Annotated in this window: 52 protein-coding genes and 5 tRNA genes (1 of these 57 running past the window's edge); 15 read left to right on the top strand and 42 right to left on the bottom strand. The window is 56.1% G+C overall.

Features of this window, described 5'->3' with window-relative positions:
• Positions 1 to 175: 175 nt before the first annotated feature.
• On the bottom strand, positions 176 to 2,191 hold the full coding sequence (gene uvrB, locus CKK19_RS21350) for an excinuclease ABC subunit UvrB (RefSeq protein WP_003858519.1): 2,016 nt from the start codon (positions 2,189 to 2,191) through the stop codon (positions 176 to 178).
• A gap of 748 nt (positions 2,192 to 2,939) precedes the next feature.
• Between uvrB and CKK19_RS21355 the strand changes: the two genes are divergently transcribed.
• Positions 2,940 to 3,662, top strand: coding sequence for an ABC transporter ATP-binding protein (locus tag CKK19_RS21355; protein ID WP_063853891.1), 723 nt, complete (start codon positions 2,940 to 2,942; stop codon positions 3,660 to 3,662).
• Here CKK19_RS21355 and bioD read toward each other — a convergent pair.
• The 4 genes from bioD to bioB are packed head-to-tail and all read right to left on the bottom strand — an operon-like array spanning position 3,625 to position 7,252.
• On the bottom strand, positions 3,625 to 4,326 hold the full coding sequence (gene bioD / locus CKK19_RS21360; protein ID WP_074174418.1) for a dethiobiotin synthase: 702 nt from the start codon (positions 4,324 to 4,326) through the stop codon (positions 3,625 to 3,627). The two genes, CKK19_RS21355 and bioD, sit on opposite strands and share 38 nt — an antisense overlap.
• Positions 4,319 to 5,074 (bottom strand): malonyl-ACP O-methyltransferase BioC, encoded by a 756-nt coding sequence (gene bioC, locus CKK19_RS21365; RefSeq protein WP_023299633.1) that lies wholly within the window; start codon positions 5,072 to 5,074, stop codon positions 4,319 to 4,321. Before bioC ends, bioD begins: the two co-directional genes overlap by 8 nt.
• Complete coding sequence (gene bioF, locus CKK19_RS21370) at positions 5,058 to 6,215, bottom strand: 8-amino-7-oxononanoate synthase (RefSeq protein ID WP_023299632.1); 1,158 nt, start codon at positions 6,213 to 6,215, stop codon at positions 5,058 to 5,060. The genes bioC and bioF overlap by 17 nt, the downstream gene beginning before the upstream one ends.
• Positions 6,212 to 7,252: a biotin synthase BioB gene (gene bioB / locus CKK19_RS21375; protein WP_017384942.1), complete on the bottom strand. Its 1,041-nt coding sequence runs from the start codon at positions 7,250 to 7,252 to the stop codon at positions 6,212 to 6,214. The genes bioF and bioB overlap by 4 nt, the downstream gene beginning before the upstream one ends.
• Positions 7,253 to 7,338: 86 nt before the next feature.
• Between bioB and bioA the strand changes: the two genes are divergently transcribed.
• Both bioA and CKK19_RS21385 read left to right on the top strand, forming a co-directional pair.
• Positions 7,339 to 8,628: an adenosylmethionine--8-amino-7-oxononanoate transaminase gene (gene bioA / locus CKK19_RS21380; RefSeq protein ID WP_046618837.1), complete on the top strand. Its 1,290-nt coding sequence runs from the start codon at positions 7,339 to 7,341 to the stop codon at positions 8,626 to 8,628.
• A gap of 47 nt (positions 8,629 to 8,675) precedes the next feature.
• Positions 8,676 to 9,152 (top strand): kinase inhibitor, encoded by a 477-nt coding sequence (locus CKK19_RS21385; protein ID WP_003858531.1) that lies wholly within the window; start codon positions 8,676 to 8,678, stop codon positions 9,150 to 9,152.
• A gap of 85 nt (positions 9,153 to 9,237) precedes the next feature.
• On the opposite strand, the gene hutH is transcribed toward CKK19_RS21385, so the two are convergent.
• From hutH to hutI, 5 genes are all read right to left on the bottom strand, one after another.
• Complete coding sequence (hutH, locus tag CKK19_RS21390) at positions 9,238 to 10,758, bottom strand: histidine ammonia-lyase (protein WP_032624627.1); 1,521 nt, start codon at positions 10,756 to 10,758, stop codon at positions 9,238 to 9,240.
• Complete coding sequence (gene hutU / locus CKK19_RS21395; protein ID WP_063853889.1) at positions 10,755 to 12,443, bottom strand: urocanate hydratase; 1,689 nt, start codon at positions 12,441 to 12,443, stop codon at positions 10,755 to 10,757. The genes hutH and hutU overlap by 4 nt, the downstream gene beginning before the upstream one ends.
• Before the next feature lie 127 nt (positions 12,444 to 12,570).
• Complete coding sequence (locus CKK19_RS21400) at positions 12,571 to 13,305, bottom strand: histidine utilization repressor (RefSeq protein ID WP_063853888.1); 735 nt, start codon at positions 13,303 to 13,305, stop codon at positions 12,571 to 12,573.
• A gap of 19 nt (positions 13,306 to 13,324) precedes the next feature.
• Positions 13,325 to 14,263 (bottom strand): formimidoylglutamase, encoded by a 939-nt coding sequence (gene hutG / locus CKK19_RS21405; protein ID WP_063853887.1) that lies wholly within the window; start codon positions 14,261 to 14,263, stop codon positions 13,325 to 13,327.
• Positions 14,260 to 15,483, bottom strand: a complete 1,224-nt coding sequence (gene hutI / locus CKK19_RS21410; protein ID WP_063853886.1) for an imidazolonepropionase — start codon at positions 15,481 to 15,483, stop codon at positions 14,260 to 14,262. The genes hutG and hutI overlap by 4 nt, the downstream gene beginning before the upstream one ends.
• Positions 15,484 to 15,706: 223 nt before the next feature.
• Here hutI and CKK19_RS21415 point away from each other — a divergent pair, with 223 nt between their 5' ends.
• On the top strand, positions 15,707 to 16,990 hold the full coding sequence (locus CKK19_RS21415; RefSeq protein WP_017384948.1) for a putative acyl-CoA thioester hydrolase: 1,284 nt from the start codon (positions 15,707 to 15,709) through the stop codon (positions 16,988 to 16,990).
• Positions 16,991 to 17,093: 103 nt separating this feature from the next.
• On the opposite strand, the gene pgl is transcribed toward CKK19_RS21415, so the two are convergent.
• Positions 17,094 to 18,089, bottom strand: coding sequence for a 6-phosphogluconolactonase (pgl, locus tag CKK19_RS21420; RefSeq protein ID WP_023305719.1), 996 nt, complete (start codon positions 18,087 to 18,089; stop codon positions 17,094 to 17,096).
• Between the two features lie 119 nt (positions 18,090 to 18,208).
• Here pgl and CKK19_RS21425 point away from each other — a divergent pair, with 119 nt between their 5' ends.
• Positions 18,209 to 19,027: a pyridoxal phosphatase gene (locus tag CKK19_RS21425; RefSeq protein WP_063853885.1), complete on the top strand. Its 819-nt coding sequence runs from the start codon at positions 18,209 to 18,211 to the stop codon at positions 19,025 to 19,027.
• Here CKK19_RS21425 and modC read toward each other — a convergent pair whose 3' ends face one another.
• From modC to CKK19_RS21445, 4 genes are all read right to left on the bottom strand, one after another.
• Positions 19,028 to 20,086 carry a molybdenum ABC transporter ATP-binding protein ModC gene (gene modC / locus CKK19_RS21430; protein WP_017384950.1) on the bottom strand — a complete coding sequence of 353 codons (1,059 nt, stop codon included), beginning with the start codon at positions 20,084 to 20,086 and terminating at the stop codon, positions 19,028 to 19,030.
• Positions 20,086 to 20,778: a molybdate ABC transporter permease subunit gene (modB, locus tag CKK19_RS21435; RefSeq protein WP_045309132.1), complete on the bottom strand. Its 693-nt coding sequence runs from the start codon at positions 20,776 to 20,778 to the stop codon at positions 20,086 to 20,088. Before modB ends, modC begins: the two co-directional genes overlap by 1 nt.
• Entirely contained in the window at positions 20,775 to 21,551 is a 777-nt protein-coding gene (gene modA, locus CKK19_RS21440) for a molybdate ABC transporter substrate-binding protein (protein ID WP_063853884.1), read from the bottom strand. The genes modB and modA overlap by 4 nt, the downstream gene beginning before the upstream one ends.
• 178 nt (positions 21,552 to 21,729) lie before the next feature.
• The gene (locus CKK19_RS21445; RefSeq protein WP_003858549.1) at positions 21,730 to 21,882 is read right to left on the bottom strand and encodes an AcrZ family multidrug efflux pump-associated protein; all 153 of its coding nucleotides are present in this window, start codon (positions 21,880 to 21,882) and stop codon (positions 21,730 to 21,732) included.
• A 127-nt stretch (positions 21,883 to 22,009) separates the two neighbouring features.
• Here CKK19_RS21445 and modE point away from each other — a divergent pair, with 127 nt between their 5' ends.
• From modE to gpmA, 7 genes are all read left to right on the top strand, one after another.
• Complete coding sequence (gene modE / locus CKK19_RS21450; RefSeq protein ID WP_063853883.1) at positions 22,010 to 22,798, top strand: molybdenum-dependent transcriptional regulator; 789 nt, start codon at positions 22,010 to 22,012, stop codon at positions 22,796 to 22,798.
• 67 nt (positions 22,799 to 22,865) lie between these two features.
• Positions 22,866 to 24,338, top strand: a complete 1,473-nt coding sequence (gene modF / locus CKK19_RS21455; protein ID WP_022647483.1) for a molybdate ABC transporter ATP-binding protein ModF — start codon at positions 22,866 to 22,868, stop codon at positions 24,336 to 24,338.
• 201 nt (positions 24,339 to 24,539) lie between these two features.
• Positions 24,540 to 25,556, top strand: coding sequence for a UDP-glucose 4-epimerase GalE (gene galE, locus CKK19_RS21460; protein ID WP_063853882.1), 1,017 nt, complete (start codon positions 24,540 to 24,542; stop codon positions 25,554 to 25,556).
• A gap of 9 nt (positions 25,557 to 25,565) precedes the next feature.
• Entirely contained in the window at positions 25,566 to 26,612 is a 1,047-nt protein-coding gene (galT, locus tag CKK19_RS21465) for a galactose-1-phosphate uridylyltransferase (RefSeq protein WP_063147998.1), read from the top strand.
• 2 nt (positions 26,613 to 26,614) lie between these two features.
• The gene (galK, locus tag CKK19_RS21470; RefSeq protein WP_023305717.1) at positions 26,615 to 27,763 is read left to right on the top strand and encodes a galactokinase; all 1,149 of its coding nucleotides are present in this window, start codon (positions 26,615 to 26,617) and stop codon (positions 27,761 to 27,763) included.
• On the top strand, positions 27,757 to 28,800 hold the full coding sequence (galM, locus tag CKK19_RS21475) for a galactose-1-epimerase (RefSeq protein ID WP_225455219.1): 1,044 nt from the start codon (positions 27,757 to 27,759) through the stop codon (positions 28,798 to 28,800). The genes galK and galM overlap by 7 nt, the downstream gene beginning before the upstream one ends.
• Before the next feature lie 273 nt (positions 28,801 to 29,073).
• On the top strand, positions 29,074 to 29,826 hold the full coding sequence (gene gpmA, locus CKK19_RS21480; protein WP_003858562.1) for a 2,3-diphosphoglycerate-dependent phosphoglycerate mutase: 753 nt from the start codon (positions 29,074 to 29,076) through the stop codon (positions 29,824 to 29,826).
• Positions 29,827 to 29,887: 61 nt separating this feature from the next.
• On the opposite strand, the gene aroG is transcribed toward gpmA, so the two are convergent.
• Complete coding sequence (gene aroG, locus CKK19_RS21485; protein WP_022647478.1) at positions 29,888 to 30,940, bottom strand: 3-deoxy-7-phosphoheptulonate synthase AroG; 1,053 nt, start codon at positions 30,938 to 30,940, stop codon at positions 29,888 to 29,890.
• 304 nt (positions 30,941 to 31,244) lie between these two features.
• Here aroG and CKK19_RS21490 point away from each other — a divergent pair, with 304 nt between their 5' ends.
• Entirely contained in the window at positions 31,245 to 31,604 is a 360-nt protein-coding gene (locus CKK19_RS21490; RefSeq protein WP_022647477.1) for a protein YbgS, read from the top strand.
• 99 nt (positions 31,605 to 31,703) lie between these two features.
• Positions 31,704 to 32,642: a CDF family zinc transporter ZitB gene (gene zitB, locus CKK19_RS21495; RefSeq protein WP_022647476.1), complete on the top strand. Its 939-nt coding sequence runs from the start codon at positions 31,704 to 31,706 to the stop codon at positions 32,640 to 32,642.
• Here the strand turns inward: zitB and pnuC are convergent.
• The 20 genes from pnuC to mngA form a co-directional block, all read right to left on the bottom strand.
• The gene (gene pnuC, locus CKK19_RS21500; protein ID WP_022647475.1) at positions 32,639 to 33,358 is read right to left on the bottom strand and encodes a nicotinamide riboside transporter PnuC; all 720 of its coding nucleotides are present in this window, start codon (positions 33,356 to 33,358) and stop codon (positions 32,639 to 32,641) included. The genes zitB and pnuC overlap by 4 nt on opposite strands.
• A gap of 22 nt (positions 33,359 to 33,380) precedes the next feature.
• A complete protein-coding gene (nadA, locus tag CKK19_RS21505; protein ID WP_023299618.1) occupies positions 33,381 to 34,424 on the bottom strand; it encodes a quinolinate synthase NadA in 1,044 nt (347 codons plus the stop codon).
• Between the two features lie 230 nt (positions 34,425 to 34,654).
• Positions 34,655 to 34,730, bottom strand: a tRNA-Lys gene (locus CKK19_RS21510).
• Between the two features lie 31 nt (positions 34,731 to 34,761).
• Positions 34,762 to 34,837, bottom strand: a tRNA-Lys gene (locus CKK19_RS21515).
• 41 nt (positions 34,838 to 34,878) lie between these two features.
• A tRNA-Lys gene (locus CKK19_RS21520) sits at positions 34,879 to 34,954 on the bottom strand.
• 3 nt (positions 34,955 to 34,957) lie between these two features.
• Positions 34,958 to 35,033 (bottom strand) — tRNA-Val (locus CKK19_RS21525).
• A 27-nt stretch (positions 35,034 to 35,060) separates the two neighbouring features.
• Positions 35,061 to 35,136: transfer RNA gene (locus CKK19_RS21530), tRNA-Lys, on the bottom strand.
• Between the two features lie 161 nt (positions 35,137 to 35,297).
• Positions 35,298 to 36,086, bottom strand: coding sequence for a cell division protein CpoB (cpoB, locus tag CKK19_RS21535; RefSeq protein WP_045308831.1), 789 nt, complete (start codon positions 36,084 to 36,086; stop codon positions 35,298 to 35,300).
• A gap of 9 nt (positions 36,087 to 36,095) precedes the next feature.
• Positions 36,096 to 36,617, bottom strand: a complete 522-nt coding sequence (pal, locus tag CKK19_RS21540) for a peptidoglycan-associated lipoprotein Pal (RefSeq protein WP_003858578.1) — start codon at positions 36,615 to 36,617, stop codon at positions 36,096 to 36,098.
• 34 nt (positions 36,618 to 36,651) lie between these two features.
• Positions 36,652 to 37,944, bottom strand: a complete 1,293-nt coding sequence (gene tolB / locus CKK19_RS21545) for a Tol-Pal system beta propeller repeat protein TolB (protein WP_022647472.1) — start codon at positions 37,942 to 37,944, stop codon at positions 36,652 to 36,654.
• 129 nt (positions 37,945 to 38,073) lie between these two features.
• Positions 38,074 to 39,345: a cell envelope integrity protein TolA gene (gene tolA / locus CKK19_RS21550; RefSeq protein WP_063148000.1), complete on the bottom strand. Its 1,272-nt coding sequence runs from the start codon at positions 39,343 to 39,345 to the stop codon at positions 38,074 to 38,076.
• Between the two features lie 28 nt (positions 39,346 to 39,373).
• Positions 39,374 to 39,802, bottom strand: a complete 429-nt coding sequence (gene tolR, locus CKK19_RS21555; RefSeq protein WP_003858589.1) for a colicin uptake protein TolR — start codon at positions 39,800 to 39,802, stop codon at positions 39,374 to 39,376.
• Positions 39,803 to 39,805: 3 nt separating this feature from the next.
• A complete protein-coding gene (gene tolQ / locus CKK19_RS21560) occupies positions 39,806 to 40,498 on the bottom strand; it encodes a Tol-Pal system protein TolQ (protein ID WP_022647470.1) in 693 nt (230 codons plus the stop codon).
• A complete protein-coding gene (ybgC, locus tag CKK19_RS21565) occupies positions 40,495 to 40,899 on the bottom strand; it encodes a tol-pal system-associated acyl-CoA thioesterase (protein ID WP_003858593.1) in 405 nt (134 codons plus the stop codon). Before ybgC ends, tolQ begins: the two co-directional genes overlap by 4 nt.
• Before the next feature lie 148 nt (positions 40,900 to 41,047).
• On the bottom strand, positions 41,048 to 41,338 hold the full coding sequence (ybgE, locus tag CKK19_RS21570) for a cyd operon protein YbgE (protein WP_023305710.1): 291 nt from the start codon (positions 41,336 to 41,338) through the stop codon (positions 41,048 to 41,050).
• Entirely contained in the window at positions 41,338 to 41,451 is a 114-nt protein-coding gene (cydX, locus tag CKK19_RS21575) for a cytochrome bd-I oxidase subunit CydX (protein ID WP_014169181.1), read from the bottom strand. The genes ybgE and cydX overlap by 1 nt, the downstream gene beginning before the upstream one ends.
• A 14-nt stretch (positions 41,452 to 41,465) precedes the next feature.
• On the bottom strand, positions 41,466 to 42,605 hold the full coding sequence (gene cydB / locus CKK19_RS21580; RefSeq protein WP_225455220.1) for a cytochrome d ubiquinol oxidase subunit II: 1,140 nt from the start codon (positions 42,603 to 42,605) through the stop codon (positions 41,466 to 41,468).
• Positions 42,606 to 42,620: 15 nt separating this feature from the next.
• A complete protein-coding gene (cydA, locus tag CKK19_RS21585; RefSeq protein ID WP_023299615.1) occupies positions 42,621 to 44,189 on the bottom strand; it encodes a cytochrome ubiquinol oxidase subunit I in 1,569 nt (522 codons plus the stop codon).
• A gap of 681 nt (positions 44,190 to 44,870) precedes the next feature.
• Entirely contained in the window at positions 44,871 to 47,507 is a 2,637-nt protein-coding gene (gene mngB, locus CKK19_RS21590) for a mannosylglycerate hydrolase (RefSeq protein ID WP_063853877.1), read from the bottom strand.
• Between the two features lie 23 nt (positions 47,508 to 47,530).
• Positions 47,531 to 49,447: a PTS 2-O-a-mannosyl-D-glycerate transporter subunit IIABC gene (mngA, locus tag CKK19_RS21595; RefSeq protein WP_023299613.1), complete on the bottom strand. Its 1,917-nt coding sequence runs from the start codon at positions 49,445 to 49,447 to the stop codon at positions 47,531 to 47,533.
• A 171-nt stretch (positions 49,448 to 49,618) separates the two neighbouring features.
• On the opposite strand from mngA, the gene CKK19_RS21600 reads away from it, so the two are divergent.
• Positions 49,619 to 50,335, top strand: coding sequence for a GntR family transcriptional regulator (locus CKK19_RS21600; protein WP_022647465.1), 717 nt, complete (start codon positions 49,619 to 49,621; stop codon positions 50,333 to 50,335).
• Between the two features lie 86 nt (positions 50,336 to 50,421).
• Here the strand turns inward: CKK19_RS21600 and sucD are convergent, their stop codons facing one another.
• The 6 genes from sucD to sdhA form a co-directional block, all read right to left on the bottom strand.
• Positions 50,422 to 51,291 (bottom strand): succinate--CoA ligase subunit alpha, encoded by an 870-nt coding sequence (sucD, locus tag CKK19_RS21605; protein ID WP_225455221.1) that lies wholly within the window; start codon positions 51,289 to 51,291, stop codon positions 50,422 to 50,424.
• On the bottom strand, positions 51,291 to 52,457 hold the full coding sequence (gene sucC, locus CKK19_RS21610; RefSeq protein ID WP_022647464.1) for an ADP-forming succinate--CoA ligase subunit beta: 1,167 nt from the start codon (positions 52,455 to 52,457) through the stop codon (positions 51,291 to 51,293). Before sucC ends, sucD begins: the two co-directional genes overlap by 1 nt.
• Positions 52,458 to 52,553: 96 nt before the next feature.
• Positions 52,554 to 53,780: a 2-oxoglutarate dehydrogenase complex dihydrolipoyllysine-residue succinyltransferase gene (odhB, locus tag CKK19_RS21615; RefSeq protein ID WP_023299612.1), complete on the bottom strand. Its 1,227-nt coding sequence runs from the start codon at positions 53,778 to 53,780 to the stop codon at positions 52,554 to 52,556.
• Positions 53,781 to 53,794: 14 nt separating this feature from the next.
• On the bottom strand, positions 53,795 to 56,602 hold the full coding sequence (gene sucA / locus CKK19_RS21620) for a 2-oxoglutarate dehydrogenase E1 component (RefSeq protein WP_022647462.1): 2,808 nt from the start codon (positions 56,600 to 56,602) through the stop codon (positions 53,795 to 53,797).
• Positions 56,603 to 56,840: 238 nt separating this feature from the next.
• A complete protein-coding gene (locus CKK19_RS21625) occupies positions 56,841 to 57,557 on the bottom strand; it encodes a succinate dehydrogenase iron-sulfur subunit (protein ID WP_022647461.1) in 717 nt (238 codons plus the stop codon).
• A 15-nt stretch (positions 57,558 to 57,572) separates the two neighbouring features.
• Positions 57,573 to 57,671, bottom strand: the 3' portion of a protein-coding gene (gene sdhA / locus CKK19_RS21630) for a succinate dehydrogenase flavoprotein subunit (protein WP_023299611.1). Its footprint extends 1,668 nt past the window's final position; only the last 99 of its 1,767 coding nucleotides appear in the window; the start codon falls outside the window, past its right edge; its stop codon occupies positions 57,573 to 57,575.

Raw genomic sequence — 57,671 nt, forward strand, 5'->3', positions numbered from 1 at the left:
ATCCCTGCGCCTCGCCCCGGCCGGAAGGCAAACGCCTCAGCGATTTACAGCCGGACCAGGGCATCGCTGACAGCCCTCAGTCATTTAGAAAGCAACTTTATTGCTTCTGCATAAAAAAATTACTGGGGATCCCTCAGCCCACAGGGAGAGGGAGAAAACCCCACCGGGCAAAAAACTACGATGCCGCAATAAACAGATCCCGCAGCTGATGAAGCTGATCGCGGATTTGCGCAGCCTCTTCGAACTCCAGATTCTGCGCGTGCTGCATCATCTGCCCTTCCAGCTCGTGGATCTTTTGCTGCAACGCTTTCGGGGTCAGCGCGACGGTATCCTCTTCCACCACTGAACGGGCCTTGCCGCGCCCTTTCGCTTTGGTCTTCGCAATGTTCTGACCCAGCGCCAGGATATCCACCACTTTCTTGTTCAGCCCCTGCGGCGTGATGCCGTGCTCTTCGTTATAGCGCTGCTGCTTCTCGCGACGACGTTCCGTTTCGCCAATCGCTTTGGCCATCGACGGGGTGATTTTATCCCCGTACAGAATCGCCTTCCCGTTGACGTTACGCGCGGCACGGCCAATGGTCTGGATCAGCGAGCGCTCGGAACGCAGGAAGCCCTCTTTGTCCGCGTCCAGAATCGCCACCAGCGACACTTCCGGCATATCCAGACCTTCTCGCAGAAGGTTGATACCCACCAGCACGTCGAACTCGCCCAGGCGCAGGTCGCGGATGATCTCCATACGCTCCACGGTATCAATATCCGAGTGCAGATACCGCACCTTCTCGCCGTGTTCTTCCAGATACTCCGTCAAATCCTCCGCCATACGTTTGGTGAGCGTGGTCACAAGCACGCGCTCGTTGATGGCAGAGCGGGCACGTATTTCCGAGAGCAGATCGTCCACCTGCGTCGCCACCGGACGCACCTCGATAATCGGATCCAGCAGCCCGGTCGGACGCACAACCTGGTCCACCACGTCATCACCGGATTTCTCCAGCTCGTAGTTGCCCGGCGTCGCCGATACGTAGATGGTCTGCGGAGCAAGCGCCTCAAATTCTTCAAACTTCATCGGACGGTTGTCCAGCGCTGACGGCAGTCGGAATCCGTACTCCACCAGCGTCTCTTTACGCGCGCGGTCACCGCGGTACATCCCGCCGATCTGGGGGATCGTAACGTGGGATTCGTCGATCACCAGCAGGCCGTCCGCCGGAAGGTAGTCAAACAGTGTCGGCGGCGCTTCGCCCGGCCCGCGTCCGGAGAGGTAGCGCGAGTAGTTTTCGATGCCGGAGCAGTAGCCCAGCTCGTTCATCATCTCCAGATCGAACTGGGTACGCTGGCTCAGGCGCTGCTCTTCCAGCAGCTTGTTGTTCGCCAGCAGCACCTTGCGGCGGTCTGCCAGCTCAATTTTAATCTCTTCCATCGCCTGTACGATACGCTCGCGTGGCGTCACGTAGTGCGTTTTCGGGTAGATGGTGAAGCGCTGGATCACCGACTCCACATGACCGGTCAGCGGGTCGAACAGCGACAGGCGTTCAACCTCTTCATCGAACAGCTCCACGCGCAGCGCCATGTCGTCCGATTCCGCTGGGAAGATATCAATCACCTCACCACGTACGCGGAAGGTCCCGCGCTGGAACGCCTGATCGTTACGGGTGTACTGCAGCTCCGCCAGACGGCGCAAAATTGCACGCTGATCGATGATCATCCCCTGCGTCAGGTGCAGCATCATCTTGAGATAGAGATCCGGATCGCCCAGGCCGTAGATCGCCGACACCGAGGCCACCACCACCACATCACGACGCTCCAGCAGCGCCTTGGTCGCCGACAAACGCATCTGCTCGATATGTTCGTTCACCGAGGCATCTTTCTCGATAAACGTGTCGGAGCTGGGAACGTAGGCTTCCGGCTGGTAGTAGTCGTAGTAGGAGACGAAATACTCCACCGCGTTTTCCGGGAAGAACTCTTTCATCTCACCATACAGCTGCGCCGCCAGCGTTTTGTTCGGCGCGAGAACCATCGTAGGACGCTGAAGATCGGCAATGACGTTGGCAATGGTGAAGGTTTTACCCGAACCGGTTACCCCCAGCAGGGTCTGGTGCGCCAGCCCGTCTTCCAGCCCCTCTTCCAGGCGACGAATGGCCTCGGGCTGATCCCCGGAAGGACGGAAAGCAGAATTCAATTTGAACGGTTTACTCATGGGCGACGACCTGATGACAGAATAAGCGGCAGGTGAGTAATTTTACTCGTTGTGGCCAGGATTGCCAGTAAAAAACACTGGATGGAAAACCAGTAGCGTGTCAGGATATTTAGCGTAGCGCAGAGAGGATTAGTGCGTTCGCGAGCTAAATTTCAACTGTGACAATATAAAACACCAGCCTCAGGGGGTTATCCCCAGAACTATTACTTTTTTAACATTTGTCAAGGGCGGTTATGAAAGTTTTATGGCAACAGGTGTCGCTGGCGCTGAGGGAATTGCTTTTATCTAATTCGTTAAAAAATATAGACTATTTCCTAAAGCCGCGTTTCGCATCAATTTGGGCGTAACCCGCGTATTCTCTCGCTTATCGCGTGTTTTCTAACTCTAATGCACAAGGTTATCCACAGGAATAGTGGATAACTGCCTCCAGCCCGTACAGCATGCACTCCAGCAAATTCCCGGTTTTTCCCACGAAGCGGCAGTAAAAAATTTTTATCACTCTTTTTTGCCTGGAAAACGTTCATTTTTTCATAAGTAACCGGCGAGATCTTAATCACAATTCCGCCATTTTCCCTGCACCACGATTCGACACGCCCGGCACCGGGAGCGTGCAATTCGAACAAACGTTAAGCTTTTAGCAGTGGGTTATTCCTAAAAATGGCTCTTTTTTAATCATTATTTTGTTTCTGGCAGGCGTTTTGCAGATATCAGCCTGAGCATTACCCCACACATTTTTAAGGAGAGAAAGATGTTGAGTCTGCGTGCTGTAAATCAGTTTTACGGAAGCCAACATACGCTATGGAACGTGAATATCGATTTCCCGCAAGGCATCTGTACGGGCATTGTTGGCCTGCCTGACATGGGTAAATCCACGCTCATGAACTGCATTACCGGAAAGGTGCCCGTTGAGAGCGGCACCATCATATGGCATGAGGCTGGCGCGCCGCCGCGTAATTTGCTCAGCCCTGCGTCAGCATTCACGGCGCCGCCAACGATAGGCTACGTCCCGCAGGATCGGCGGATATTTTCCCAGCTGACCGTCGATGAAAATCTGCATATCGCTATGCGGGCGACGGGGAAATCCGACCCGACATCAAAAAATGACGTGTACGCCCTGTTTCCGGAGCTCTATCCGCTGCGACAGAGCCGTGCCTCTGCGCTGTCCCCCGACGACCAGTATCAGCTGGCCCTCGCCAGTGCGCTGGTTAATCGCCCGCGCGTGTTGATTCTGGATGAGCCCATGTATGGCGCAGGGCAAGGCTTCGCCCGCAGGCTGGGTCAACTGCTGGTACGGTTGAATCGGGAGCTGGGAATGACGGTGCTGTTAGCGGAGCAACAGCTGTCGTTTATCCGCCGGGTAGCGGATCGTTTCTGCATGCTCTATCGCGGGCGTAACGTGGCACAGGGCCACGTTAACGAGCTGGATGACGACCTTATTGCGCACTGGATGGCGCGGGACAAAAGGCGCTGAGGTCAAGATAGCGTCCGGTTTCCGCCTGCTCTGCGCCGTCGGCAAGCCACGGGATCTCGCCGAGAAACGGCGCAGGCAGCACCCGCTTCAGCGTCGCCAGATACTCAGCATGACGTTTACCCGGCGCAACCACGTCATTGGCAATCCACCCTGCCAGACGCAACCCGGCCTGCTGCACGGCCTGAGCGGTCAGCATGGCGTGATTGATACAGCCAAGCTTCACGCCCACCACCAGAATGACCGGAAGCTGTTCGGCCTGCACCCAGTCAGCAAATGTTTGCTCGTCGGACAGCGGGGTAAACCAGCCGCCAGCCCCCTCCACCAGCACCCAGTCGGCCTGCGTTTCCAGGTTGCGTAATCCGGAAGAGAGCACCGAAATATCAATCGGACGATCTTCATCGGCGCTGACGATGTGCGGCGAGGTGGGTTCAGCAAAGGTATAGGGGTTCACCGCAGAATAGGCCAGCGCAAGGCTGCTGTTACGCTGTAGCGCCAGCGCATCAGTATTGCGTAAGCCTTCCGGCGTCATCTCGCTGCCGGAGGCTACGGGCTTATACCCGGCCGTTGTTTTCCCCAGCAGACGCGCCGCCTGCAACAGCGCGGCGCTGGCAACCGTTTTACCGACTTCGGTGTCCGTACCGGTAACAAAATAACGTTCAGTCACGTTCAATAATCCCATGAAAAAGATGATAAGAGAGCGGGAACCGGCCCCGATCCTGCGGCCAGGCCAGCCCGAGACGCTGGAGTTGTCCGCGGGTAAGGGGTTTCTTCTCCCGACCGGCGTGCAGGTGCGTCGCGCCTATGCCCTTAAGAGAGCGCATGGCGCTTAACGCATCGCTAAATTCGAGGGTGACGGTCTGGACCTCACTGCGATAGCGCCAGCCTGCCAGCGCCTGAGTGACCTGTTCGTGCGAGAGAAACCGGTTGGCGTGCGGCTGCGCATCCACCGCCCTCCACGCCTGATTCAGCTCCGGCAACGAACTTTCCAGCAGGGTGGTAAAGGCCACCGCTCCGCCGGGCCGTGCCACGCGGTAAAGCTCGCGTAGCGCCTGCGACAGGCTGGTGCACCACTGCACCGCCAGATGGCTCCAGACGAGGTCAAACAGCGCATCCTCCAGCGGGATGGCCTCGATATCGGCCACCAGATAGCGCTCTGCTGACTGCTGCTGGCGGGCTTCATCCAGCATCTGCGCGGATAAATCCAGCGCCGTGACGTGGCTGCCCGTTGCGCGCCAGTAGCGGCTATTGCCGCCTGGCCCGCAGCCCGCGTCCAGCACCTGCATAAAATGCCCCTCACCGAGCGCGGCCAGCAGCCCGCGCGCGCTCAGGCGTTGCAGCTCATCGTGCTGTGAATAGCTTTGCGCTGCCCGGCCAAACGCGGCGGCAACGGCCTGTTTATTGACGGGAGACATACAGTGCCTCCAGAAGCGTATCGATATCCTGCGGCTCGTGCGCTGCCGTAAGCGTCAGACGCAAGCGCGCGGTGTCTGGCGGCACGGTGGGTGGGCGGATCGCCGTGACCCACTGCCCGCGTTCTCGTAGCGCCTGTGCCAGCATCAGCGCCCGATGGTTTTCACCCACAATCACGGGCTGAATGGCGCTGTGCGAGTCGGTAAGCCGGTAAGGCAGTTCGCTTACCCCCCGGCGGAAACGCTGAATATGGTCGGCCAGGCGAGCCCGGCGTTCAGCGCCGTCTTCGCCGCGGATCACCGCAAGCGACGCAGAGAGTGCCACGGCCTGCGCCGGGGGCATGCTGGTGCTGTAGATCAGGTGCCGGGCGAACTGCACCAGGTAGTCGGCCACCGGCTCGCAGCACAACACCGCGGCACCGCTGACGCCGAAGCCTTTGCCGAAGGTGACCACCAGCAGTTCCGGCCTGACGCCCTGCTGATAAGCGCTTCCGCGCCCCTCCTCGCCGGTGACGCCAATGCCGTGGGCATCGTCGACCAGCAGCCAGGCGTTTTGCTGTTTTGCGGCGTCGTGCAACGCGGCCAGGGGCGCGCTGTCGCCGTCCATGCTGAATACCCCTTCCGTGACCGCCAGCTGAAGCCCTGAACAGGGTTTACCCAGCAGGACGTTCAGCTGAGAGGCATCGTTATGGGCAAAACGCCGCAGCTGTGCCGGGCTGAGACTGGCGGCTTCAAGCAGGGAGGCGTGGCTCAGGCGGTCCGCGATGATGCGGTCGTCTTTGCCCATCAGGGCGGCAATCACCGCCTGATTCGCGGCAAAACCGGAGATAAACAGCAGCGCCCGCGGGTAGCCCAGCCAGTCGGCCAACGCTTCCTCCAGCGCCTGATGGGCCGTGGTGTAGCCGCTGACGTGCCCGGAGCCACCGCTGCCCACGCCGTAACGATCCGCGCCCTGCTGCCAGGCACGAACGATCTGCGGGTGCTGGCTCAGGCCCAGATAATCGTTGCTGGAGAAATTACAGAACCGCTCTCCTTCCCGGGTGAGAAAACGGCCTGCACCGTTTTCCACTACCCTGCGTACCCGAAATGCATCCGCCGCCCGCCGCTCGTCGAGCGCGGTCCTGATACGTGCCTGCCAGGTCATACGGCTGCCGCGTTGTAGAACTGGTCAGTGTCGGCGTTGAAAATCTGCTGCTCCAGCTGCTGCTGTTGCTCGTTATCCCCCGCCTGTACCCCGGTCTGGTGTGGGTTCAGCCCCAGCTTGCGGAACAGCTGAACGTCTTTGTCCTCTTCCGGGTTTGGTGTGGTCAGCAGTTTGCAGCCGTAGAAGATGGAGTTGGCCCCGGCCATGAAGCACATCGCCTGGGTCTGCTCGCTCATCTGCTCGCGACCGGCAGAGAGGCGAACGTAAGAGGTCGGCATCATGATGCGCGCCACCGCGATGGTGCGGATGAAATCGAAGGCATCCACGTCCTCATTATCCGCCAGCGGCGTACCTTTTACCTTCACCAGCATGTTGATGGGCACACTTTCCGGCGGGGTCGGCAGGTTCGCCAGCTGTAACAGCAGGCCGGCACGATCTTTTACCGTTTCGCCCAGTCCCACGATCCCGCCGGAACAGACCTTGATCCCCGCATCACGCACTTTATCCAGCGTGTCCAGACGCTCCTGATAGGTGCGCGTGGTGATGATGTTGCCGTAGAATTCCGGCGAGGTATCGAGGTTGTGATTGTAGTAATCCAGCCCTGCCGCCGAGAGGCGCTGCGCCTGCTCCTCGTTCAGCGTACCCAGGGTCATGCAGGCTTCAAGCCCCATCTCCTTCACCCCCTTCACCATCTGCTCCAGATAGGGCATGTCGCGGTCATGGGGGTTTTTCCACGCCGCGCCCATGCAGAAGCGGGTTGAGCCAGCGTTTTTGGCCTTGCGCGCTGAGTCGAGCACCTGCTCGACTTCCATCAGGCGCTCGGATTCAAGACCGGTTTTATAGCGCGCGCTTTGCGGGCAATATTTGCAGTCTTCCGGGCAAGCCCCGGTTTTAATCGACAGCAGCGTGCTGACCTGAACATGACGCGGATCGAAGTGCTGGCGGTGCACCTGTTGCGCCTCAAACATCAGCTCCAGGAAAGGTTTGTTGAATAATTCAGTGACTTGCGACATCGTCCAGCGTGCGTGGTGAGCCATCGGGCTTCTCCAAAGGGTTTTGTTAATTGTCGGTTCGGTTTATACTTGTAAACCTAAAACTTTTCAAAATGGTTTACAAGTCGATTATGACCCAGGACGATCTCACCTTCGACAAGCAGCATATCTGGCACCCTTACACCTCCACGACCCGCCCCCTTCCCGTCTATCCGGTAGCCTCGGCCCACGGCTGCGAGCTGCATCTCGCCAGCGGCGAGCGGCTTGTTGACGGGATGTCCTCCTGGTGGGCGGCGATCCATGGCTACAACCACCCGCGTCTGAACGCGGCGATGAAAGCGCAGATTGACCAGATGTCACACGTGATGTTTGGCGGGATCACGCATCAGCCCGCGGTGGATTTATGCCGTCGCCTGGTAGCGATGACGCCTGAATCGCTGGAGTGTGTTTTCCTGGCTGATTCCGGCTCGGTGGCCGTGGAAGTGGCGATGAAAATGGCGTTGCAGTACTGGCATGCGAAGGGCGAAACGCGCCAGCGGTTCCTCACCTTCCGCAACGGCTATCACGGCGACACCTTCGGGGCGATGTCGGTGTGCGATCCGGACAACTCCATGCACAGCCTGTGGAAAGGCTACCTGCCGGAAAACCTGTTTGCGCCAGCCCCGCAGAGCCGCTTCGACGGCGAATGGGACGAGATGGACATGGTGGGCTTCGCGCGGTTGATGGCGGCCCATCGCCACGAGATTGCCGCCGTTATTCTCGAACCGATTGTGCAGGGCGCGGGCGGAATGCGGATGTATCACCCCGAGTGGCTGAAGCGCATTCGGAAGATGTGCGACCGCGAAGGGATTTTGCTGATTGCCGATGAGATCGCCACCGGCTTTGGTCGTACCGGGAAGCTGTTTGCCTGCGAGCATGCGGGGATCGCGCCGGATATTCTGTGCCTGGGGAAAGCGCTCACCGGCGGCACCATGACGCTCTCCGCCACGCTCACCACCCGCCAGGTTGCCGACACCATCAGCGACGGCGACGCGGGCTGCTTTATGCACGGCCCGACGTTTATGGGCAACCCGCTGGCCTGCGCCGTGGCAAGTGAAAGCCTCGCCATTCTGGAGAGCGGCGAGTGGCAGACGCAGGTGGCGGCGATTGAGGCGCAGCTGAAGCAGCAGCTAAGCGTGGCGGCGGATGCGGAATACGTCGCGGACGTCCGCGTGCTGGGCGCCATCGGGGTGATCGAGACAACGCATCCGGTGAACATGGCCGCGTTGCAGCGCTTCTTCGTTGACCAGGGCGTTTGGGTGCGACCTTTCGGTAAGCTGATTTACCTCATGCCGCCTTACAGCATTTCTCCGGATCAGCTCCACAAGCTGACCGGGGCAGTGGTTAAAGCCGTTAACATATCAGCGCATTTCACGATTTAACCCCATGCGTTACACTTTCTGAATGAGTGAGTAACGAGGGAAATAGGATGAAAATCATCAGTAAAGATTTGCGCGACGGCGAAAAGCTGCCGGAACGTCACGTGTTTAACGGGATGGGTTATCAGGGAGATAATATCTCTCCCCATCTGGCGTGGGACGATGTACCAGCGGGAACCAAAAGTTTTGTCGTGACCTGCTACGATCCAGATGCGCCAACCGGCTCGGGCTGGTGGCACTGGATCGTGGCAAACCTGCCCGCCGACACCCGCGTGCTGCCGCAGGGTTCCGGTTCCGATCTGGTTGCCCTGCCCGACGGTGCGATTCAGACCCGCACGGACTTTGGCAAAGCGGGCTACGGCGGCGCGGCGCCGCCAAAAGGGGAAACGCACCGCTATATCTTCACGGTGCACGCGCTGGATGTGGACAAGATTGAGGTTGACGAAGGGGCGAGCGGGGCAATGGTAGGCTTTAACGTGCATTTCCATTCGCTGGGCAGCGCGTCGATTACGGCGATGTATTCATAAAAAAAGCCGGGTGGCGGCTACGCCTTACCCGGCCTACATTCCGCATTCGTAGGCCCGGTAAGCGCAGCGCCACCGGGCAAAAAAATCACAGCACGGAAGGTAGCAATCCTGCAAGGGTTTCTTCTTCCAGAAGCTGTATCGCCTTATCAATATCCGGCGCAAAGAAGCGGTCCTCATCGTAGTGCGTAACGTGCTCGCGCAGCGTATGACGCGCCTGCTCCAGCAGCGGGCTGGATTTTAGCCCTTCGCGCAAATCAATACCCTGACACGCCGCCAGCCATTCCACCGCCAGCACGCCGCGGGTGTTGGAGGCCATCTCCCACAGTCGACGCCCGGCAGCCGGGGCCATCGAAACGTGATCTTCCTGATTTGCTGACGTTGGCAGGCTGTCCACGCTGTGCGGATGCGACAGGGCTTTGTTTTCGCTTGCCAGTGCCGCGGCGGTGACCTGGGCGATCATAAAGCCCGAGTTCACGCCGCCGTTGCGCACCAGGAACGGCGGTAACTGGGACATGTGTTTATCCATCATTAGTGCGATTCGACGCTCGGACAAGGCTCCGATTTCGGCAATCGCCAGCGCGATATTATCTGCGGCCATCGCCACCGGCTCGGCGTGGAAGTTGCCGCCGGAGACCACCTCGTTTTCCTGAGCAAATACCAGTGGGTTGTCGGACACCGCATTGGCCTCCACCAGCAGCACTTCTGCCGCCTGGCGAAGCTGTGTCAGGCATGCGCCCATCACCTGCGGCTGGCAGCGCAGAGAATACGGATCCTGCACCTTCTCGCAGTTGTGATGCGAATCGGCAATGTCGCTGGTATCGGTAAGTACGTGGCGGTACATGGCTGCGGCATCAATCTGACCACGCTGGCCGCGCACCTCGTGGATGCGGGCATCGAACGGACGACGCGAGCCGAGCACCGCTTCAGTGGTCAGCGCACCACACACCACCGCGGAGGCGAACAGATCTTCCGCTTCAAACAGGCCGCGCAGCGCAAAGGCCGTCGACGCCTGCGTGCCGTTGAGCAGCGCCAGCCCTTCTTTTGCCGCGAGGGTGATCGGCGCTAAGCCGGCTTTTTTCAGCGCCTCTTTCGCAGGCAGCCACTCCCCTTGCCAGCGCGCCTTGCCTTCACCCAGCAGGAGCAGCGACATATGCGCCAGCGGTGCCAGATCGCCGGAAGCTCCGACGGAACCCTTCGCCGGGATCCACGGATAAACTTCCGCATTCACCAGCGCCATCAGCGCCTGGATCACGCTCAGACGAATGCCGGAAAACCCACGCGCCAGGCTGTTGATTTTCAACACCATCATCAGGCGGACGATCTCATCGTCCAGCGGCTGGCCAACGCCCGCCGCGTGCGAGAGCACCAGCGAACGCTGTAAATTCTCCAGATCGTGCGTGGCAATGCGGGTCTGCGCCAGCAGGCCAAACCCGGTATTGATGCCGTAGGCGGTGCGCCCCTCCGCTACAATCGCCTCCACGCAGGCCACGCTGTCGTTAATGGCACGGTGGGCGCTTTCATCAAGGGCGAGTGTCACCGGCTGACGCCAGACGTGACGCAGCTGTTTGAGCGACAAAGAGCCGGGAGTAAGTGTTAACGCGTTCATGCAGGCTTTCCTTGTGTGGCGGGGATCATCGGCAGGTTCAGGCCCTGCTCTTTGGCACAATCAATGGCAATCTCGTAACCCGCATCCGCGTGGCGCATTACGCCGGTTGCCGGGTCGTTATGCAGCACGCGAGCAATACGTGCCGCCGCTTCGTCGGTACCGTCACAGACGATGACCATCCCGGAGTGCTGGGAGAAGCCCATCCCGACGCCGCCGCCGTGGTGCAGCGACACCCAGGTTGCGCCACTGGCGGTGTTCAGCAGGGCATTCAGCAGCGGCCAGTCGGAGACCGCATCCGAGCCGTCGCGCATGGCTTCGGTTTCACGGTTCGGACTGGCGACAGAGCCGGAGTCCAGGTGGTCGCGGCCAATGACGATCGGCGCGGAGACTTCGCCGCTGCGCACCATTTCGTTAAAGGCGAGGCCGAGTTTTTGCCGCCACTCCAGCCCGACCCAGCAGATACGCGCTGGCAGGCCCTGGAAATTAATGCGCTCGCGCGCCATGTCCAGCCAGCGGTGCAGGTGCTCGTCGTCGGCGACAATTTCCTTCACTCTGGCGTCGGTTTTGTAGATATCCTCCGGGTCGCCGGACAGGGCAACCCAGCGGAACGGCCCGATGCCGCGGCAGAACAGCGGACGAATATAGGCGGGCACGAAGCCGGGGAAATCAAAGGCGTTATTCACCCCCATCTCTTTCGCCATCTGGCGGATGTTATTCCCGTAATCAAAGGTCGGAATCCCCATCTTACTGAAGGCGAGCATCGCGGAGACGTGTTCCGCCATGGCGCGTTTAGCCGCCAGTACCGTGCCCTCAGGATCGGTTTCCGCTTTTTGCTGGTAATCTTCCCAAGTCCAGCCTTTTGGCAGGTAACCATGAAGCGGATCGTGAGCGCTGGTCTGGTCGGTGACCAGATCCGGACGCACGCCGCGCGCCACCAGTTCCGGCAGAATATCCGCCGCGTTGCCGCACAGGGCAACCGACACGGCTTTGCCTTCAGCGGTGTACTTTTTGATGCGCGCCAGCGCGTCATCGAGGTTGTCGGCCTGTTCATCAACATAGCGGGTACGCAGACGGAAATCGATGCGGCTCTGCTGGCACTCAATGTTCAGGGAGCACGCGCCCGCCAGCGTCGCGGCCAGCGGCTGCGCGCCGCCCATGCCGCCTAGTCCGGCGGTGAGCACCCAGCGGCCTTTCAGTGAGCCGTTATAGTGCTGTCGGCCCGCTTCCACGAAGGTTTCATAGGTGCCCTGCACAATCCCCTGGCTGCCGATGTAGATCCAGCTACCCGCGGTCATCTGGCCGTACATGGCCAGCCCTTTTGCGTCCAGCTCGTTGAAGTGTTCCCACGTCGCCCAGTGCGGCACCAGGTTGGAGTTGGCAATCAGCACACGGGGCGCATTTTTATGGGTTTTGAATACGCCAACCGGTTTGCCGGATTGCACCAGCAGCGTTTCGTCGTTTTCGAGATTCGTCAAAGACTCAACAATCGCGTCATAGCACGCCCAGTTGCGCGCGGCGCGGCCAATGCCGCCGTAGACCACCAGCTCATGGGGATTCTCTGCTACCTCAGGATCAAGGTTGTTCATTAACATGCGCAGCGGTGCTTCGGTGAGCCAGCTTTTTGCGGTGAGCGTGGTGCCGCGCGCGGCGCGGACATCCTGCTTGCGGTATTTATCTAACGACATTGTGTGTTCCTCATAAGGGACAGGTGATGCATTTAGATATACTTGTATAGACAAGCACACACAAGGTCGGATTTAACAAAAAAGATACAATTTTGCTATATTGCGTTAGCGATCACGCTTATAAAACTTATGACATAAAGTGGCCCTGCAACCGGTAACGATTCCCCGGGAACAGCAGCTTCGCATGCGACACGATCTGCGAGGCTGACCAGGTACGACGGCGGATCAGCAGGCAGGGATCGTGCTCTTTAATACGCAACAACTCGCACTCCTGAGGCGTGGCGCGCACGGCCTCCACGATATGCTCCCCTTCCGTCAGCGGGGCGACGAGCGAGAGATACGCATGCGGTGTGGTTTGGGTGTAATCCTGGTTCAGGTAGTCCGGGATCCGCTCCGCGTTGACGCAGCGATCTTCAATCTGGACCGGAATATCGTTCTCATAATGCACCATCACCGAATGGAAGATCCGGGTGCCCTCTTTAACGTTCAGCTCAATGGCCTGTTCGGCGCTGGCCTGCGTCTCTTCAAGCACCAGCACTTCGCAGTGGTGCTGATGGTTGCGGGCGGCAATTTCATCGGCAATGCTGCGGATTTCAAACAGCGCCGACTGTCCTTTTGGCTCGGCGACAAAGGTTCCGACACCCTGCAAACGCACCAGCAACCCTTCATCGGTCAGTTCCCGCAGCGCCCGGTTAATGGTCATTCGACTAAAGCCAAACTGCGCGACCAGTTCAGCTTCGGAGGGAATACGGTCGTGCGGACGCCAGACGCCGGCAGCAATTTTTTCGCTGATCGCCTGCTTCACCTTTTCGTAAAAAGGCGCGGGAGGGCTCGGCTGCGGCAGGGGCGAGCGTGAAAACATCATGACTCCTTGAATGTTGTTATGCCCACCAGTGAGCAATTTGCCAGGCCAGTCGGGCGGCAAGCTTCGCCCCCTGACCGTCCCGGTCGTAGTGCGGATTATATTCCACCAGATCCACCGCCTGTAGTTTACCGCTTCGGCAGATACGCTCAATCGCCGGGAACAGATCCAGCGCCGGGATCCCCAACGCCGCAGGGGCGGATACGGCGGGCATTTCTGCGGCGGGCAGCACATCGAGGTCAATGGTGAGATAAACCCGGTCTGCCTGCGCAAGCACGCTATCCAGCGCGGATAGCGCATCCCGGCGAAAATCGAGATCTTCAACCAGCATCACGTTCAACCGTTCAGCTTCCTCCCACAGCGCCTGGGTATTCGCCGCACGGCTTACCCCCAGGCAGGCGTAGTGAAACGACCGCGACTGCGACGCGCAGTAGAGCGCCAGCTGGCGGAACGGCGTGCCGGACGTAGCCCGTTCAGCCTTACGTAAATCGAGGTGCGCATCCAGGTTGATCACCGCAATGCGATCGTTCGGAAAGGCATCCAGCACGCCGCGCCCGTGCGCCCAGGCGGTTTCATGTCCACCGCCAAAAACCAGAGTACGCATCCCGGATTGCTGGCACGCGGTAATGGCCTCGCTCAGCGCCTGCTGTGCCGCCTCCAGCGCATTGCCTTCAACAAAAATGGAGCCCATATCCACGAGGCGCGCATGCCCCTGATGGCTCGCCATATTCGCCAGCGCGCCGCGCAGCACATCGGGAGCCTGTGCAGCACCGGGCCTACCCTGGTTACGCTTAACCCCTTCATCACATTCAAAGCCCAGCAGGGCGATGCCTGACGGCACGGGTGCAAAGTGTTCGCGCTGCTTTATGGTCTGGAAGAGACGTTTCGCGGTGCTGGATTCGGCGCTGTCGTCACGACCCTGCCAGACGTGCGGGGAAACGGGATGCCACAATTTCATGCTACCTGCCCCCGAAACACGCGTTGATATAAAGGATTCCGCCCCGGCTCGTAAACCATCTCAACCGGATGATTCGCCTCCCAGACGACGAAATCAGCCACATAACCGGGCTTTAACTGCCCGTGTGTCGCACCACGACCTAGCGCCTGCGCCGCATGCCGCGTCACGCCAGCCCAGGCCTCTTCCGGCGTGAGGCCAAACTGGACGCAGGCCATGTTCATTGCCAGATGCAGGCTGGCAAACGGGCTGGTGCCCGGGTTGTAGTCGGTAGCCACCGCCATCGGCACGCCCTGCTCTCTCAGCTGCGCCACCGGTGGACGCTGGCGCTCCTGAAGAAAATAGAACGCGCCGGGGAGCAATACCGCCACCGTGCCGCTTTGCGCCATCGCCTGAATACCTGCATCATCGAGATACTCAGTATGATCGGCCGACAGCCCCTTATACTGGCTGACCAGCGCCGCGCCGCCCAGATTCGACAGCTGCTCTACATGCCCTTTAACCGGTATCCCGAGCGCGGCGGCGGCCTGGAACAGGCGCTCGGTTTGCGCCGGGGTAAAGCCGACGTTTTCACAAAACACGTCCACCGCTTCAAATAACTCTTTTTGCCACAGCGTGGGCATGATCTGCTCACAGACCAGCGTGAGATAGGCATCCGGATCCTGTCGGTACTCGGCAGGAACGGCGTGCGCGGCCAGCAGCGTCGGGCTGATATCGACCAGATTGTTCAGGCTGAGCTGGCGGGCAACCAGCAGCATTTTCTCTTCGGCCTGGACGTTCAGTCCGTATCCCGATTTGATTTCAATGGTCGTTACGCCTTCATTCATCAGCCGCTGGAGCCGCTGCTGTGCCACCGTCAGGAGCATTTCCGGCGAACTGTTGCGGGTCGCCGTGACCGTGGCGTTAATACCGCCGCCCTGCGCGCTAATGGTCTGATACGACACGCCGTTAAGCCGTTGCTCCCATTCCGCTGCGCGATCGCCGCCGAACACCAGATGGGTGTGGCAATCGATCAGGCCGGGAGTAACCAGACGCCCGTCGAGATCGACACACTGACGATGCCCGGAGGGGATCTCGGCTTCAGGAATAACGGCCGCAATCGTCTGGCCGCGCACGACGAGGGCATGTTGTTCTTTCAGGCCGTAGGGTTCCGGCTCACCTGTCGCCAGGGTCGCCAGTCGCGCATTTCGCCATATCACATCATCGGGATGAAGCTGCTGCATGTGCCTTCCGCTTGTCATGGGTTGTATAGACATTTATTTTCATCTGTCACCTGCTGTCAACCGCCTTGCAGGAAAATGTTATTTATTTGTGATGACTTTCCCGTCGCCTGCGGGCAAAAATGCAACTTTTCCCGTTTTTATCTTCCCGTTTCGCTCAACTTAGTATAAAAAAGCAGGCTATTTCGTCTATTCAGATAAGACTTGCATACCCAGGAGCATTACCTTGAATATTTCCAGGATTTCCCGTCTGGCGTTGGCACTCGCCTTTGGCGTGACTTTATCCGCTTGCAGTTCAACACCACCGGATCAGCAACCTTCTGAGCAGGTTGCTCCGGGCACCGCTTCCCGTCCGATCCTGTCAGCGGCTGAAGCGAAGAACTTCACCCGTGCGCACTATTTCTCGGCGATGGATCCCAATGCAGCCCCGTGGACGCCTTCTTCTATTAACCTGCCGAAACAGCCAGACTTCGTTGTCGGCCCGGCCGGGGCAGAGGGCGTTACGCACACCTCAATTCAGGCAGCTGTTGATGCCGCAATCACCAAACACAGCGCATCTCGTCAGTACATTGCCATCCTGCCGGGTGAATACGAAGGAACCGTTTATGTTCCGGCTGCACCGGGAAGCATTACGCTTTACGGACTTGGCGAAAAAGCGGTCGACGTGAAAATTGGCCTGGCGATTGATTCAGAGATCGACAGCACCACCTGGCGCCATCTGGTGAACCCGGCCGGTAAATACATGCCAGGTAAACCGGCGTGGTATATGTTTGATAACTGCCAGCGCAAACGTGCCGCCACCATTGGCGTGATGTGCTCGGCGGTATTCTGGTCACAGAACAATGGCCTGCAATTGCAGAACCTGACCATTCAGAACACCCTGGGCGACAGCGTTGACGCAGGTAATCACCAGGCCGTGGCGCTGCGTAGCGATGGCGACAAGGTACAGATTAACAACGTCAATATCCTGGGCCGCCAGAATACCTTCTTCGTGACCAACAGCGGCGTGCAGAATACCCTTCAGAACAATCGTCTGACGCGTACTCTGGTCACCAACAGCTACATTGAAGGCGACGTGGATATGGTCTCCGGTCGCGGCGCGGTGGTGTTTGATAACACCGACTTCCGCGTGGTGAATTCACGTACGCAGCAGGAAGGTTACGTCTTTGCCCCGGCCACGCAGTCCAATCTGTTCTATGGCTTCCTGGCCGTGAATAGCCGCTTTACTGCTGCTGGCGATGGCGTGGCGCAGCTTGGCCGCTCTCTGGACGTGGACTCCGCCACTAACGGCCAGGTCGTGATCCGCGACAGCGTGATTAACGAAGGCTTTAACATGGCGAAACCGTGGGCGGATGCGGCGATCTCGAAACGTCCTTTCTCCGGCAACACCGGCACGGTGGATGATAAAGACAACGTGCAGCGTAACCTGAACGACGCTAACTTCAACCGCATGTGGGAATACAACAACCGCGGTCTGGGTAGCAAAGTGGTTGCTGAACCGAAGCAGTAAAATGCCTGCTGCCGGGTGGCGGCTACGCCTTACCCGGCCTACCTCATGCATTAACCACGCATAAAAAAACCTCGCATGTGCGAGGTTTTTTTTCGTCTACGGATCAGTGAGCGTTAATTACAACCCACATCGGCCCTTGTCCGACCGCATAGCGTCCTTTCTCTTCCAGTAGACCCTGCACGCCTTTGATTTCATAGAGCGCGATGTGGTGGGATTTCTGCCCCGCCGCAATCAGGTATTTGCCGCTGTGGTCGACATTAAAGCCGCGCGGCTGGGTTTCTGTCGGCTGGAAGCCCTCAACTGCCAGAACGCTGCCATCTTCTGAGACGCTGAAGACGGTGATCAGACTGGAGGTACGGTCACAGGCATACAGGTGGCGGCCATCGGGCGTGATGTGAATGTCTGCCGCCCAGCGTGTGTCGGAGAAATCAGCTGGCATCATGTCCAGCGTCTGTACACACTCGATCTGCCCGTTAGGATCGTTCAGCTCCCAGACATCTACCGAGCTGTTCAGCTCGTTAACGACATAGGCATACTGCTGATTCGGGTGGAAGACCATATGGCGCGGGCCTGCGCCTTCCACGGTGGTGACTTCCGCCGGGCTCTGCGCGACCAGATGACCGTCATCGCTCAGGGTAAACAGGCAGATGCGATCCTGCTTCAGCGCTGGCACCCACAGCGTGCGGTTATCCGGCGAAATGTTGGCGGAGTGGCAACCCTCAAGCCCTTCTACCACGTCGACGGTTTCAACGGGAATACCGTCTTCCAGGCGGGTGACGCTCACGCAGCCTGCATTGTAGGAGCCGCTGAAGATAAAGTTGCCTTTATGGTCGGTAGAAATATGGGTCGGGCTGCCCGGCAGCGGCGCTTCTGCGGTATAGGTCAGCGCGCCGTCATCCGGGGAGATGCGGTATGCGAGTACGCGGAATTCCGGGCGTACCCCGACATAAAGAAAACGTTTATCCGGGCTGACGACCATCGGCTGCACCTGGCCTGGCACATCAACAACCTGAACCAGCGTAAGCGAACCTTCTGTATTCAAACGCCAGACATGGATCTGCTGACTTTCAGGACTGGCGGTATAAACGGTTTGTTTCATGAATACTCCTGATTATTTTTAACGGTGAATGCTGAATTGTAGTCCGGGATTTTGCAGGGTTCCGCTCTCGGTGTACCATCCCGACAGACCTTAAATTCAACATTAACCCGGAAGAAAAAATGACCTCGCGAGTGATTGCCCTGGATTTAGACGGAACACTGCTTACCCCTCAGAAAACCCTGCTCCCCTCTTCTCTTGAGGCCCTCAAACGAGCCCGGGAAGCGGGGTATCAACTTCTCATCGTAACGGGTCGACATCACGTAGCCATTCATCCTTTTTATCAGGCACTGGGCTTAGATACACCTGCAATTTGTTGTAATGGCACTTATTTGTATGATTATCAGGCAAAAAAGGTTTTAACCTCTGATCCGCTTCCCGCTCCGCAGGCGCTGCAATTGATTGATTTACTGGATGAGCACGCGATTCACGGCCTGATGTATGTGGATAACGCCATGCTGTATGAACGCCCTACCGGCCATGTGATCCGCACCAGCAACTGGGCCCTGTCTCTGCCGGAAGCGCAGCGTCCGGTGTTCACTCAGGTTTCCTCCCTGCGCCAGGCGGCGGAAGACGTCCAGGCAATCTGGAAATTTGCCCTGACCGATGAAGACACCGCCAAACTGAACACCTTCGCAAAACATGTCGAGCATACGCTGGGTCTGGAATGTGAATGGTCCTGGCACGATCAGGTGGATATCGCCCGTAAAGGCAACAGCAAAGGAAAGCGTTTGACCCAGTTCGTTGAGTCACAGGGCTGGTCAATGCAGGACGTGATTGCCTTCGGCGATAACTATAACGACATCAGCATGCTGGAAGCGGCCGGAACGGGCGTGGCGATGGGCAACGCCGATGATGCGGTGAAAGCGCGTGCTAACGTGGTGATTGGCGATAACACCACCGACAGCATCGCGCAGTATATTTATACCCACCTGCTGTAATCAGGCGGTGATAGAGACGCTCTTGATTTGCGCGTAAAGCCACAGGCCAGGCTTGATGCCTAACTCATCCCTGGCCCACGGGCTGATGCGCGCCCACAGCGTTCTGTTGCCCACTTCCAGTTGCACTTCTACCTGGCCGTTATCATCAAAACACTGCGCCACTTTTGCGCGCAAAATATTGCGGATACTGGTTTGCAGCGGCGGTTGCAGCACCAGGGAGACATCCGACGCCTGAATGCGGATCCGTAACGTGGACTGAATCGGCGTATCGATTTTATTCACCCACAAATGCTGGTCACCCAGCGCCAGCGCGGTCATCGCATAATGTGGATGGTGCTCCAGCACGCTCACCTTCAGAATGCTGCTCTGCTGCTCCTTTGGCAGCCACGGATGCATAACGCTGCTGCCCCATACCTCTTCCAGATTGCCGAATGCCTTCACCCTGCCCGCCTCCAGCACCAGCACTTTGTCGGCCAGATGTAAGATCTCATCCAGCGAATGGCTGACGTACAGCATGGGCACGTTGATTTCCCGCGCCAGACGTTGCAGATACGGCAGCAACTCGCGCTTGCGCGGAATATCCAGCGAGGCCAGCGGCTCATCCAGCAGCAACAATTCCGGCGCGGTTAACAGGGCGCGGCCAATCGCCACGCGCTGTTTTTCACCACCCGACAGCGAAGACGGGAGACGATCGAGCAGCGGTTCGATGCCCAGCAGCGCCACCAGCTTATCGAACTGTCCGGCCATGCTTTTTGCCATGCCATAGCGCAGATTTCCGCGCACGCTGTAGTGCGGAAACAGGCGCGCATCCTGAAACACATAGCCGATGCGGCGCTTATCCGGTGACAGGCAGACCTTCTTCTCCGCGTCGTTTAAGACGCGGTTATTTAACACAATTCTGCCAGACTGGGGACGCGTCAGGCCGCTAATCGCATTAATCAGCGACGTTTTCCCTGCCCCGGAAACGCCAAAAATGGCGGTGATACCGCTGGCAGGCAGCGTTTCGTTAAGCGTCAGAGTGTGGCTGCCCAGGGTTTGCGTAAAGTTGAGTTCCAGCATCACGGTTTCCCCATCCGTTCACGGCTAAGGCGCGCCAGCCATTCAGACACCAGCAGCGAGACCAGGGCGAGTACAATCGAAATAATACACAGCCGGGCCGCCGCACTTTCGCCACCCGGGGTTTGAATCAGGGTATACATGGCCGACGGGATGGTCCGCGTCTCGCCGGGAATGTTGGACACAAAGGTGATGGTCGCGCCGAACTCACCCAGTGAGCGGGCGAAGGCTAACACCGTACCGACGATAATGCCCGGTAAGGTGAGCGGAAGCGTAATGGTCAGAAATACCCGCCAGCGGCCTGCGCCCAGCGTGCGGGCGGCCTGCTCTAGCCGTATATCCACCCCTTCCAGCGCCAGGCGGATAGCGCGCACCATTAGCGGGAAGGACATTACTGCCGCGGCCAGAACCGCGCCGCGCCAGCTGAAAGCAAAGGTCAGGCCGAACCAGTCGTACAGCCATTCGCCGATAAAACCGCGTCGCCCCATGGAGATCAGCAGCAGATAGCCGACCACCACAGGCGGTAACACGAGCGGAAGATGGAGAACACTGTCGAGCAGGGCTTTGCCTGGAAACTTCACGCGAACCAGTAACCAGGCAAAGAACACCCCAAAGGGCAAACTCAGCGCAACCGCCAGGGAAGAGACTTTCAGGCTCAGCAGCACGGCCTGCCATTCAGGTTCGGTCAATATCATTCGTGAGTCGTAAATCCGTAACGTTTAAAGATAGCGGACGCTTCAGGCCCCTTCAGGTAGTCAACGAAGGCCGTCACGGTCGCATTTTTATGTCCATCAACTATCGCAACAGGATATTCTACTTTCTTATGCGAGTCTTCCGGGAAGGTACCGACCACCTTCACACCTTTACTGGCGACGGCATCGGAGCCGTAAACGATCCCGAGTGGGGCTTCGTTACGCTCCACCAGTGCCAGCGCGCCGCGCACATCTTCTGCGGGAGCCAGCTTCGGCGATAAGGTCTCCCATGCGCCCAGTTTTTGTAGCGCTTCTTTCGCATAAATCCCGGCAGGAACATGCTCCGGATCGCCCACCGCCAGACGGCCACCGTTGAGCAGACGGGTCCAGTCCGTCTGTTTGTTGATGGAGATGTCGCCCTGCTTGCTGTTTGCGGGCGCGACCACCACCAGGCTATTTCCCAGCAGGGTTTCGCGGGTAGCCGTATCAACAGATTTTTTCTCCACCGCGTAATCCATCCATTTCTGATCGGCAGAGATGAACAGATCCGCGGGTGCCCCCGCTTCAATCTGGCGGGCCAGCGTGGACGAGGAGGCAAACGACGAAACGACCTCGACGTTTTTCTCTTTTTTGTATACCGCAGCAATACCCTGCATCGCGTTAGTCAGCGACGCCGCCGCAAAGACCGTGATTTTTCCTTCATCCGCCAGCGCGTGGCCGGTGAGTGAGAGAGTCAGCGTTGCCCCTGCGAAAAGGCGTACCCATGAACGTGCCATTTGAAGCTCCTGTGCGTATCGTTATATACAAACAAATATAACGACATATCGCAGGCGTTCCTAGCGCTAAATCGTACCCATTAATGCGTAAACTCAAGGAACGTTGTAAAAGATATCGGCGGGAGAGGAATAAACTTGAGAGCAAAACGCCCGGGCTGGCCGGGCGTTTTGGAGGAAATCATTGCTGCTTTTTAGGCTGGTCACGACGATGACCAATGTTCGAAAAGACGTTGAACACTTCACCCAGGCCGTAGATGGCACCGAGGATGATAGCCATCACTACTGGCACCATGATTACCGCGAATACCAGACTTTTCAACAACTCTAACATGGTTTTCTCCAGATCTTGTGAACGGCTTATTCTACCCTGAAAAGTAAGAAAAACATCCCCTTTTGTGCGGTGCGCTTTCCGCACCCGGACATTTGGGTCACAATAACCTTTTTGCCGGGACATTGTTATGCAGGCCGAAATTCTCCTCACCCTACGACTTCAGCAGAAGCTTTTCGCCGATCCGCGACGCATCGCCCTGTTAAAACAAATAGAACAAACTGGCTCGATTAGCCAGGGAGCCAAAAACGCCGGCATCAGCTATAAAAGCGCCTGGGATGCGATTAACGACATGAACACCCTGAGCGAACAAACGCTGGTAGAGCGCGCCACCGGCGGAAAAGGCGGCGGCGGTGCCGTGTTGACGCGTTACGGGCAACGCCTGATCCAGCTCTATGACTTACTGGCGCAGATCCAGCAAAAAGCATTTGATGTGCTGAGCGATGACGACAACCTGCCGCTGGACAGCCTGCTGGGCGCCATCTCCCGTTTCTCTTTGCAGACCAGCGCCCGCAACCAGTGGTTTGGTACGGTGACGGGGCGCGATCATTCGCAGGTGCAGGAGCATATTGAGATCCTGCTCGCGGACGGCACAACGCGCCTGAAAGCCGCCATCACCACGCAAAGCGGTCAACGCCTCGGGCTGAACGAAGGTCAGGAAGTGCTGGTATTACTCAAAGCGCCCTGGATCAGCATCACGCTTAACCCTGAGCAGGCCGCCGAGGCCGACAACCAGCTACGCGGGCGTATCAGCCACATCGAGCGCGGCGCAGAACAGTGTGAAGTGCTGATGACCCTGCCGGATGGACAGTCGCTCTGCGCCACCGTTCCGGTGAACGACGCGACCGAATTAGATGAAGGTGCTGTGGTGACCGCATATTTCAATGCAGACCGGGTAATTATCGCAACATTGTGCTAAGCGCATTGACAACCCCACCAACACTGAGTATCCCTGACATCTGTTGCTGCAAAAAATGGGATAACACATGTCATCATTGCATATTTCGCAAGGCACGTTTCGTCTTAGCGATACCCGTACCTTATCGCTGCCAGAGTTAACCCTTCGCGCCGGAGAAAGCTGGGCGTTTGTGGGCACGAATGGCAGCGGAAAATCCGCGCTGGCCCGCGCTCTGGCAGGCGAATTAACCCAGCTGAAGGGTGAGCGTCAGTGCACCTTTACCCGGCTGACGCGCCTTTCCTTCGAACAGCTGCAAAAGCTGGTCAGCGATGAGTGGCAGCGTAACAATACCGATTTGCTCAGCCCCGGCGAAGAAGATACCGGCCGCACGACGGCGGACATTATCCAGGATGAGATAAAAGATCCTGCCCGCTGTCAGCAGCTGGCGGAGCAATTTGGCATTACCGCCCTGCTTAACCGCCGCTTTAAATATCTCTCTACCGGCGAGACGCGCAAAACGCTGCTGTGCCAGGCGCTGATGAGCGAGCCGGAACTCCTGATTCTGGATGAACCGTTTGACGGACTGGATGTGCAGTCCCGCGCGCAGCTGGCAGCGTTGCTGGCGTCGCTTAACCAGCAGGGATACACCCTTGTGCTGGTCCTTAACCGCTTTGATGAGATCCCGGATTTCGTACATTACGCGGGCGTGCTGGCGGACTGTAGCCTGACCGAAACCGGCGAGAAAGCCGTACTGCTCCGGCAGGCGCTAATTGCACAGCTGGCCCACAGCGAGAAACTGGACGGTATTGCGCTGCCGGAGCCGGATGCCCCTTCGGCACGCCACGGGCTGGATCCTGACCAGCCGCGCATTGTGCTGCGCGATGGGGTGGTTGCTTACGACGATCGCCCTATTCTTAATCATCTCAGCTGGACGGTTAATCCTGGTGAGCACTGGCAGATCGTCGGCCCCAACGGGGCGGGTAAATCCACGCTGCTAAGCCTGATCACTGGCGATCACCCGCAGGGTTACAGCAACGATTTGACCCTCTTCGGCCGCCGCCGCGGCAGCGGGGAAACCATCTGGGATATCAAAAAGCATATCGGTTATGTTAGCAGCAGCCTGCATCTGGACTATCGGGTGAGCACTACGGTGCGAAACGTGATCCTCTCTGGCTTCTTCGATTCCATTGGTATTTATCAGGCGGTATCCGACAAGCAGCACAAGCTGGCGCAGCAGTGGCTGGATATTCTGGGTATGGACAACCGGGTAGCCGATGCGCCATTCCACAGCCTGTCGTGGGGGCAGCAGCGGCTGGCATTGATCGTCCGCGCGCTGGTTAAGCATCCTACGCTGTTGATTCTTGATGAACCGTTGCAGGGGCTGGATCCCCTCAACCGTCAGCTGATCCGCCGCTTTGTGGATGTCCTGATTAGCGAAGGTGAAACCCAGCTGCTGTTTGTCTCCCACCATGCTGAGGATGCCCCATCCTGCATCACCCATCGGCTGGAATTTGTGCCTGACGGCGAGCATTACCGCTACCTGCTGAGCAAAATCGATTAACGCGTGGAGGGCGCTGCCCTCCGCTTTTCAGACAACCTGCAACAATACATCTCTATCTCTTTGATCTACAATGCACTCAGTCTGTGAAAAAGCGCCTGTGAAAACCAGTGTAAACGATACCACTATTTTATCCCATGTCACACTTTTCGCGTCTCTGATATGCTATGGTTAATTCATACCATAAGCCTAATGGAGCGAAATATGCGAGTTCTGGTAACAGGTGGTAGCGGTTACATAGGAAGTCATACCTGCGTACAACTTCTGCAAAACGGCCACGATGTCGTCATTCTTGATAACCTGTGCAACAGTAAGCGCAGCGTGCTGCCGGTCATTGAACGCCTTGCGGGTAAACAGCCGACTTTCGTGGAAGGCGATATCCGCAATGAAGCATTGATGACTGAAATCCTTCACGATCACGCGATTGAAACCGTTATCCACTTCGCGGGCCTGAAAGCGGTGGGCGAATCGGTAGCAAAACCGCTTGAGTACTACGACAACAACGTCAACGGTACCCTGCGTCTGATCTCCGCCATGCGTGCGGCGAACGTTAAAAACTTTATCTTCAGCTCTTCCGCGACCGTCTACGGCGATCAGCCAAAAATTCCTTACGTTGAAAGCTTCCCGACCGGTACGCCGCAAAGCCCGTATGGCAAAAGCAAGCTGATGGTAGAGCAGATCCTGACCGACCTGCAAAAAGCCCAGCCTGAGTGGAGCATCGCGCTGCTGCGCTACTTCAACCCGGTTGGCGCGCATCCGTCAGGCGACATGGGTGAAGATCCGCAGGGCATTCCAAATAACCTGATGCCGTATATCGCGCAGGTTGCCGTAGGGCGTCGCGACTCCCTGGCGATTTTTGGTAACGATTATCCCACCGAAGACGGCACCGGCGTGCGCGATTACATTCACGTGATGGATCTGGCCGACGGCCACGTGGCGGCGATGCAGCAGCTGGCGGATAAACCGGGCGTGCATATTTACAACCTCGGCGCCGGCGTCGGCAGCAGCGTGCTGGATGTGGTGAATGCCTTCAGTAAAGCCTGCGGCAAGCCAGTGAAGTATCACTTCGCGCCGCGTCGTGATGGCGACCTCCCGGCTTACTGGGCCGATGCCACCAAAGCGGATAAAGAGCTTAACTGGCGTGTTACCCGCACGCTTGATGAAATGGCACAGGATACCTGGCACTGGCAGTCACGCCATCCGCAGGGTTATCCGGATTAAGGATTTGTCATGACGCAATTCAATCCCGTCGATCACCCGCATCGTCGTTTTAACCCGCTCAGCGGGCAATGGATTTTAGTTTCACCGCATCGCGCCAAGCGCCCCTGGCAGGGGGCGCAAGAGACGCCTGCAAAACAGTCGCTGCCACAGCACGATCCGGACTGCTTCCTCTGTCCGGGCAACACGCGCGTGACGGGCGATACAAACCCGAACTACAAAGGCACCTTCGTTTTCACTAACGATTTTGCGGCGCTGATGACCGATACGCCGGACGCGCCGGAAAGCCATGACCCGCTGATGCGCTGCGAAAGCGCCCGCGGCACCAGCCGCGTGATCTGCTTCTCTCCCGATCACAGCAAAACGCTGCCGGAGCTGAGCGTTGAGGCGCTGAAAGAGGTGGTCAGCACCTGGCAGGCGCAAACGGCGGAGCTGGGCCAGACCTATCCGTGGGTGCAGGTATTTGAAAATAAAGGCGCGGCGATGGGCTGCTCTAACCCGCATCCGCACGGCCAGATCTGGGCGAACAGCTTCCTGCCGAACGAAGCCGAACGTGAAGACCGGCTGCAAAAAGCCTATTTCGCCCAGAACGGTTCGCCGATGCTGGTGGATTACACCCAGCGTGAACTGGCGGACGGCAGCCGCACTGTGGTGGAAACCGAGCACTGGCTTGCGGTAGTCCCTTACTGGGCGGCGTGGCCGTTTGAAACGCTGCTGCTGCCAAAGGCCCATGTTCAGCGTATTACGGACCTCAGCGACGCCCAGCGAGACGACCTTGCCCTGGCGCTGAAAAAACTGACCAGCCGCTACGACAACCTGTTCCAGTGTTCCTTCCCCTATTCCATGGGCTGGCACGGTGCGCCGTTTAACGGCGAAGAGAATCAACACTGGCAGTTACATGCACACTTCTATCCGCCGCTGCTGCGTTCTGCGACGGTACGTAAATTCATGGTGGGCTATGAAATGCTGGCGGAAACCCAGCGCGACCTGACGGCGGAACAGGCGGCAGAACGCCTGCGTGCCGTTAGCGACGTCCATTACCGCGAATCAGGAGTTTAAAAATGAGTCTGAAAGATAAAACACAATCCCTGTTTGCTGAAAAATTTGGCTACCCTGCCACCCATATTATCCAGGCGCCAGGCCGCGTTAATCTGATCGGCGAGCACACCGACTATAACGACGGTTTTGTCCTGCCGTGTGCCATCGACTACCAGACGGTGATCGCCTGCGCGAAACGTTCAGATCGTAACGTGCGAGTGATCGCCGCGGATTACGGCAACGAAATTGACGAATTTTCCCTTGATGCACCGATCGTGACCCACGACAGCCAGCAGTGGTCGAACTATGTTCGCGGCGTGGTGAAGCATCTTCTGAAGCGTAACAAGAATTTCGGCGGGGCCGATCTGGTGATCAGCGGCAACGTGCCGCAAGGCGCGGGATTAAGCTCTTCCGCATCGCTGGAAGTGGCGGTCGGCACCGTGTTCCAGCAGCTTTATCATCTGCCGCTGGACGGGGCGCAGATCGCCCTCAACGGTCAGGAAGCGGAAAACCAGTTCGTGGGCTGCAACTGCGGCATTATGGATCAGCTGATTTCCGCGCTGGGCAAGAAAGAACATGCTTTGCTGATTGACTGCCGCTCCCTCGGGACCAAAGCGGTTCCACTGCCAAAAGGTGCGGCTGTGGTGATCATCAACAGCAACTTCAAACGCACCCTGGTGGGGAGCGAGTACAACACCCGCCGCGAGCAGTGTGAAACCGGCGCGCGCTTCTTCCAGCAGCCAGCCCTGCGTGATGTCTCACTTGACGAATTTAACAAGGTTGCCCACGAACTGGATCCGGTTGTCACTAAGCGCGTGCGTCACGTGCTGACGGAAAATGCCCGTACCGTAGAAGCCGCCTCCGCGCTGGCGAAAGGTGACCTGAAACGGATGGGCGAGCTGATGGCCGAATCGCATGCCTCCATGCGCGACGATTTCGAAATCACCGTGCCACAAATCGACACCCTGGTTGAAATTGTGAAAGCCACGATTGGCGACAAAGGCGGCGTGCGTATGACCGGGGGGGGATTTGGCGGCTGTGTCGTCGCCCTGGTGCCGGAAGAGCTGGTCCCTGCCATTCAGGACGCGGTGGCTAAACAGTACGAAGCCAAAACGGGCATCAAAGAAACTTTCTATGTCTGCAAAGCATCACAAGGAGCCGGACAGTGCTAAACGAAACACCTACTCTCGCACCGGATGGTCTGCCGTATCGCCTGTTGACCCTGCGCAACAGCGCCGGGATGGTGGTTACGCTGATGGACTGGGGCGCAACGTTACTTTCTGCCCGCGTACCAATGCCTGACGGCAGCGTGCGCGAAACCCTGCTCGGCTGCGCATCGCCCGAGCAGTATATCGAGCAGACCGCTTTTCTGGGCGCATCCATAGGCCGTTACGCCAACCGCATCGCCAGAAGCCGGTTTACGCTGGACGGCGTAACCTATTCCCTGCTTGCCAGCCAGGGTGAAAATCAGCTGCACGGCGGCCCGGAAGGGTTTGATAAACGTCGCTGGAAGATTGTGCAGCAAAATGACGGTGAGGTCTGGTTCTCTCTGGACTCCCTCGACGGAGACCAGGGCTTCCCGGGCAATCTCACCGCAACCGCACGCTTTACCCTGACCGAAAATAATCGTATCGCCATTGAGTACCGCGCGACCGTCGACAAGCCGTGCCCGGTCAACCTGACTAACCACGCCTATTTCAACCTTGACGGCAATCAGACCGATGTCCGCAGCCACAAACTCCAGATCCTGGCGGACGCGTATCTGCCGGTCGATGAGATGGGTATCCCTTATCAGGGGCTGAAACCGGTAAGCGGTAATAGCTTTGATTTCCGTCAGCCGAAAACCATCGCCCAGGATTTCCTGAGTGATGACGATCAGCGCAAGGTGAAAGGCTACGACCACGCTTTCCTGTTGCAGGCGAAAGGCGATCTTTCTCAACCTGCCGCACAGGTCTGGTCTGCGGATGAGAAGTTACAGATGACGGTCTACACCACCGCCCCTGCCCTGCAGTTCTACTCCGGTAACTACCTGGAGGGGACCACGGCGCGTGAACATAACGACTACGCCGCCTGGCAAGGTCTGGCGCTGGAGAGCGAGTTCCTGCCGGACAGTCCTAACCATCCTGAATGGCCGCAGCCTGACTGTGTGCTGCGTCCGGGTGAAGAGTACGTAAGCGTCACAGAGTATCATTTCATTCCGCGCGCATAATGTCCGGCGGCGCTACGCGTGCACGGGCCTACGAATGTAGGCCGGATAAGCGAAGCGCCATCCGGCAAAAAGCCTGGCCCTCACCGCGAGGGCTTTTTTCCGCTCAGCTTGCTGAAAATAGCGGCGATCGCAGACAAAATCATAACCCTGGATTCACATGCATCTTACACTCTCGAACTATTTTCGCTATGGTTAGGGTTAAGCGTTGCTGCTGGCACAGTCACGGCAATATAATGAGAATTGTTATCATTCAAAATGCTTGAGGAGTAAGAAATGGCTAATACTAAGCTTGTCCTGGTGCGCCACGGCGAAAGCCAGTGGAACAACGAAAACCGCTTCACCGGTTGGTATGACGTTGATCTGTCCGAGAAAGGCGTGAGCGAAGCAAAAGCGGCAGGTAAACTGCTGAAAGAAGAAGGCTTCACCTTTGACTTTGCTTACACCTCTGTGCTGAAACGTGCCATCCATACCCTGTGGAACATTCTGGACGAGCTGGATCAGGCCTGGCTGCCGGTTGAGAAATCCTGGAAACTGAACGAGCGTCACTACGGTGCGCTGCAAGGTCTGAACAAAGCAGAAACCGCAGAAAAATACGGTGACGAGCAGGTTAAGCAGTGGCGTCGTGGTTTTGCGGTCACGCCTCCAGAGCTGAGCAAAGATGACGAGCGCTACCCGGGCCACGATCCGCGTTACGCGAAGCTGACTGAAGCTGAACTGCCGCAGACCGAAAGCCTGGCGCTGACCATCGACCGCGTTGTGCCTTACTGGAACGAAACCATTCTGCCACGCCTGAAAAGCGGCGAGCGTGTCATTATCGCTGCTCACGGTAACTCCCTGCGTGCGCTGGTGAAATACCTGGACAACATGGGTGAAGATGAAATCCTCGAGCTGAACATCCCTACCGGCGTGCCGCTGGTGTACGAGTTCGACGAAAACTTCAAGCCAGTTAAACATTACTACCTGGGTAACGCCGACGAAATCGCTGCAAAAGCGGCGGCCGTGGCGAACCAGGGTAAAGCGAAGTAATTATCGCCGGACATAAAAAAAGCGTGGAGCAATCCACGCTTTTTTATTGCCCGCGATAAACTTAACCGCGACGCGCTTTTACCGCATCCGCCAGCTGACGCAGGATCGCATCGGTATCATCCCAGCCAATGCAGGCATCCGTCACGCTCTTACCGTAGACCAGCGGCTCGCTGCCCTCCAGGTTCTGATTGCCTTCCACCAGATGGCTCTCAATCATCACCCCAATCACTGCGCGTTCACCGTTGGCGATTTGCTGACAAACGTCTGCACCAACTTCCATCTGCTTTTTGAACTGTTTGCTTGAGTTCGCATGGCTGAAATCGATCATGATCTGCGGCGCCAGTCCCGCTTTCTCCAGACCCGCCTTCACTTCCGCCACGTGTTTTGCGCTGTAGTTAGGCTCTTTACCGCCGCGCAGAATGATATGGCAATCGCCATTACCGCTGGTATTCACGATAGCCGAGTGGCCCCACTTAGTCACCGACAGGAAGCAGTGCGGCGCGCCAGCCGCATTGATGGCATCAATAGCGACTTTGATGGTGCCATCAGTGCCGTTTTTGAAACCCACCGGGCATGACAGGCCAGACGCCAGCTCACGGTGAACCTGCGATTCAGTCGTACGCGCACCAATAGCGCCCCAGCTCATCAGGTCAGCCAGATACTGCGGGGTGATCATATCGAGGAATTCTCCGGCAGCAGGCAGCCCGCTGTCGTTAATCTCCAGCAGCAGCTTACGCGCAATACGCAGGCCGTCGTTGATCTGGAAACTGTTGTCCATGTGCGGATCGTTGATCAACCCTTTCCAGCCCACGGTGGTACGCGGTTTTTCGAAATAAACGCGCATCACAATTTCCAGTTCGCCCTTCAGCTCTTCGCGCAGGGTGAGCAGACGTGACGCGTACTCTTTGGCCGCAGCAGGATCGTGAATGGAGCACGGTCCGATGACCACCAGAAGACGATCGTCGCTACCTTTCAGGATCTTGTGGATCGCCTTGCGGGCATGAGACACCGTGTTGGCGGCATTTTCGGTGGCGGGGAATTTTTCAAGGAGCGCTACGGGAGGTAATAACTCATTGATCTCTTTAATGCGTAAATCGTCGTTCTGATAATTCATCTTCTTTCCGGCTCTGCCATATCTTTAGTAATGAAAGCAATGCTTTCAATCTAACTTGTCGGTCACGAAGTGTAAACGGGCTTTTACACTTCGCGCAGATAATTCCTGGAATTCGCCTAAAATACGCAACAAAATAGCGAAAAATGAGATCTCGCCTAAGCTTTTTACTTGTAACGACTGTTTTTAAATACTTATACGCGATTCCATCCTGACATAATTCAGGAATCTGGGATCTTTCGCCACTGAACAAGATGCACTGTTGGAGAATGTTATCCAGCGTAACGATAAGAACAGGAGCACCATGATGAAAATGACGAAACTGACTACGCTTTTCCTGACGGCAACCCTTACCCTGGCAAGCGGTAGCGTACTGGCAGCCGATACAGGCTCCTCCGGCAGCAACGGCGACGCGAATGCCGCTGCCGAAGCGGGCCAGGTTGCGCCGGATGCAAAACAGAATATCGCGCCAAATAATGTTGATAACAGTAATATCAACACGGGCAATACCAACACCGGCGGTACGAATACCGGCACGATGAACCATGACGGTATGAGCACTGACGAAGTTCACAAAAACTCAATGTGTAAAGACGGGAAATGCCCGGACCCGAATGACAAAGTGGGCAGCGATGCCAATACCAAAACGGACGGTACTACCCAGTAACCTTCCGTAAGGTAAAAGAGGGAGAGCGAATGCTCTCCTTTTTTATTTAAGCTCTTAAAAACGCTACACTAAAAATAATAATAAATCAGGAACGATACCATGGCGCACTCCCACTCCCATTCCCACTCCACTGGCGATGAAAATGCCAAACGGCTTCTGCTGGCTTTTGGCGTCACTGCCACCTTTATGATTATTGAGGTGACAGGCGGACTGATCTCCGGATCGCTGGCGCTGCTGGCCGATGCCGGGCATATGCTGACCGACGCTGCCGCGCTCCTGTTTGCTCTGCTGGCCGTGCAGTTTGCCCGTCGCCCTCCCAATGCCCGCCACACCTTTGGCTGGCTCAGACTGACCACACTTGCTGCGTTCGTGAATGCGATTGCACTGGTGGTTATTACCATTCTTATCGTCTGGGAGGCGTTTCAGCGCTTTCGTCATCCACAACCGGTAGCCGGAACGACGATGATGGTGATTGCTATTGCCGGGTTGGTCGCCAATATTCTGGCATTCTGGATATTGCACCGCGGCAGCAGCGAAAAAAATCTGAACGTACGGGCCGCGGCGCTTCACGTGCTGGGCGATCTGCTGGGTTCCGTAGGTGCCATCGTCGCCGCGCTGATCATTATGGGTACGGGCTGGACCCCCATCGACCCGATTCTTTCCGTGCTGGTATCGTGCCTTGTATTACGCAGTGCCTGGCGGCTGTTGAAAGAGAGCGTGAATGAACTGCTGGAAGGCGCTCCCACGTCGCTGGATATTGGCGAGCTAAAACGCAATCTGTGTCGTTCCATTCCTGAAGTCCGTAACGTTCACCACGTTCACGTCTGGCTGGTGGGTGAGAAACCGCTTATGACGCTGCACGTTCAGGTTATTCCGCCCCACGATCACGATGCGTTGCTTGAACGTATTCGGCACTTCCTTGAGCATCACTACGAAATTGCGCACTCCACCATCCAGATGGAGTATCAGCCTTGTAACGGGCCAGACTGTCACCTGAACGAGGCGCAGTCCGGCCACTCACACGAGCATCACCATTAGCGGGAAAGCGCGCGAGAGCCACGCTCACGCGCGCTGTTGATCCACATGCGGCTACCGTTCAGGGCAATGACGGTCAGCAGCATATACTCCAACGACATGGCATAAACGCCCTGACGGGCAAAAATCACCACGCTAATCACGTTGATGACCACCCACAGCAGCCAGTTTTCAACGTATTTACGGGTCATCAGGATCATTGCGGCAATCGAAAGCACCATCATGCAGGAATCCCAGAACGGGAAGGCATCAGGCTGAAGCTCAGGCATCGTCACGTTTAATCCCAGACCCGACATGACCGAGACCGCCACGCGCGTCAGGAAGGCAAATACCGGGTCAATAAAGACGGTCATAAAGCCGATTGCCACCACGCAGGCCGCGAGCCAGGCAATGGCTTTTGGCAACGGCAGCCAGCGGATTTGCAGCTCCGCCTCCTGCTGACTGTTTTGCCGCGACCAGGCGTACCAGCCATAGATATTGGCCGCGAAGAAGAACAGCTGCAGAAGCAAGCTGGCGTAGAGCTGGATCTGGAAGAAGATGATCGCAAACAGCGTGACGTTTATCAGCCCGAACGCATAGTTACTGATCTTCTCAAGGCTGGCCAGCCAGATACAGAGTAAACCGGCCAGCGTACCTACCGCTTCAATCCACGACAGGTCATAGCCGCCCGCACCAATCGGGATATGAACCAGGATGTTCTGTGTGCTAAAAAAATCCATTTTTTCTCCGGGGCGTAATAAGTTAAGTACGTAGTGTAGCCGCAAAATCCAGCATACGGTTAAGCGGAATTAACGCGCCTTCGCGCAGGGCGGCGTCTACGTGGATCTCATGCGCTGCGCCCCCGATCTCCAGCCCCTCCGCTATCGCCTTAAGTCCATTCATCGCCATCCACGGGCAGTGCGCGCAGCTTCGACAGGTCGCCCCTTCTCCGGCGGTTGGCGCTTCGAGCAGCTCTTTTTCTGGTACGGCCTGCTGCATTTTATAGAAGATACCGCGATCGGTCGCCACGATGAGCTGCTTGTGCGGCAGGGTTTTTGCCGCGTTTATCAACTGGCTGGTTGAGCCGACGGCGTCCGCCATCTCAACAATCGACTGCGGCGACTCCGGATGCACCAGAATTGCGGCCTGCGGGTATAAGCGTTTCATCCGGGTCAGTGCCTGGGTCTTAAACTCGTCGTGAACGATACAGGCGCCCTGCCAGCACAGTACATCCGCACCGGTCTGTTTTTGTACGTAGTTTCCCAGGTGACGATCGGGCGCCCAGATGATTTTCTCCCCCAGGCTGTCCAGATGTTCAATCAGCTCAACGGCGATACTGGACGTTACTACCCAGTCTGCCCGGGCTTTCACCGCCGCAGACGTATTGGCATAGACCACCACGGTACGGTCAGGGTGGGCATCACAGAAGGCGGTGAACTCATCAATCGGGCAACCGAGGTCAAGAGAACATTCGGCATTCAGCGTAGGCATCAGAATCGTTTTTTCCGGGTTGAGGATTTTTGCCGTTTCACCCATAAAACGAACCCCCGCGACCAGCAGCGTGGAGGCTGAATGCTTAGCACCGAAACGCGCCATCTCCAGGGAGTCTGAGATACAGCCACCCGTCTCTTCCGCCAGCTGCTGAATTTCCGGGTCGGTGTAGTAATGCGCCACCATCACCGCATCACGCTCTTTAAGGAGGCGCTTGATTTTTTCACGATAGAACTGCTTCTCATCCCGGCTTAGCGGAGCTGGCTTCGGCGGGAAGGGATAGATTGCGGTTTCGGGATCAAACATCACACTCATTATGGCTTCTCGTTTTACTGGCTTAACAATATTGCCTTTGTTTTGCATGAGATAACAAAAATAAGGCAATGGTGTTTTATATACTAAACAAGATAGCGAATTTGAGGGGGAATGTCATCGGGAATTGATGCCGGTAGCATTTGTCGGCTGGTGGCTTCGCCTTACCCGACCTACAAGGCACTGGCGAACGACAGATAGCAAAAAGGCGCCTTTAGGGCGCCTTTCTACACTGGTGGGTCGTGCAGGATTCGAACCTGCGACCAATTGATTAAAAGTCAACTGCTCTACCAACTGAGCTAACGACCCCTTGCGGGATGTACTTCAAATCTATTCAGGCTGGTGGGTCGTGCAGGATTCGAACCTGCGACCAATTGATTAAAAGTCAACTGCTCTACCAACTGAGCTAACGACCCATTCGGGTGTTGCCTGAATTATCACTCGGAACCAATAAAATTGGTGGGTCGTGCAGGATTCGAACCTGCGACCAATTGATTAAAAGTCAACTGCTCTACCAACTGAGCTAACGACCCGAGTGGTGGGTGATGACGGGCTCGAACCGCCGACCCCCTCCGTGTAAAGGAGATGCTCTACCAACTGAGCTAATCACCCACTCTGTACTGCCGGAACTGCTTTAAGTGGTGGGTCGTGCAGGATTCGAACCTGCGACCAATTGATTAAAAGTCAACTGCTCTACCAACTGAGCTAACGACCCACTTTTGCGCTGCTTTCACGTTGTTTGATATCCCGTGGCAACGGCGGCATATATTACTGATTTAAGAATTCTGCGCAACAAAAATTTCGATGAAGATCACTTAACTGCTTAGGAATCATGCTGCACGACCAGAAATAACGCGATTTCTGGTCATGCGATAATCAACCCATCGAACTCAAACGTTTTTGCGCTTGTTTGGCGCCGTCTGTACCCGGGAATTTCGCAACCACCTGCTGATAAACCGCTTTGGCTTTTGCAGTGTCGCCTTTGTCCTGCATGATCACGCCGACTTTATACATCGCATCCGGCGCTTTCGGTGATTTCGGGTAATTTTTCACCACAGAGGCAAAATAAAACGCCGCATCATCCTTTTTACCCTTGTTGTAATTCAACTGACCTAGCCAGTAGTTCGCATTTGGCTGATAAGTAGAATCAGGGTACTTCTTAACGAAGTTCTGAAACGCAACGATAGCATCGTCCTGGCGCGATTTGTCCTGTACTAGGGCAATGGCCGCGTTATAGTCCGTATTCGCGTCACCGCTCTGTACAGGCGCACCTGACGACGGGGAGGCATCTGCCGCAGGTGCAGGCGTCGCCGCACCGCTTTGATCGCCTGCTGCTGGCTGTGCTGCTGCTCCGCCACTGTTCAGGCTATCCATCTGCAACAAAATTTGCTTCTGGCGCTCCACAACCTGATTAAGCTGATACTGGCTCTCCTGAATCTGACCACGAAGGGAATCAATATCATTCTGGTTATCGGAAAGCTGCTGCTGGAGTTGAGTTAAAAGCTGGCTGTGAGCGTTAGAGATACGCTCGAGTTGAGTGACCCGGTCTTCTACCGAGCCTGAGCCGACACTACTGATTGGTGCCTGAGCAAAAGCGGCCCAGGGGGCCGCTATTCCAACCAGTAACGACAGACTCATCAGATGATGTCTGAAGTTACTGCTCATGCAATTCTCTTAGTAAACGAGTACGGCACGACGGTTTTTGGAGTAAGCCGCTTCGTCGTGACCCAGTACTGCTGGTTTTTCTTTACCGTAAGAAACGATGGAGATCTGGTCAGCAGAAACGCCTTTACCCTGCAAATACATTTTAACAGCGTTTGCACGACGTTCACCCAGGGAGATGTTGTACTCCGGAGTACCACGTTCGTCCGCGTGACCTTCTACGGTGACTTTGTAAGACGGGTTGCTACGCAGGAAGTTTGCGTGCGCATCCAGCATCGCAGCGAAGTCAGAACGGATGTCGTATTTATCCAGATCGAAGTAAACGATGTTGTTCTGCTGTAACTGCTGCATCTGAAGACGCGCTTGCTCTTCAGAAGACATATTGCCATTGCCGTTAGCGTCCATACCGGTGCCGGCACCCATCATGCCTTCGCCGCTCTGGTCATTGCTTGCGTTCTTGTTAGAAGAACACGCTGCGATTGCCATAACAGGCAGAGCGATCATCAGCCCCTTCAGCACTTTGTTCAGTTGCATTTCTAAGATTCCTTTAGTAATCAATTAATTATTATTACAGATACGGCGACCAGGCAGGTGATTTTACCTGTCCATCAGTTGCCGGAAGACGCGCTTTGAAACGCCCATCTGTAGAAACCAGATTCAGCACGGATCCCATCCCCTGAGAAGAGCTGTAGATTACCATGGTGCCGTTAGGTGCCAGACTTGGCGTTTCATCCAGGAACGTTGACGACAGTATTTGTACGCCTCCCGTTACCAGATCTTGTTTGGCAATGTGCTGCTGACCACCCGCAGTGCTGACCATTACCATTGTTTTACCATCGGCACTGACGTCAGCATCCTGGTTCTGAGAACCTTCCCAGGTAATACGCTGCGCTGCTCCGCCGTTGATATTCACTTTATAAACTTGTGGACGACCTGCCTGGTCGGACGTAAAGGCCAGATTCTGGCTGTCCGGGAACCAGGTTGGTTCAGTGTTATTGCTACGACCATCCGTGACCTGACGGATCTGACCAGAACCAATATCCATTACGTACAGGTTCAGGCTACCGGTTTTAGACAGGGCAAACGCCAGTTTGGTACCGTCCGGAGAGAACGCAGGTGCACCGTTGTGACGTGGGAATGACGCAACCTGACGAACAGCACCGTTAGAGAGCGTCTGGATGACCAGCGCGGAGCGGCCGCTTTCGAAGGTCACATACGCCAGCTTTGAGCCGTCCGGAGACCATGCCGGAGACATCAGCGGCTGCGGTGAACGGTGTACGGTGAACTGGTTGTAACCATCGTAGTCAGAGACGCGCAGCTCATAAGGGAACTGGCCGCCGTTGGTCTGTACCACGTACGCGATACGGGTACGGAACGCACCTTTAATACCGGTCAGCTTCTCGAACACTTCGTCACTCGCCGTATGGCCAGCGTAGCGCAGCCACTGCTTGTTCACTTTATACGTGTTCTGAGCCAGAACGGTACCCGGCGCACCGCCGGTATCAACCAGCTGATACGCAACGTTATAGCCGCCGTCTGGTGCAGGCGTAACCTGACCGACAACTACCGCATCAATACCCAGCGCAGACCATGCAGCAGGCTGAACGTCCTGCGCAGTACCCGGCTGCTGAGGCAGGCGGGAACGATCTAATGGGTTAAATTTACCGCTGTTACGCAGGTCAGCTGCAACAATGCCGCCAATATCTTCAGGCGCAGCGCCCGGGCCTGCCCACTGGAACGGAACGACACCAATCGGACGCGCCGAGTCCACCCCCTGGGTGATCTCGATACGTACTTCTGCGTGCAGTACAGCTGCCCACAGCATTAAAAAACTAACTGCTACACGTAATGCCTGCTTCATCATATCTCCCTTATCTGGGTAACCTTACCCACGATAATTTAGCAGAATGTTAACAAACCCAAATAGACAAAACTACTTATCCTGTTTACGACCATAGACTGTTTTTCATACTTCCGTTAGAAGAGTTGATTACAGCTTAAAGTCCAGTTTGGCATCTTTTATCCTTTCATAAACAGCCTCGCTAGGCGGTTTAGGAATGTTCGCCGATCTGGCTGCGGCCAGCGCAGCCTGACAGAGCGCAGGATCGCCCCCTTCAGACGTCACGCTTTTCAACCTGCCGTCTGGCGCAAGATTGATGTGCAGTACGCATTGCTTGCCCTGATACAGGCCTGCATCAAAGAGTCGGCTCTGAATCGCAACCTGGATCTGTTTGGCATAAGCACTGATATCTGCACCTGTTGCCCCACCGTTGGCTCCGGAGGTACCGCTGTCTTTTGACGGCTGTCCATTTCCTTTCGCCCCACCGCCCGTTTTCGGTGCATTCTTACCGGAACTCAGGTCGCCAAGCAGGTCATCAACACCGGCAGCAGCGGCTGCTTTTTCAGCGGCAGCAGCCTTTTTAGCCGCAGCTTTTTCCGCAGCGGCTTTCTTATCGGCAGCGGCTTTCTCAGCGGCTGCTTTTTTATCAGCGGCTGCTTTTTTATCAGCAGCGGCTTTTTCCGCAGCGGCGGCTTTTTCTGCCGCAGCTTTCTCAGCGGCGGCCGCTTTTTTCGCAGCATCAGCAGCCGCTTTCTTCTCGGCTTCCTGCGCAGCTTTTTTAGCGGCTTCCGCTTCGGCTTTCTTCTGTGCGTCGGCAGCAGCCTTTTTCGCCGCTTCCGCTTCTGCTTTCTTCTTCGCATCAGCAGCCGCTTTCTTCGCCGCCTCGGCTTCCGCTTTCTGCTGAGCATCAGCAGCCGCTTTCTTCGCCGCTTCTGCGGCTAACTTAGCCTGAGCATCTGCCTGCGCCTTCGCATCTGCTGCGGCCTTGGCTGCCGCCTCTTCCGCTTGCTTCTGCTGTTCCTGCGCTTTCTTCGCTGCGGCTTCAGCCTGTTTCTGCTGCTCCGCCTGCTCTTTCGCGGCTTCCTGCGCCTGCAAACGCTCTTTCTCAAGCTGCTTCAGACGCTCCTGCTCGGCGGCCTGCTTTTCACGCAGCTCTTCCGCCTGCTGTTGCGCCTGTTTTTCACGCTGCTCTTCAGCGCGTTTTGCGCTCGCCTGCTGCTGTTGCTGACGATTATAGTTCTGCACTACCGCACCGGGATCCACCATGACGGCGTCGATGGACGAGCCCCCACCGCCGCCTGATGCATCAAGGTGCTCATCGAACGAACTCCAGATCAGCGCTGCAAAAAGAATCACGTGCAGCACTGCGGAGACGATTATCGCTCGCTTAAGCTTGTCGTTCTGTTCGGTTGCCTTTGACACTATCGGTTCCCAAAAACTACGCAGATGATCAAATAGGCTGAGTCATTAAGCCAACTGACTTAACGCCCGCGCTATGTAGCAAGTTCAGCGCTTTGATAATTTCATCATATGGTACGTCTTTCGCACCACCGATTAAGAAGACCGTCTTCGGATTTGACTCCAGGCGTCGTTGCGCTTCAGCAATAACCTGCTCGGGCGGAAGCTGATCCATACGATCTTTCTCTACCACCACGCTGTACTGCCCTACGCCGGAAACCTCAATGATGACCGGAGGATCGTCATTGGTGCTTACCGCCTGTGATTCTGTCGCATCCGGCAGATCCACTTCCACGCTCTGGGTGATGATGGGCGCTGTCGCCATAAAGATCAGCAGCAGCACCAGCAGCACGTCCAGTAACGGAACGATATTGATTTCGGACTTGAGCTCGCGACGACCTCGTCCACGCGATCTGGCCATGGTTTACCCCTTGTTGCTCTCGGTGCTGGTAAACGCCTGACGATGCAGAATCGCGGTGAACTCTTCCATAAAGTTGTCGTAGTTCAGTTCCAGTTTATTCACGCGCTGGTTCAGACGGTTGTACGCCATTACCGCCGGAATTGCCGCGAACAGACCGATTGCGGTCGCGATCAGTGCTTCTGCGATACCCGGTGCCACCATCTGCAAGGTTGCCTGCTTCACCGCCCCCAGGGCGATAAAGGCGTGCATGATCCCCCACACCGTACCAAACAGGCCGATATACGGGCTGATGGAGCCAACGGTACCGAGGAAAGGAATATGCGTTTCAAGATTTTCCAGTTCGCGATTCATGGAGATGCGCATCGCACGCGACGCACCTTCTACCACGGCTTCCGGCGCATGGTTGTTAGCACGGTGTAAGCGAGCGAACTCTTTGAAACCACTATAAAAAATTTGTTCGGAGCCTGAAAGGTTATCACGGCGTCCCTGGCTTTCCTGATAGAGACGAGAAAGCTCTATACCCGACCAGAACTTATCTTCAAACGCTTCGGCTTCGCGGCCAGCGGCATTGAGGATACGCGTTCTCTGGATGATGATGGCCCAGGATGCGATTGAAAAACCAATCAAAATCAACATGATAAGTTTAACCAGAAGGCTTGCCTTCAGGAACAAATCAAGGATATTCATGTCAGTCACTGCTTAAACTCCGCGACAATAGACTTAGGAAGCGCACGAGGCTTCATTATGGTTGGATCAACACAGACAATCAGGACTTCAGCTGAGTTCAGTACCGTGTTCTCTGCATTGACTATCCGCTGCGTGAAAACCAGTGAAGTTCCGCGCATTGATGTAATTTCTGTTTGGACTTCGAGCATATCGTCGAGTCTGGCAGGCGCAAAATACTCAAGCGTCATCTTGCGTACCACGAAGGCAACTCGCTCAGCCAACAGCACCTGTTGACTAAAGTGATGATGGCGCAGCATCTCTGTGCGTGCCCGTTCATAAAAAGCAACGTAGCTGGCGTGGTAGACCACACCACCGGCATCGGTATCTTCGTAATAGACACGTACCGGCCATCGAAACAGCGTTGTATTCACTTTACATCCCGGTAATACAAGAAAAGTTGGAGCTTTCAAACTTCGCTACTATACGCGCGGGAATGATGGTTTGGAATGGGGGAAAGTAAACGGAGAGTAAATTTTTATGGGCTCGGGTAAGCCCATATCATTAACGGACATTTCTTATTCAGAAGAAGAAGAAAATCAAACCGGCGAGAAGAACCAGATCGGCAATCAGCGGGCAGAAGATGCCCTGCCAGTGAAGCGCTTTCGGATGAAAGCCGACACCGTGAATCACACCTGCACACACCGCCCACATAATCAGGAAGCCGTGCCAGATCTCAAGCTCGCTGGTTTTAGCCGCGAAGCGCGACGGGTCCCAGAAGATACAGCCCGCCAGCAGTAATGCCATAATGAGGGAAAGCGCCCGCAGGGGGCGCTTGTCCATTACCGCATATAACGTTGCGATAATATTCATTAGTGCTTATCTTCACCTGCTTTAGACGCTTCTACATGCTCAAGCGCCAGGGCAGTGATGACACCAAATGCACAGGCAAGAAGCGTCCCTAAAATCCATGCGAAATACCACATATTCAGCTCCTTACTTAATACATAGAGTGGGTGTTGCTTTCGATATGTTCTTTAGTGATGCGACCGAACATTTTCCAGTAACACCAGGCGGTGTAGAGCAGGATAATCGGCACGAACACGCAAGCAACGTACGTCATCAGGTTCAACGTCAACTGGCTGGACGTTGCATCCCACATGGTCAGGCTAGCATTCATCATGGTGCTGGATGGCATCACGAATGGGAACATAGCAATACCTGCCGTCAGGATAATGCACGCCAGCGTCAGGGAAGAGAACACGAACGCCATAGCGCCTTTCTCCAGACGAGACATTAACACTGTCAGCAGTGGCAGCAGCACACCCAGAGCAGGGATAGCCCACAGCGCAGGCATATTGTTGAAGTTCACCAGCCATGCGCCAGCCTGACGCGCCACCTCTTTGGTCAACGGGTTAGACGGTGCGGTATGGTTAATGGCGGAGGTCACCACGTAGCCATCAATACCGTACACGACCCACACGCCTGCCAGCGCGAAGCAGACCAGCGTCACCAGCGCCGCCACCTGAGCGGTCGCACGGGAACGCAGGTGCAGTTCACCCACGGTACGCATCTGGAGATAGGTTGCGCCCTGGGTGACGATCATCGCCACGCTCACCACGCCCGCCAGCAGACCAAACGGATTCAGCAGCTGGAAGAAGTTACCGGTGTAGAACAGACGCATATATTCGTCGACGTGGAACGGTACGCCCCGTAACAGGTTACCGAACGCCACACCAATGACCAGCGGTGGAACGAAGCTACCAATGAAGATGCCCCAGTCCCACATGTTACGCCAGCGGGTGTCTTCAATCTTGGAGCGGTAGTCAAAACCTACCGGACGGAAGAATAAAGAGGCCAGCACCAGAATCATCGCCACATAGAAGCCGGAGAACGCAGCCGCGTAAACCATCGGCCAGGCAGCGAACAGCGCGCCGCCTGCGGTGATCAGCCACACCTGGTTACCGTCCCAGTGCGGGGCGATGGAGTTGATCATGATTCGACGCTCGGTGTCATTACGACCGAGGAAACGGGTGAGCATGCCCACCCCCATATCGAAACCATCGGTGACCGCAAAACCAATCAGCAGAACGCCGATCAACAGCCACCAGATAAAACGCAATACTTCATAATCGATCATTTGATGACTCCTGTCTTAGCGTGCCGGCTGAGTAGTCGTAACAGACTGCTCGTAGTGGTAGCGACCGGTTTTCAGGCTGCTTGGGCCAAGGCGCGCGAACTTGAACATCAGGAACAGTTCAGCCACCAGGAACAGGGTGTACAGACCGCAAATCAGCAGCATGGAGAAGATCAGGTCGCCTGCAGTCAGGGAGGAGTTCGCTACCGCTGTTGGCAGCACCTCACCGATCGCCCATGGCTGACGGCCATATTCCGCAACAAACCAGCCGGACTCGATAGCAATCCATGGCAGTGGGATACCGTACAGCGCGGTGCGCAGCAGCCATTTTTTCTCACCGATACGGTTACGAATGACTGACCAGAACGAGGCCGCGATGATCAGCAGCATGATAATGCCGCAACCCACCATGATGCGGAACGCGAAGTACAGCGGCGCAACGCGTGGAATAGAGTCTTTGGTTGCCATCTGAATCTGCGCTTCCGTCGCGTCGGAGACGTTCGGGGTATAGCGTTTCAGCAGCAGACCGTAACCGAGGTCTTTCTTCACGTCGTTAAATTGATCGCGAACGGCCTGGTCGGTAGAGCCGGCGCGCAGCTGTTCCAGCAGCGAGTAGGCTTTCATCCCGTTACGGATACGCTCTTCATGCTGCACCATCAGATCTTTCAGGCCAGTCACCTGTTTGTCGACGGAGCGCGTGGCGATAATACCCAGAGCGTAAGGAATTTGAATGGCGAAGCGGTTTTCCTGCGCGTCCTGGTCAGGCACGCCGAACAGGGTAAACGCTGCCGGTGCCGGCTGGGTTTCCCATTCAGCTTCAATTGCGGCGAGTTTGGTTTTCTGCACGTCACCCATTTCGTAACCGGATTCATCACCCAGAACAATAACGGACAGAATCGCGGCCATACCGAAGCTTGCTGCGATAGCGAAAGAACGCTTGGCGAACGCGAAGTCACGGCCGCGCAGCATATAGTAGGAGCTGATGCCCAGCACGAACATCGCGCCGCACACATAGCCAGACGCCACGGTGTGCACGAATTTAACCTGGGCAACCGGGTTCAGGACTAGCTCAGCGAAGCTGACCATCTCCATACGCATGGTTTCGAAGTTGAAATCAGATGCGATTGGGTTTTGCATCCAGCCGTTCGCCACCAGGATCCACAGTGCGGACAAGTTGGAGCCTAATGCCACCAGCCAGGTTACCGCCATATGCTGGACTTTACCCAGACGGTCCCAACCGAAGAAGAACAGACCTACAAAGGTGGATTCGAGGAAGAAGGCCATCAGACCTTCAATGGCCAGCGGCGCACCGAAAATATCCCCTACATAGTGGGAATAGTAAGACCAGTTTGTCCCGAACTGGAACTCCATGGTCAGACCGGTTGCCACGCCCAGCGCAAAGTTGATACCAAACAACTTGCCCCAGAACTTGGTCATATCTTTATAAATCTGTTTGCCGGAGAGGACGTAAACCGTTTCCATGATGGCCAGCAGGAACGCCATACCGAGCGTCAGCGGCACAAAAAGGAAGTGGTACATCGCGGTCAAGGCAAACTGTAAGCGCGACAGTTCGACTACGTCTAACATTATGACTCCTTGCTCATCGCATGAAGACTCCGAGAGTGAACCCCGTTAGATAAGGATCCACACGCATGCCCCAATACAAAGTTATCTGCTTCCCTTCTTCGTTGCTTATTCTCTACAGGAGGAAAAAGCAATGATGAAAGGTTACAAATACGTTAAGAAAAAACCAAATTGATCCCGTAAATATAATACGCTGCAAAACCCTTACAATAAACAGGTTTTTATTCGAACAGATTTACGTTTTTCGACGGCGATCAATTTATAGCAAAATTACCACTTTTCGGCCATTTTGATCGGGAACAATTTAACGCCTTTTGGAGCCTTTTTCCAAGGATTAAACATTGATTTAAATCAAAAACAGCCGGTACTGTTAATGATGTTTCTTTGTGACATGGATAGTAAAAACCTTGTTAATAACATGTATATTTAAAGGCATTAATGGTTATAAAAGCCAGAAGATAATATAAACAGTTGTGATTTTTATTAACGCGTGTGAAAAAAGACCTTTTTGCAGGGAGAGAAACATATAATGTTATCCGCTTCACAGTATTTTTCTTTCGCTTTACTACCCGCCTAAAAGATTACATTTCATTCACCTTCGCTAATCTTAAAATTAACACCCTTTGGTGACTATTTGATGAAATAAAGGCCGCAGGGGATGCGGCCTTGATATTGTTCTTGAGATTACCTTTCAATTTTTATGCTGAAGGTGCGTGACTGGCCTGGCCTGAAAGACCCCGTAATGGCTGAGCCCTCCTCCCCTTGCGCTTTGCACACCTCATTCATGTCCGTTTCGCAACAGGCCTGGACCTCACGGTTCACAGACAAAGCCACGTCACAGGAGCGGGTCTCCGAAGGGTTGTACAGACGAAGAATCATCTCGTCACGATCCTCCGCTTTTTTCAGCGCACTGAGTACACATCCGTTAGGCGCCAGCGTTAGCAGGCTATAGCTACAGGGTGTGGTGAAAGAGGCACGGTTAAGCTTCATCGCATCCCACGGAATTTTGTTATAACAGTGCACTGGCGTTAACCACGACTTCGCCTGCTGCGCAACGCCAGCACTGACGGGCGTACCATTAAAACTGAACAGGCTAAAGCGACAGGTTAACTGGCCCCGCATCTGCGAATCAGGCACCGGCATTTTGATCCCGGACGGTCTGCCAGGGCGCAGAAGTAAGTCTTCCTTCCCAAGCAACCCGACGCCGCGAAGCAACGTCAGGGCAAACGTGTTTTGACGCTCACCTGTTACTTCAAATTCGCGCAACCCTTCGGTAAATAGCGCCATCCCGTTACGCCGTTCCTGGAGCACCGCGTAGTTGAGCAGATTCCACACCGGCAGCGGCGCTTCCTTCCATCCCTCCTCCTGCCAGTTTGCCATCGCTTCATCCTGTACAGGGCGCGTCAGCGAACCAAACTGGGTATCGGCTAAGACCGTCTCTGTGGTGAATGGTGTCGGGATCAGCACCCGCACACGGTGGTCATCCGCGTGATTTCCGAGACGTGCCTTGACGTCGATACGTCGGCTGTTATGGCTGAGCGTGACCGTGAGTTCTGCCTCAAGCGTTCCCGTCTGCTGACGCGCAGAACGTTCAGCGAGATCCGCTGGCACCGCCATTCGATGGCGGATCACCGCCCTGCTCTGCCAGGCCTCGTGGATCACCTCAACCTCATGTTCGCCCTGCGCGGAAGAGAGTCTCCACTCTTCCCGTGAAGGCGAGTAGTCGTACTCATCGCCATCATCCGAGCTCTCTTCAATTTCCAGCGCGCGGTCATAGATAAGCCCGGACGCTTTATCGAGCAGACGCAAAGTACCGTCCTCGTTTAACGTTACTTCCCAGAAAGCATTTTCCAGTAACGCCTCCGGCGATTTATCTGGCGTCTGCAGTTTGCCGGCCACGTGCGGCTCGATATAGAGCGTGCGGTAACCCATAGATGGCAGGATCTGTTTGAGCTGGATGTCAAACTCCATGAAGGGATCGTAGTTGCCGTAATGCACTATCTGCCGGTCAATCAGCCCGGGGTCTATCTCACGCGCGCTGCGGAGATAATAAGGGATTTCATTTCCCTTTTCGTCCAACAGGCGGAACTGGCTGGCGCGCAGACGTATCGTGGTGTTAATCACTTCCTCACGCGGCCAGGGCGTGAGGTTAAACATCACCAGTTTGTCTTCCTCGCTCTGCGGCATGTTGTCGACAATCTTGCGCATATAGAAGCACGTCAGGTTATCGGCCATGTCTTCCGCCAGCTCAAAGCGTGACATCACCTCGCGATGCACTTTATCGCTGCAGCAGCAGCCGATACTGTCGTGGGCGTGATTCTTGAGGATCTCTTTCCACATTTTTTCCAGCAAGCCGTGGTGATAGTCAAAGCCCAGCGTCCAGGCAAGCGTAGCCAGCGGCTCAAGGACGTTGACGATTTTATTCTCTATCCGGGCGTGGGCGATTTTGATGTCCATCCTCGTGGAGCCGATCGTCCGGTGCACCCGCATATATTTACCGTCAATAAATTCCCCTTTCAGCGTCGCCAGTTCATCTCGGTGCGCATCGATATGGTCAAACACCTCCTCGAAGCGGCTCATCACAAACTGACGCTGCGGGTAGATTTTGCGCAGCTTATCCATCACCGCAAATATGTTCTGCTGGAGCGGCATCTGATCATGGCCGTTAGGCAGCAAAATTTCTTTCGTCACGGAGGCTTTTTCGAGCACCTCGAAGTAGTTGTCGAGCCGTTTGCGCAGTCCGGCTTCATCCTCCGGTAAGTACTTACCAATCGCGTAGCCCAGCGGCAGCACCTGTGCCGTCACTTCGCTGCCGTCCTGGCTTTGCCAGAGAAATTCGGTTTTATCGGTACCGTGCCGCTCGGAACACCCGCGCCAGAACATGGTGCGCGTGATGCCAAAACCGTTGTAAATGTGTGGCAGCTGGGAAGACATGCCGAAGGAGTCCGGCAGATAGCCAATTTTCATCGGCTCGCCAAAGGCCAGACAGTCGCGCATGCCGTACATCAGATTGCGCACAATCGACTCGCCGGAGACAAGGGTGGTGTCCGTCTGGGTATACCACGGCCCGATAATCAGCTTCCCGGCCGCCACCAGCGCCTTCACGCGTGGCCTGTTTTCCGGTTTCACGGCAAAATAATCTTCCAGCACCGCCGTCTGGCCGTCGAGAACGTAGTATTTATACTCTGCGTCCTGCTCAAGACGGGTGAGGATCTCTTCCATATTATTGACCAGAAGAATACGTGACGCTTCGGTGGTGAAGTACCACTCCCGGTCCCAGTGCATATGTGGCGTGATATGAACGCGAGATACAGCTTTCATCTTCGTTTCCTGTCAGTGCGTGTTTAGGATGGTATGTCTTCAGTCACGTAGGTACCGCTCTTCACGGCCTGGCGTCGCCAGAGCAGTAAAATGAGCGTAGAGATTGCGGCGCCCACCAGCGCGGCGCCAAACCAGCCGGCAGCGGCTATCACGCCGCCCAGCCCGGCATCATGCAGTAAGAAGAGAGAGAAAATGCCCGCGCCCGGGGTGGAGAGCCCAATACCCATCGCTCCGACAATCGCTCCGGTCGCCATTGACCCCAGAACAAATGAGCCGATGACTCGCAACGGATCCTCGATAGCCATCGGAATTGCCCCTTCGGTGATGCCCGCCAGCCCCAGCAGCCAGGTGGATTTGCCGGTCTCAATTTCGAACTGTTTAAACAGATTCGGAGCCAGCATCGTTGATGCCGTCACGGTAAAGGCCGAAACCATTTTGACGGAGGCGAAGATCGCATAAGGCCCGTATACGCCGTTGGCCATCGCGCCCAGACAGAACGCGTAAGAGGCTTTGTTGACCGGACCGCCCAGATCGAACGAGCACATAAAGCCCAGGATCGCCCCCAGCAGCAGCGCGTTCGCGCCGGAGAGACCATTAAGCCAGGCGGTCAGAGCGTTATTGATCCAGGCCACCGGTTCGCCGATCACAAACAGCATCAGGCTGCCTGCGCCCAGTACGCCAATCACCGGATAGAGATAAAAGGTCAGAAAGCCGTTGTAGCGGCTACTCAGCCGGATGTGGTTTTTCACCCAGCGCATCAGGTAGCCCGCAATCAGCCCGCCGACGATGGCCCCCAGAAAGCCGGAGCCGATCATATTGGCGGCAAGGCCCGCCGCAAAGCCCGGCGTAAGCGCAGGTTTATCCGCCAGCGAGTAAGCGGTATAGGCCGCCAGAACAGGGACCATCAGAATGCCGAGCATCCCACCGCCCAGTTTGCGGTACATCCACAGCCACGAGTTTTCCTGATCGAACAGGTGCTGCAAGCCCAGGATTTGCGCCAGCAGTACCGACACGGCCAGCACCGTGCCGCCAGCGACGATCAGCGGCACCGCAAAGGAGATACCGCTGAGCAGCGCTTGCTTGAGTTCGGTTTTAACGGACTTTTTCGCGTCCGTGTCGACGTGCGCAGGACGCGCATCGGATACAGGCTGTAGCGCCAGCGCACGCTCAATGAGCGCTTCCGCATGGCGCAAGGGTTCCGCGACGGGCACGGAAATGGCGGGGATCCCCTGAAAACGCTCACGCTCTTTGATCGCCACTTCCGCCGCGAAGATACACGCTTTTGCCTCCTGCAAATGCTGCGCGGTGATGCGCCCCTCAATACCGTTTGCCCCCTGCTTTTCGACCACTACATTGACGCCGAGCTTACGTCCCGCTTTTTCGAGATATTCCGCTGCCATGTAGGTATGGGCGATCCCGGCCGGACAGGCGGTAACGCAGACGATCGTCGGGGCATTCTCTGCGACGGCGGTTTCTTGCGCCTCAGGCGCCGTTTCCAGCGCAGCAAGCACCGCTTCCGCGCTGGTCGCCGTCATCACGTGCGCCCTGAGATCGTCATCCGCCAGGCGGGACGTCAGTTCCGTCAGCACCTGAATATGCGTTGATCCCGCTTGTGCGGGAGGAATGGCGAGCAAAAAAATCAGCTCGACCTCCTCCGGTCCGTCCACGCCTTCCCAGGCCAGCGGCTCGCGCAGTGTTGCCACGGCAAAAGCCGCTTCCTTTACTGCCGCTGATTTACCATGGGGTACGGCCAGCCCCTCGCCCAGCGCCGTCGGGCCAAGCGATTCGCGATGGAAAACCTCTGCCAGAAACGTATCGGCGTCGGCTATTTTGCCCAACGCTACCAGCCGCGTCGCAAGCTGACGGATTGCCTCATCACGGCTGGTAAACTGCGCCTGCACGCAGACAGCACGGGGGTCGGTCAGAGTCGTCAGGTTCATAAGATCCTCACCTATCCAAAGTTATTGTCTGGAGAGGATTGTGGCAGACTGGATAATACATTTATGTGATCATTTTCACTAACAACGATATTTGTATTTAATTTGTATTATTTACAAATCAGTCACTGAAGGCATAATTCCCCTAAAAAGGTATTAAAAAGGCGCGACAAAATGGGCAATAAACCGATGTACCGGCAGATCGCCGATGCGTTCCGCGAGAAGATTAACGCCGGGGAATTAAAACCCGGAGACGCGCTGCCGACGGAATCCAGCCTTCAGGAGGCATTTAACGTTAGCCGTGTCACCGTGCGGCAGGCTTTGAAGCTGCTCGCCGACGAGCAGATCATCGAAAGCATTCAGGGCAGCGGCTCGTATGTAAAAGAGGAGCGGGTGAATTACGATATTTATCAGCTTACCGGCTTTTACGAAAAACTGGCGGATCGCAACGTTGATACGCACAGCGACGTCAGCGTCTTCGAAGTGGTGAAAGCCGATGAGCGGCTCGCGGCAAAACTGGCGCTCAATCCGGATGATAAGGTCTGGCACGTCAAGCGCGTACGCTTCATCAGGGAAAAGCCGGTGAATCTGGAAGAGACATGGATGCCGCTGGCGATGTTCCCCGACCTCACCTGGGAAGTGATGGAACAGTCGAAATACCATTACATTGAGCAGGTCAAAAAGCTGGTTATCGATCGCAGCGAGCAGGAGCTGGTGCCAGTCATGCCATCGGACGAGGCGATTGCCGCCCTGGCGCTCGATCCGGCAAAACCAATTCTTGAAAAAGTTTCCCGCGGCTTCCTTAAAGACGGCCGGGTATTTGAATACAGTCGCAACGTGTTTAATACCGACGACTATAAATTCACTCTGGTGGCTAAACGCAGACAATAAAAAAAGGCCGCTTTACAGCGGCCAACCATGTCGAAACGGACATTTTTTTATACTTCAACGCGCCCCATTCGGGGAGCAGAGAGGACTTACTTAATGATGGATTTCAGTGCTTCACCGATATCCGCCAGGCTGCGAACGGTTTTCACGCCTGCGGCTTCCAGTGCTGCGAATTTCTCATCAGCCGTACCTTTACCACCAGCGATAATCGCGCCCGCGTGACCCATACGTTTGCCTTTTGGCGCGGTCACACCCGCGATGTAACCCACCACCGGCTTGGTCACATGATCTTTGATGTAAGCAGCCGCTTCTTCTTCCGCGCTACCACCGATCTCACCGATCATCACGATCGCTTCGGTCTGTGGATCTTCCTGGAACAGCTTCAGGATGTCGATGAAGTTAGAGCCTGGGATCGGGTCACCGCCGATGCCCACGCAGGTGGACTGGCCGAAGCCGTAATCGGTGGTCTGCTTAACTGCTTCATAGGTCAGGGTACCGGAACGGGACACGATGCCCACTTTGCCCGGTTTGTGAATGTGGCCCGGCATGATGCCGATTTTGCATTCGCCCGGGGTGATGACGCCTGGGCAGTTCGGACCGATCATGCGCACGCCTGCTTCGTCCAGCTTCACCTTCACGGTCAGCATATCCAGCGTCGGGATACCTTCGGTAATGGTGATGATCAGCTTAATGCCTGCGTCGATCGCTTCCAGAATAGAGTCTTTGCAGAACGGCGCTGGAACGTAGATCACGGTCGCGGTTGCGCCCGTCGCTTCTACTGCTTCACGCACGGTGTTGAACACCGGCAGGCCCAGGTGCGTGGTGCCGCCTTTACCTGGCGTTACGCCGCCAACCATCTGCGTACCGTAGGCAATCGCCTGTTCGGAGTGGAAAGTCCCCTGGCTACCGGTGAAGCCCTGGCTGATAACCTTGGTATCTTTATTAATTAAAACGGACATTATTTCCCCTCCACTGCGGCAACAACCTGCTGAGCTGCATCCGTCAGACTTTTCGCTGCAATTATATTCAGGCCGCTGTCAGCCAGTTTTTTCGCGCCGAGTTCAGCGTTATTCCCTTCCAGACGTACAACAACCGGAACGTTAACGCCCACTTCTCCTACCGCGCCGATGATACCGTCGGCGATCAGGTCGCAACGTACGATACCGCCGAAGATGTTCACCAGAACCGCTTTTACGTTGCTGTCAGAGAGAATGATTTTGAACGCTTCGGTTACGCGCTCTTTGGTTGCGCCACCGCCCACGTCGAGGAAGTTCGCTGGCTCACCGCCGTGCAGCTTAACGATGTCCATGGTGCCCATTGCCAGGCCCGCACCGTTAACCATGCAGCCGATGTTGCCATCCAGCGCCACGTAGTTCAGCTCCCACTGGGCAGCCTGCGCTTCACGCGGATCTTCCTGAGACTGGTCGCGCATTTCGCGCAGATCCGCCTGGCGGAACAGCGCGTTGCCGTCAGCGCCCAGCTTGCCGTCGAGGCAGATCAGGTCGCCCTGGGTGGTGATCACCAGCGGGTTGATCTCGATCAGCGCCAGATCGCGCTCCAGGAAGATGGTCGCCAGCCCCATGAAGATCTTGGTGAACTGCTGAACCAGCTTGCCTTCCAGACCCAGTTTGAACGCCAGCTCACGTCCCTGGTAAGGCATTGGGCCCGCCAGCGGATCGATTGCCACTTTGTGGATCAGGTGCGGGGTCTCTTCCGCCACTTTTTCGATTTCCACGCCGCCTTCGGTAGATGCCATGAACACCACGCGACGGGAGCTACGGTCTACGACTGCGCCGAGGTACAATTCTTTCGCGATGTCGGTTGCCGCTTCAACCAGGATCTGGTTGACCGGCTGGCCATTCGCATCTGTCTGGTAGGTTACCAGACGCTTGCCGAGCCAATGTTCAGCAAACGCACGGATCTCTTCTTTGCTCTTAACAACCTTCACACCGCCCGCTTTACCACGGCCACCAGCGTGAACCTGACATTTAACTACCCACGGGCCGGAACCGATTTTAGATGCGGCTTCTTCTGCTTCACGCGGGGTAGTACAGGCATAACCCACCGGAGCCGGTAAGCCTGACCTGGCAAACAGCTGTTTGGCCTGATATTCATGTAAGTTCATGTGTTCTATCCATCCTTCAGGGTAATCGTTATCTTCAAACCTGTAGACCGGCGCTACGCTTATCCGGCCTACAGGGCAGGTGATGCTAAATAGTTACTAAACGTCCAGCAGCAGACGCGTTGGATCTTCCAGCAGCTCTTTAATGGCAACCAGGAAGCCTACGGACTCGCGGCCGTCGATCAGGCGGTGATCGTATGAGAGCGCCAGGTACATCATCGGCAGGATCTCAACTTTACCGTCTACCGCCATTGGACGATCTTTAATGGCGTGCATACCCAGGATCGCGCTCTGCGGCGGGTTGATGATCGGGGTAGACATCAGCGAGCCGAACACGCCACCGTTGGTAATGGTGAAGTTACCGCCAGTCAGGTCTTCAACGGTCAGCTTGCCGTCGCGGCCTTTCACGGCCAGCTCTTTGATTTTCTTCTCAATGTCAGCCATACCCAGGGTGTCCACATCACGCAGAACCGGGGTGACCAGGCCACGTGGGGTAGAAACCGCCATGCTGACGTCGAAGTAGTTGTGGTAAACCACGTCATCGCCATCGATAGACGCGTTCACTTCCGGGTAGCGTTTCAGCGCTTCAACTACCGCTTTCACGTAGAAGGACATGAAGCCCAGACGGATACCGTGACGTTTTTCAAACGCGTCACCGTACTGCTTGCGCAGGTCCATGATTGGCTTCATGTTGACTTCGTTGAAGGTGGTCAGCATCGCGGTGGAGTTTTTCGCTTCCAGCAGACGCTCGGCCACGCGCTTGCGAAGGCGGGTCATCGGCACGCGTTTTTCGCTACGTGCGCCCAGAGCTGGCTGTGCCGCTGGTGCTGCCGCAGGGGCTTTCGCTTCCGCTTTCGCCTCTGAAGGCGCTTTTGCCAGATGCTTGTCGATATCTTCGCGAGTCAGACGGCCACCCACGCCGGTACCTTTGATGGCTGCCGGATCGAGGCTGTGCTCAGCCAGCAGGCGACGGATCGCCGGGCTGAGCGCGTCATTGGTTTGCTCTTCCAGAGACGCCTGCTGGCGCTGGGCTGGGGTAGACGCTTTCTCTTCAGATTTCGCGCTGGACTCTTTGCCCGCGCTGTTGCCTTCACGCAGGCGACCCAGGATCTGGCGAGAAGTCACGGTCGTACCTTCGTCTTCCAGGACTGCATCCAGAATGCCATCCGCTGAAGCCGGTACTTCCAGTACCACTTTGTCAGTTTCGATTTCTACCAGCACTTCGTCACGGGTTACCGCGTCGCCTGGTTTTTTGTGCCAGGTGGCGACGGTTGCATCTGCTACGGACTCAGGCAGGTCGGGAACAAGAATATCTACGCTACTCATTATGTATCCTTTAATTAATCGACGTTCAGCGCGTCATTGACCAGATCTTGTTGCTGCTTCTGGTGAACGGACATATACCCTACCGCCGGAGAGGCGGAGGCCGGGCGACCTGCATAACGCAGGGCAGACCCAAATGGAATCACTTCACGGAAATGATGCTGGCTGCAATACCATGCGCCCTGGTTGAGCGGCTCTTCCTGGCACCAGACAAAATCATGAACGTGAGCGTACTGTTTCAGCACTTCCTGCATCGCCTGATGCGGGAACGGATAAAGCTGCTCGATACGCACGATGGCGACATCTTTCTGATCGTTCTTACGGCGCTGTTCCAGCAGGTCGTAATAAACCTTACCAGAACACATTACGACACGCTTAACGGCCTGCGGATCCAGCTCGTCAATTTCACCGATGGCTGGCAGGAAGGTGCCGTTAGCCAGTTCATCCAGGCTCGAAACCGCCAGCGGATGACGCAGCAGGGATTTTGGCGACATGACCACCAGCGGACGGCGCATACCGCGCAGCGCCTGACGACGCAGCATGTGGTACACCTGAGCCGGGGTGGACGGCACGCAGACCTGCATGTTCTGCTCGGCGCAGAGTTGCAGATAACGCTCCAGACGCGCGGAGGAGTGCTCCGGCCCTTGCCCTTCATAGCCGTGCGGCAGCAACATCACCAGACCACACATACGGCCCCACTTCTGCTCACCGGAGGAGATGAACTGGTCGATGACGACCTGCGCACCGTTGGCGAAGTCACCGAACTGCGCTTCCCAGATAGTCAGGGTGCGAGGTTCTGCGGTGGCGTAGCCGTATTCGAAGGCCAGAACCGCTTCTTCTGACAGCACGGAGTCCCAGACCTTGAACTGGCCCTGACCGTTATGCACGTGCTGAAGCGGAGTATAGGTTGAACCGTTAGACTGGTTGTGTACAACCGCATGACGGTGGAAGAAGGTGCCACGACCCGCATCTTCACCGGACAGACGAACCGGAATACCTTCGTCAACCAGCGTCGCATAGGCCAGCGTTTCCGCGCCGCCCCAGTCGAACAGCTTTTCACCCGCCGCCATGGCCTGGCGGTCGCCATAGATCTTGGCCACGCGGGACTGCATCTCGATCGCTTCCGGCACGGTGCTGATGCGTTTAGCCAGCTCCTGCAAACGCTTCATCTCAACCTTGTTCGGGTAGCTCTCGTCCCACTCGTGGTTGAGGTACGGCGACCAGGTAAAGGAGTGCATGTTCATTGGGCGCAGCTCTTTGACCACGCATTCACCCGCGTCCAGCGCGTCGCGATAAAGATTGACCATTTCGGTCGCATCTTCCAGCGTCGCCACTTTTTCGCTTTCCAGCTTGTCAGCATAGATTTTACGCGGCGTCGGGTGTTTTTTGATTTTCTGGTACATCAGCGGCTGGGTTGCACTTGGCTCATCCGCTTCGTTGTGGCCGTGACGGCGGTAGCAGAAGAGGTCAATGAACACGTCGCGCTTAAAGGTGTTACGGAAGTCCAGCGCCAGACGGGTAACGAAAGCAACGGCTTCCGGGTCATCCGCGTTTACGTGGAAGATTGGCGCCTGAACCATTTTACCGATGTCGGTGCAGTACGGGGTAGAACGCGCATCCAGCGGGTTAGAGGTGGTGAAGCCCACCTGATTGTTGATTACGATGCGAACGGTACCGCCCACTTCATAACCACGCGCTTTCGACATGTTCAGGGTTTCCTGAACCACGCCCTGCCCTGTGACTGCCGCATCACCGTGAATGGTGATTGGCAGCACTTTATTGCTGCTCGGCTCGTCCAGACGATCCAGACGCGCACGCACGGAACCGATAACCACCGGGCTGACGATTTCCAGGTGCGACGGGTTAAACGCCAGCGCCAGGTGAACCTGACCGCCCTCGGTTTCGATATCTGACGAGAAGCCCATGTGATACTTCACGTCACCGGTGCCGAGGTGCTCTTTATGTTTACCCGCAAATTCGTCGAACAGATCCTGCGGTTTTTTACCCAGCACGTTAACCAGCACGTTCAGACGGCCACGGTGCGCCATGCCCAGCACCACTTCGCGCGTGCCGCTCTTACCGGCATGACGAATCAGCTCTTTCAGCATCGGGACTAACGCATCGCCGCCCTCCAGTGAGAAGCGTTTTGCGCCCGGGAATTTCGCGCCCAGATAGCGCTCAAGGCCTTCGGCTGCCGTCAGTTCGCTCAGGAAACGTTTTTTCTCGTCTGCTGAGAAATTCGCGTGACCCGCCACGGATTCGATACGCTGCTGGATCCAGCGTTTCTCTTCGGTGGAGGTAATGTGCATATATTCCGCGCCGATGGAGCCGCAGTAGGTTTGCTTGAGCGCATCAATCAGATCGCCCAGTTTCATCGTGTCTTTGCCGATGGCAAAGGAACCTACGTTAAAGCTTTCCTGGAAATCGGCCTCGGTCAGATCGTGATAAGCCGGATCGAGATCCGCTACACGTTCCTGCTGCCACAGTCCCAGCGGATCGAGATTCGCATGCTGGTGACCACGGAAGCGATAAGCGTTGATAAGCTGCAGGACTTTTACCTGCTTCGCATTGGTGTCAGGGTCGGAAATCGCAGAAGAGTAACGTGAGGCATCCTTCGCCAGACGACGGAAATAATCACGTGTTTTTGAATGGAATTGATCCGGTTTGACCCCTGTACCAGGCAACTGCTGGAACATGGAACGCCAGTTTGCGTCCACTGAGTCAGGATCGGTTAAGAAGTCTTCATAGAGCTGTTCTATCCAGCTCTGGTTTGAACCAGAGAGGTAAGAAGAGTCCAGCCAGGCTTTCATTGCGCCGTTCTGCATCGTGATCCCTTAAGCATTTTTATGCTTACTTTCGCCGTAGAAACTACCACGCACACCACGTGTACGTGCCGGGGTTCACCTGCGAGCTCTTTTCATTTGGCCCGCGAAGGAACCTTTAGAAACTGTCTAAACTTCAGGGCAGTTTTTAAAGGTTTCTGCAATTTGCCCGGTGGCGCTACGCTTACCGGGCCTACTGTTACGTAGGCCGGATAAGCGCAGCGCCATCCGGCGTTGTTACTTACGCACTGCGCTGCAACAACATCGACTTAATATGGCCGATGGCGCGCGTCGGGTTCAGCCCCTTAGGACACACACTGACGCAGTTCATGATGCTATGGCAGCGGAATACGCTGAAAGCGTCACTTAACCCTTCCAGACGATTCTCGGTTTCGGTATCGCGGCTGTCGATCAGGAAGCGATAGGCAGCCAGCAGACCCGCAGGGCCGATAAATTTATCCGGGTTCCACCAGAATGACGGGCATGACGTTGAACAGCATGCACAGAGAATACACTCGTATAACCCATCGAGTTTTTCACGCTGCTCAGGCGACTGTAAGTGCTCGCGAGCGGGTGGATTTTGCCCATTATTCAATAAGTAAGGCTTAATCTTCTCATATTGTGCATAGAATTGCCCCATGTCCACCACCAAATCACGCACGACCGGCAGGCCAGGCAGAGGACGGATGACAATTTTCTGGCCTGCACGCTGTAGCGCTGAAATTGGCGTGATACAGGCCAGACCGTTTTTGCCGTTCATGTTTACACCGTCAGAGCCACATACCCCTTCACGGCAGGAGCGGCGGAACGACAGCGTAGGATCTTTTTCTTTCAGCTGGATTAAAGCATCCAGCAGCATCATGTCACGACCTTCTTCCGCTTCGAGGGTGTAATCCTGCATACGCGGAGCATCGTCTACATCCGGGTTATAACGATAAACTGAGAATTCGAGTTTCATTATCCTGTCTCCGCATTAGTAAGTACGAATCTTCGGCGGGAACGCCGGACGCAGTTTCGGTTCCATGTTAACGCTACGACGCGTCATGGTTTCCGACTCTGGCAGATACAGGGA

It is taken from the genome of Enterobacter sp. CCUG 70166 (genome assembly GCF_020224095.1).
In the GTDB taxonomy this organism is placed as follows: Bacteria; Pseudomonadota; Gammaproteobacteria; order Enterobacterales; family Enterobacteriaceae; genus Enterobacter; species Enterobacter intestinihominis.

Excerpts from the sequence above, each read along its gene's own strand:
- uvrB (WP_003858519.1), bottom strand. The coding sequence starts at position 2,191 with ATGAGTAAACCGTTCAAATTGAATTCTGCTTTCCGTCCTTCCGGGGAT.
- CKK19_RS21355 (WP_063853891.1), top strand. The coding sequence starts at position 2,940 with ATGTTGAGTCTGCGTGCTGTAAATCAGTTTTACGGAAGCCAACATACG.
- bioC (WP_023299633.1), bottom strand. The coding sequence starts at position 5,074 with ATGTCTCCCGTCAATAAACAGGCCGTTGCCGCCGCGTTTGGCCGGGCA.
- bioF (WP_023299632.1), bottom strand. The coding sequence starts at position 6,215 with ATGACCTGGCAGGCACGTATCAGGACCGCGCTCGACGAGCGGCGGGCG.
- bioB (WP_017384942.1), bottom strand. The coding sequence starts at position 7,252 with ATGGCTCACCACGCACGCTGGACGATGTCGCAAGTCACTGAATTATTC.
- bioA (WP_046618837.1), top strand. The coding sequence starts at position 7,339 with ATGACCCAGGACGATCTCACCTTCGACAAGCAGCATATCTGGCACCCT.
- CKK19_RS21385 (WP_003858531.1), top strand. The coding sequence starts at position 8,676 with ATGAAAATCATCAGTAAAGATTTGCGCGACGGCGAAAAGCTGCCGGAA.
- hutH (WP_032624627.1), bottom strand. The coding sequence starts at position 10,758 with ATGAACGCGTTAACACTTACTCCCGGCTCTTTGTCGCTCAAACAGCTG.
- hutU (WP_063853889.1), bottom strand. The coding sequence starts at position 12,443 with ATGTCGTTAGATAAATACCGCAAGCAGGATGTCCGCGCCGCGCGCGGC.
- CKK19_RS21400 (WP_063853888.1), bottom strand. The coding sequence starts at position 13,305 with ATGTTTTCACGCTCGCCCCTGCCGCAGCCGAGCCCTCCCGCGCCTTTT.
- hutG (WP_063853887.1), bottom strand. The coding sequence starts at position 14,263 with ATGAAATTGTGGCATCCCGTTTCCCCGCACGTCTGGCAGGGTCGTGAC.
- hutI (WP_063853886.1), bottom strand. The coding sequence starts at position 15,483 with ATGCAGCAGCTTCATCCCGATGATGTGATATGGCGAAATGCGCGACTG.
- pgl (WP_023305719.1), bottom strand. The coding sequence starts at position 18,089 with ATGAAACAAACCGTTTATACCGCCAGTCCTGAAAGTCAGCAGATCCAT.
- CKK19_RS21425 (WP_063853885.1), top strand. The coding sequence starts at position 18,209 with ATGACCTCGCGAGTGATTGCCCTGGATTTAGACGGAACACTGCTTACC.
- modC (WP_017384950.1), bottom strand. The coding sequence starts at position 20,086 with ATGCTGGAACTCAACTTTACGCAAACCCTGGGCAGCCACACTCTGACG.
- modB (WP_045309132.1), bottom strand. The coding sequence starts at position 20,778 with ATGATATTGACCGAACCTGAATGGCAGGCCGTGCTGCTGAGCCTGAAA.
- modA (WP_063853884.1), bottom strand. The coding sequence starts at position 21,551 with ATGGCACGTTCATGGGTACGCCTTTTCGCAGGGGCAACGCTGACTCTC.
- CKK19_RS21445 (WP_003858549.1), bottom strand. The coding sequence starts at position 21,882 with ATGTTAGAGTTGTTGAAAAGTCTGGTATTCGCGGTAATCATGGTGCCA.
- modE (WP_063853883.1), top strand. The coding sequence starts at position 22,010 with ATGCAGGCCGAAATTCTCCTCACCCTACGACTTCAGCAGAAGCTTTTC.
- modF (WP_022647483.1), top strand. The coding sequence starts at position 22,866 with ATGTCATCATTGCATATTTCGCAAGGCACGTTTCGTCTTAGCGATACC.
- galE (WP_063853882.1), top strand. The coding sequence starts at position 24,540 with ATGCGAGTTCTGGTAACAGGTGGTAGCGGTTACATAGGAAGTCATACC.
- galT (WP_063147998.1), top strand. The coding sequence starts at position 25,566 with ATGACGCAATTCAATCCCGTCGATCACCCGCATCGTCGTTTTAACCCG.
- galK (WP_023305717.1), top strand. The coding sequence starts at position 26,615 with ATGAGTCTGAAAGATAAAACACAATCCCTGTTTGCTGAAAAATTTGGC.
- gpmA (WP_003858562.1), top strand. The coding sequence starts at position 29,074 with ATGGCTAATACTAAGCTTGTCCTGGTGCGCCACGGCGAAAGCCAGTGG.
- aroG (WP_022647478.1), bottom strand. The coding sequence starts at position 30,940 with ATGAATTATCAGAACGACGATTTACGCATTAAAGAGATCAATGAGTTA.
- CKK19_RS21490 (WP_022647477.1), top strand. The coding sequence starts at position 31,245 with ATGAAAATGACGAAACTGACTACGCTTTTCCTGACGGCAACCCTTACC.
- zitB (WP_022647476.1), top strand. The coding sequence starts at position 31,704 with ATGGCGCACTCCCACTCCCATTCCCACTCCACTGGCGATGAAAATGCC.
- pnuC (WP_022647475.1), bottom strand. The coding sequence starts at position 33,358 with ATGGATTTTTTTAGCACACAGAACATCCTGGTTCATATCCCGATTGGT.
- nadA (WP_023299618.1), bottom strand. The coding sequence starts at position 34,424 with ATGAGTGTGATGTTTGATCCCGAAACCGCAATCTATCCCTTCCCGCCG.
- cpoB (WP_045308831.1), bottom strand. The coding sequence starts at position 36,086 with ATGAGCAGTAACTTCAGACATCATCTGATGAGTCTGTCGTTACTGGTT.
- pal (WP_003858578.1), bottom strand. The coding sequence starts at position 36,617 with ATGCAACTGAACAAAGTGCTGAAGGGGCTGATGATCGCTCTGCCTGTT.
- tolB (WP_022647472.1), bottom strand. The coding sequence starts at position 37,944 with ATGAAGCAGGCATTACGTGTAGCAGTTAGTTTTTTAATGCTGTGGGCA.
- tolR (WP_003858589.1), bottom strand. The coding sequence starts at position 39,802 with ATGGCCAGATCGCGTGGACGAGGTCGTCGCGAGCTCAAGTCCGAAATC.
- ybgE (WP_023305710.1), bottom strand. The coding sequence starts at position 41,338 with ATGAATATTATCGCAACGTTATATGCGGTAATGGACAAGCGCCCCCTG.
- cydX (WP_014169181.1), bottom strand. The coding sequence starts at position 41,451 with ATGTGGTATTTCGCATGGATTTTAGGGACGCTTCTTGCCTGTGCATTT.
- cydB (WP_225455220.1), bottom strand. The coding sequence starts at position 42,605 with ATGATCGATTATGAAGTATTGCGTTTTATCTGGTGGCTGTTGATCGGC.
- cydA (WP_023299615.1), bottom strand. The coding sequence starts at position 44,189 with ATGTTAGACGTAGTCGAACTGTCGCGCTTACAGTTTGCCTTGACCGCG.
- mngB (WP_063853877.1), bottom strand. The coding sequence starts at position 47,507 with ATGAAAGCTGTATCTCGCGTTCATATCACGCCACATATGCACTGGGAC.
- mngA (WP_023299613.1), bottom strand. The coding sequence starts at position 49,447 with ATGAACCTGACGACTCTGACCGACCCCCGTGCTGTCTGCGTGCAGGCG.
- CKK19_RS21600 (WP_022647465.1), top strand. The coding sequence starts at position 49,619 with ATGGGCAATAAACCGATGTACCGGCAGATCGCCGATGCGTTCCGCGAG.
- sucD (WP_225455221.1), bottom strand. The coding sequence starts at position 51,291 with ATGTCCGTTTTAATTAATAAAGATACCAAGGTTATCAGCCAGGGCTTC.
- sucC (WP_022647464.1), bottom strand. The coding sequence starts at position 52,457 with ATGAACTTACATGAATATCAGGCCAAACAGCTGTTTGCCAGGTCAGGC.
- odhB (WP_023299612.1), bottom strand. The coding sequence starts at position 53,780 with ATGAGTAGCGTAGATATTCTTGTTCCCGACCTGCCTGAGTCCGTAGCA.
- sucA (WP_022647462.1), bottom strand. The coding sequence starts at position 56,602 with ATGCAGAACGGCGCAATGAAAGCCTGGCTGGACTCTTCTTACCTCTCT.
- CKK19_RS21625 (WP_022647461.1), bottom strand. The coding sequence starts at position 57,557 with ATGAAACTCGAATTCTCAGTTTATCGTTATAACCCGGATGTAGACGAT.